Source organism: Streptomyces sp. NPDC001848 (genome assembly GCF_042891915.1).
Lineage (GTDB): Bacteria > Actinomycetota > Actinomycetes > Streptomycetales > Streptomycetaceae > Streptomyces.
Genome location: NZ_JBIATP010000016.1, coordinates 1 through 55,867 on the forward strand (window position 1 = coordinate 1; position 55,867 = coordinate 55,867).

The window sequence follows — 55,867 nt, forward strand, 5'->3', positions numbered from 1 at the left end:
GGGGTTTCCAGGAGTGCGGCGATGCGCCGGAGCTTGTTGAGGACGGACCGGCGCGCGGCCTCGGTGGGGTGCGCCGTGAAGACGGGGCGCACGTTCAGACGCTCCATCGCGTGGGCGAGAACATCCGGAGAGTGGGCGGCCACCTCGCGTACCACTCGGGCGAGTGGCGACTCCTTCCGCTGCCGCTCGTCCCTCAGGTCCCGCGCGCGGTGCACCTGTTCGGCGATGTTCGCGAGGTGGAAGTAGGTGGAGAAGGCGCGCACCAGCTTGGCGGCGGTCTGAAGTTCGGTTCCGCGCAGCAGTTCCGCGGCGGCGTCGCCGTCCTCGCGGGTCAGCCTGCGGACCCTTTCGACCAGCTCCAGGAGCTCGGGGCCCTCCTGGCGGACGAGGGTCTCACCGAGCAGGTCGCCCAGTCGGCGGATGTCGGCGCGCAGGGCGTCGTTCACTACGGGGGCGTTCACGGTTCCTCCCTGGTGAAGAAGGTCAGGGCGACAGCAGTGCCGATGGATTGAGCCAGGTGATGGCGCGGACCTGTGACGCTGTCAGGTCTGCCTGGTCGAACCACGTCCGGCTGAGGCGAAGCCACTGCGCCGGGTCCGGCTGGTCCGGCTGCCCCAGGTCGGAGCTGAACACCACCCGCGGGTGGGCACGCACCAACTCGCCCAGGTGGACGGGGTCGCGATGCCCCAACAGCAGCATCAGTGCGGTGAGTTCGACGTACAGGTCCGGAAGGTCGGCCAACTGGGCCACGTCATCGGTCGTCAAGCCGGACATGGGGTGGGTGGCGTGGGTCAGCAGCAGTCGGGACAGTCCCAGACGCGTCGCCTCGTCGACCACCCGCAGCGTCTCCTCCCGGTCGCAGTGCCCGGTCGCCAGGACGACCGGCAGGTCCCTGGCCGCCCTGAGCACTTCCCGCACCGGGCGGCGCAGCCTGCCGCCGTCGTCCAGGACCCGTTCTCCCCGCCAGCGGTCGGCGTCCAGTAGCGGATGGAACGCCTCCCGGCGCAGCGCGGACCGGTGAGCGGGACCGACCAGGGTGGGAAGGTGGACCACCAGCCGGGCCGGGCTGTCCGGGCCATGCGCATAGACCGCCCGCTCCACCACCTGGGGGCACACGCCTCCCGCCAGGTTGTTGAGGACGACCGTGCCGGAGACGGGCAGGCCCTCCTGGCGGGCCTCCCAGGCGCGTGCCGCGGTGGAGCCCAGATGGCTCTTGACGACCACCCAGCCGTCGATCCCGGCGTAAGCGCGCCCGGCGCCGCCGGTGGTCAGACGACGCCGGTACAGGTCGGGTCCCGCGTGGTAATGGACGTCCACCACGCGCCGGGCGAGGTCAGGCATCGTCCGACGGGAGGGCCGGTCCCGCCCAGGGCCGGGCGTAGCCGAACGTGCTACGGGCCTCGTCCAGCCGCATCCCGCCCGCCGCGGCCTCGGCGATGGCCTCCTCGGTCCGCTCGACGCGTTCCGCGCGGTCGGCGACCTCCGCCGCGTACGCCGCGGGCACGACGAGGACGCCGTTGTCGTCGGCGACGACGACGTCCCCGGGATGTACGGTGACGTCGCCGATGGTGACATCCTGCCCGGTCGCCGCCAGCTCCACGCGGTTTTTGCCGCTCACCATCGTGCTCCCGGTGCTGAACAGGGGGTACCCGGCGGCCCGGATCTCGGCTATGTCACGCGCCGATCCATGCAGTGCGGTGCCTCGCACGCCGCGCCGCTGCGCGACGGATGTCAGCAGCGAACCCCAGTTGGTGCAGGTGGTGCTGCCCCCGTTGTCGACCACCACGAACGATCCGGCGGGAACGTCGTCCAGATAGTTCGCCGCATTGCGGAACCGGCGTTCGGTATGGTCCACCGGTCGGTAGGTCACCGTGAACGCCAGGCCGGCCGTGCGGGCTCCCGGCACGCGCGCGGTGATCCCGGCGAGCACACCGGGAATGCCGAGGCTGTCCAGCGCGTCGGAGACCGAGGCGGTGTCCAGCCGGGCCAGGCGATCCACCACGTCCATGGGCACCGTCGGCGTGGTGGCCGTCTCGGGCGTGTTCTTCCGTCGCCCGGCCAGCTCCTGGGCCACGGCCCGGGCCACCTGCCGGGTACCGGCGGTGCCGCCCAGGTCGTAGGTGACGATGCTGCGGGCGCGGGCGACCTCACGCACCGCGTGGCGCAGCTCGTCACTCGGTACGGCCAGGCCGAGGTGGTCCAGCATCTGGGCGATGGTGAGGAGCATCGCCATCGGGTTGGCCTTGTCCTGCCCCGCCATGCCAGGAGCGCTGCCGTGCACCGGCTCGAAGTAGCTGCCGTGGTCGCCGATGTTGCCGCTCGGCGCGAGGCCGAGTCCGCCCATGACCCCCGCACCGAGGTCGGAGAGGATGTCGCCGAACATGTTTTCGGCGACGAGTGTGCCGAACCGTTCCGGCCTGCGGACCATCCACAGGGCGACGGCGTCCACGTTGAGGATCTCGGTCTCGATGTCCGGGTACTCCTGGGCGATGAGTTCCAGGCGCTCCCGGAGGTGGTTGCTGCTGTTGCGCAGGACCATCGGCTTGTCCACAAGGGTGAGCCGGCGGTGGCCGTGGACCTCGGCGTAGGCGAACCCGAAGCGCAGCAGCCGGTCGATGCCGAACCGGGTCTGCAGGCGCAGTGTGACGCTCGTGGCCTCGGGGCCGGATGCCTGCGCGTTCGGGTGGTGGCGAACCGCGTCCCACAGCGCCTCGTCGAGGCCGTGGACGTCGATCCCGGCGTACAACCCCTCGGTGTTCTCGCGGATGACGGTGAAGTCGAACCGGCCCGCGTCCAGGTCGGTGACGGGCCGGATATTGGCGTACAGGCCCAGGCGTTGGCGGAGTTGTACGACCGGGGAGACGTACGTCAGCCCGGTGCCGCGCAGTGACGGGGTGAGTTCCGCCTCCGTCTCGCGCAGCGGCTTGCTGGTGATGGCGCCCAGCAGGCAGGTGTCGGTCTCCTCCAGGAGCTTCCAGGTGCGCTGGGGAACCGGGTCGCCCTCCTGCCGCCAGCACTCCCAGCCGATCTCCCCGAAGCGGAAGTCCAGCGGCAGGTCGAGTTTCTCGACGGCCTCGAGGGCGGCGGTGACGACCTCGGATCCGATGCCGTCACCCGGCAGTACGGCGACGCTCTTCCTCGGAATCGGCTTCATCTCAGTCCTTTCTCCCACAGGAATGCGTCCACCAGGGCGGAGACCACTGCGGGCTGTTCGGCGTGGGGGCGCATGCCGGCACGCGGGACGACATGCACCTGGTGGTGGGGGGCGGCAGCGGTGTGCCGCCGGGTGACCAGTTGGGAGTGGCTGCCGACGACCTGGAGCAGCGGGCCGTTGTGTGCCCGTACGGGCGCGGAGACGTCGAGCCCGCGCAGCAGGCGCATGCCGGCGGCCAGCCTCCGGCCCGCCGCCTGGTCGGCGTGAGGTGGGCAGTTTTCGTCGGCGGGCGGTGTGCCGTCGGGCAGGACCCGCCGGTGCAGCAGGGCGAGTGCGGCACCGGCGCGGCCCGCAGCGGCGAGGTCGGCGATCTGCCCGAGCCGTTCCTCCAGTACCGCGTCCGTGCGGGCAGGGCCGGAGACCAGCAGCACGGCCGTGGCCGGGTGGACGTCCGGGAGCAGGGCCTGGGCCACCGCACCGCCCAGCGCGTTCCCGCAGAGCAGATCCACCGGGCCGAAGGCCGGCAGCAGCGTGCGCCAGCGCCCGACGAAGGACGTCATCGAGTCCACCCCCTCGTCCCACAGGGAGAGCGTGTCGACCACGGTCACCCTCAGCCCGGCCCGGGTCAGGACCCGGATGACCGGGGCGAAGAACGCTCCCTCGTCCCAGGAGGGCGTGACGGGGGCGAAGACGACGGCGTGCGCCGTACCGACGGCGGCCCGGGGTCCGAAGACCGCGGTCGGCACGGCAGTTCCGGCGTGGGTCACCGGACGTCGGCGAGGGCACGCGCCGTGGCGATGGCCTCTCCGTGTCCGCCGAGCAGGTCCTTGCGGTGTTCCACGGACAGGTCGTAGCGGCCCAGCACCAGGTCGGGCAGCGGCAGCGAGGGGGTGCCCTCGGGGATGTTGGCGAGCAGCAGGTCCGCCAGCTCAAGGAGCGGGGCCAGGCTGAGCCGCGCGGCGGCCTCCGGGTCCGTCCGGTCGAGGTGGGCCAGCCACTGCTCGGCGATGAGGTTGCCCGGGCCCTTGCCCATTCCCTGGATCGACGAGTCCATCCAGGTGGCCCCGGCAGCGACAGCGCTGATGGCATTGGCCAGAGCGAGCCCGAGGTTGTTGTGGGCGTGCAGTCCGACCGGACGGCCGGTGACCGACCTGGTCAGGGTCGTGAGGTCGGTGGTGTCCACGGGGGAGAGACTGCCGTTTGAGTCGGCGAGGTAGATGAACTCGGCGCCGGCGTCCGTGGCGGCGGTCGCCACCTCGACCACGTCACGCCCCGGCCACTGGCTGATCCGGGCGAAGTTCACCCCCACCGTGAAACCGATGTCCTTGGCCTGGCGGATGTACTCCAGGCCGGTCTCGTAGCCCTTGGCGGGCAGAATGACGCGGACGAGCCGTGCCCCGGCCGCGTACATGGCGGGCAGGTCCTCGCGTGTGATGTTCTTCGGGTGCAGGATCATCGCCACCCGCTTGGGGCCGATCTCCCGGGCCATGGCGGCGATGTAGTCGTCGTCTCCGCGGCCGGTCGGTCCCAGGTTGGGTATCGGTGCGAACGAACCCTTGCGGTAGGCGATCTCTATCCAGTCGAAGCCCGCCTCGACACTCAGCTTCGCGTGCTTCAGGGCGTATTCCAGCGGGAAGTTGAAGCCGTTGCGGTAGCCTCCGTCGCGGAGGGTGACATCGATGTTGACGATACTCATGGGTCCTCCAGAAAGCTGACGTGTGGTCGGGTCAGGAGCTCTGGGCAGCGGCCGCGTGGTGCGCGGCGAGCCGGCCGAAGATCAGCGAGCGCAGCACGGACGTGGCCGGCGGATACGCGTGGTAGAAGAGGCCGGTGGCCTCACCGGCGGCGTACAGACCGGGGATGGCGGTGCCGGACGGGGTGACGACGCGGCCGTCGAGGTCGGTGCGGATGCCGCCGTAGGTGAAGCAGATGGCGGCGGTGACCGGGACACCGATGAACGGCGGGGTGTCCAGCGGGGTCGCCCAGTTCGACTTGGGCGGGGTGAGGCCGACGGTGCGCTTGCCGTCGAGCCGGGTCGGGTCGAACTCACCGGGGCCCACCGCCGCGTTGAACTCGGCGACGGTCTTCTCCAGCGCCTCGGCGTCGATCCCGAGCTTGTCGGCGAGCCCTCCCAGGGTTTCGGCCTGCTCCGGCGGTACGTCGCTGAGCAGCGCGTTCATGATCCCCGGGATGGCGAGGGTCTTGCCGTCGGCGATCCAGTACGCCTCCTGGCCCTGGTTCTTCCAGATCTCGTAGCCGATGTGCTCGAAGGTGTTGTCCCAGGTGTCCCGGCCTTCGTCGAAGAAGCGCTGCATACGGCCGTTGACGAAGATGCCGCAGGGGAAGCCGTACAGCACTGCATCGGCCTTCTGGGTGCGGCGGTCGACCGGCTCGGCGTGGATGCCGTCGAACTGGCCCGCCGTGTCCGCGCCGAGTTCCAGCGCCATGCGGAGTGCGTCGCCACGGTTGTTGGCGATGCCCGGCGCGATCAGCGGCAGGTCGCAGGCGCTGTCGCCGAGGTACCGGGTGAGCATCTCGGCGTTGCCCTCGAAACCTCCGCAGGCCAGTACGACCGCACGGCCGCCGAGCCGCTGGGTCCGGCCGTCGGGACCCCGGACCACGACGCCGTCCACGGTTCCGTCCTCGGTGGTGGTCAGCCGCAGCGCCTCCGTCTGGTACCGGATGTCGACCCGAGGGTCGTTCTCCAGGGCGGCGCCCAGGTGTTCGACGATGGACGCGCCGCCACCGCGGGGGCTCGCCGGCGGCGTCATGGACGGGGTACCGCCGTCGAAGGTGTGCGGCAGCGGGAAGTCCTCGAAGGCGATTTCCACGCCGTGCCGCTCGACGAAGGCCAGGGTCTGCGGGGACTCCCGTTCGACGGTGCGGCAGTACTCCACGTCGGCCAGGCCGCCCGAGACCCGGCTGACGTGTTCCGCCCAGTCGGTGTCCAGCTTCCGGTCCTGGTCGATCCTGAGGAAGGCCCCCGTCCAGCGGGTGGCGCCGCCACGGTCCTCCTTGGTGGAGCGCTCCAGTATCGCTATGCGGGAGGGCTGCTCCCACCGTTCGGTGGCTTCTGCGAAGGACAGGGCGGCCGAGAGACCGGCAGCGCCGAATCCGATGACGACGAGGTCGTACTGCGCCGATGCCAACGAGCCTGACATGGTTTCTCCTTCGGTGGTCATGGTGTGCGCGGGTGGCAGCGAGTCAGCGGTTGGGTGTGATGACCCGGCTCGTGCGGTACAGGCGGTACTTGGCGCCGCTCGTCGTCCGGGCGAAGTTTCCGTAGCGGCGGGTGAATTCCGGGTCGTCGAAGATGGCGTTGAAGCGCTTCTCGTCCGCCCAGGCCGCGATGTTGACCACGGCGTCACCGTCGACGCTGGTCAGCAGGCGGGAGCCGTGGAACCCGTCCGCGGTGGCGGCGACGTGCTCCACGGCCTTGGCCAGGGCATCCACGGTGGCGGGCGCGTCATCGGTGGTGGCCACGTTGATGAGCAGCACGCTGTCGTCCGGCTCGGCCGCGGTCACGACGCCGGGGCCGGCATTGCGGGCCTCGAACCCGATCCGCTCGTACGACGCGATGCCGAGCCGGTGCCAGGGGTCGCTCTCGATGAGGTCGCGCACGGTGGCCTCGTCGAGGTCGGCCGTGACGATGACGGCGCCGCCGTCGGGCCGGGGGCCGCTGAGCAGGATGCGCCCCCGGTCGGCGTGTTCGCGCAGCCAGGCCTTGTGTTCGGCCATGTGCGCGGTGACGGTCTCACGGGGCTTGAGGTAGGTGAGGGTCAGAACGTGGATCACGTGGGTCTCCGGTTGAGAGGGAGGGATCTGGACGGACGAATCCGGGCTTCGGGGCGCGGACTGTCCGGGAAATGGCGGGGGACGGCCGAGGCGCCACCGGGTCAGGTCGTGACGTTTCCCGGCAGGCGGCGCAGGATCGCCTCGGCCTCGGACACGGTGTCTCGTACGACGCTCGCCGCCGACGGGACGTCGTTGACCAAGTCGAGGACCTCACCGGCGAACAGGGCGCGCCGGCTGGTGTCGTCACGGGCGACCGCGGCCGTCCACTCGGGTTCGATCTCCGCCCGCCTCGCCGCCAGTTCCTCGTCGCGCCCGGTCCACTCGCGGGTGAAGGCGTTGCCGACCGACCGCGCCTGGTACACCTCGTCCCACGGGATGCCGCGGACCACGTCGAAGGCCCGGGTGTTGACGGTGTCGGCGGTGGACGCGGACACGAGCGAGGCCTTGAAGCCCGCCGTGCCCATCGACTCTTCCGTGACGGCGAAGCGGGTGCCCATCATGACGCCGTCCGCCCCCAGCGCCAGGGCAGCCGCCAGGCCCCGGCCGTCGGCGAAACCTCCGGCCGCCACCACCGGAACGGTGCCCTGGGTGATGTCGAGCACGGCCGGGACCAGGGGAAGGGTCGCCAGGTTCTTGTGGTGGCCACCGGCCTCGGCGCCCTGAGCCACGAGCACCGAGGCACCGGCCTGTACGGCGACGGCGGCCTGCTCGGGGTCGTGCACCTGCACCACCACGTGCGCCCCGCTCTCGGCCGCGGAGGCCACGTAGCGCCGCACCTGGTCGGCGTCGCCGAAGGAGAGGGCGATCACCGGAGGTGCGTAGCCGAGCACCTTGTCCCACAGGCCGGGCCGCTCGTCGAAGGTGAACATCACGCAGCCGACGCCCCAGACGCCGCCGCCCTGCGCGGCCTGGGCCACGTGCTCGTCGATGAAGGCGGCGTCGCCGTAACTGACGCCGACCAGGCCCAGCCCGCCCGCGCGGGTGACGGCGGTGGCGAGCCGCGCTCCGGACACGGAGCCCATCGGCGCACAGACGACGGGATGGTCGATTCCCAGCAGCTCTGTCAGCTTGGTCGAGATCACACTTCTCCCCTGATTCTCGGCACGGCAGATCCCGCGACACAATGTCGAAACAATTCCGGGTGCGCGCGCTGTCAATGCGATTTCAGCCCGCTTCGTCGACCGGGTACTCACCCGGCCTTGTTTCCGGTTCACGAGCCTAGTTTCCGGATCTGCGCGGCGTCCAAGACGGAAAGTGCGTGGCAGCCATAGGGCCCGCCCTATGGAAATGAGTGCGTTTCTGAAAACACAGATCGGCCCGGAGCCTGGGCTCCGGGCCGATTGAATACGGAACGCGGTGTCGCAGAAGGTCAGGTGAGGCAGAGCCAGCCGCGCTCAGCGGCCACCCGCCTCAGGACTCCGCCCGCACGGCTGCCGGTCAAAGCAGTCACCGCCAGCCGCTCACGCGGGGGCAGCCGGGTGGGCAACGGCCGCCAGACGAGCTGTGCGGTGCCTTGGACGGCACGCCGGGGACGCAGGGCCACGAGGTCGGTGGTGGTCTGCAACGCGTGGACGAACAGGGACTCCTGGTCTTGGTCGAAAGGATGGAGGATGGCTTTCCAGCCCTGCGCGGCGAGTTGGGCCGGCACCGTGTCCGCATAGCCCGGAGCGCACCCCTCGTCGTACCAGAGAAGCCTTTGGGTGGCCAGGTCCGCCCACGTCAGGGGGGTGCGCCCGGCCAGTGGGTGGTCGGCGTGCACGACAACGCCGAGCGGCTCGTCCCAGACCACGGCCCGGACGAGACCGGGAGCGGGGATGGGCAGTCGCACGATGCCGAAAGCGATTTCACCGTGGTTCAGCAGCTCCAGCTGGTCCGCCGCACCTATCGAACGCATACGCAGGCGAGGGCCTGTCTCGCCGGCGTCCTGCCCGGCCAGACCGCTCTGCACCTCCGCGAGGACGTCGGCCGGAACGCCCCCGCACACACCCACCGGCCAGACCCTGGGGGCCGGAGCGGCTGCCGCGATGGCGGAACGCAACTGACCCGGAATGCTCTGGATTTCCCGGAGAAACGCACGGCCGCCCGTTGTCAGTTCGACACCGCGAGAACTCCTGATGAACAGAGGTGCACCCACGCGCCGTTCCAGTCTTCTGATCTGCTGGCTCAGGCTGGGCTGCGAGATCCGCAATTCCTGGGCAGCCCCGGAAACAGTCCCGGCCCGAACCACGGTCAGGAAATACCGAAGGTGCCGCATGTCGAAGTCGTCGACATGCTCGGCGTGGGTGACGGCATGCCGCACACCGTCGCCGGTCGCACCGTCGAGGACCCGGTCACAGGCCGCCGTTCGTTCCAGGGTGATCGACTCATCCAGCACACTCAATCAACTTCCCTCCGTCAATAGTCGACGAGCGCCAGCTTTCGGACCTCACCGCGGGCCGAGAGGCCGGCCCGGGGAGCCGGGACGGATCCAGCATGACAGAAGATACCGTCTGGATGGTTTTTTTTACTGCCTCGCAACGGACTGCTCACTTTCGCCCGCCTGACTGTTGCCCGAATGGCCACCGGAGAGCGCGTCCAGCAAGAGCCGCCACACCGCCTCCCAGGCGGACCTGTCGGCGCATCCGGCAGGACCGAAGGACACGTGCAGGGCACCGTGCATCGCCACCAGCAGCAGCCGGGCGACGAGCTCGGGCGGATGAGGCGGCATGTCCCCCTCCTGCTGAGCCCGGCCGATGAGGTCGACGAGGTTGTGCCGGATGCGGTGGAACACGTCCGGCATCGTGTGCATAAGGTTCGGACAGTCGGTGGCCAGCCGGAGCGCCGCCCGCAGCCGCACGTCCTCCCGCAGGCGATGGGCGAGATCCAGGACGAGGGACTCGAGCGCCGTGCGGGCCGCGGTCCCCGGCACGTCCCGCGCCAGCAGCATCTCCTCCCACACTTCCTGAGAGCGCGTCAGCAGAGCGCCGGCCAGGGTCTCCTTGGAGGCGAAGTGGCCATAGAGGGCACCCTTCGTCATGCCGGTCCGTTCGGCCACCGCGTTGAGGGTGGCCTTGCTGTACCCCTGGACGGCGAACTCCTCGGCCGCGGCGTCGAGCACCCTCTCCCGGGTGCGCCGCGCCCTTTCCTGCTTGACCATGTCGATGCCCTCCGATCTTGACGAGGACATAAACATACCCTCGGGAAGGATTTCATCGAGGAAGGGAATCCGGCCGGACATCGGGGGTTCGTCCAGGCGGAAACGGCCGGTCGGCGCCGTTGTCACCCGGGCCGGGACGTCCGCTGATGACGGTCCAGCCGCACCGCTCGGCCTCCCCCACGAGGGCGCGGGAATCGCCCACCACCACCGGGTGCCCGACGCGGCGGAGCATGGCCAGGTCGCTTTCGTGGTCGCCGTATGCGAAACAGGCCGCGCCCGGCACCCCACGAGCGGACAGCACGGCCGTGACGGCGTCGGCCTTGGCCTGCCCGATCATCGGCCGGTCCACTTCCCCCGTCAGCAGGCCCTCGTCCGTCACGGCCTGTTCGGTGCACCACACCTCGTCGGCGCCGAGATCCTCCGCCACGGCCTCCACGAGGGGGCGCAGGGAGCCCGAGACCAGGACGACGTCGTGCCCGAGGAGACGGTGCCGTCGTAGGGCTTCGACACCGGCCGACACGAACGCGTACGGCCCTTGCCGATAGTTCTCGTACCAGCGGCGCGCCGCGGACCGCAGGGCGTGGATCGGTACTCCGGCGAAACGCCGGTAGTAATCCCGGTTGAGGGTGGCGCGGTCCACGCCTGCCCCCGGCACCGCATGAGCGTGGCCGGCGGAGGGGGTCCAGGTGCCCGAGGCCCTCCAGAAGGACCAGAAGTCGAGCATGCTCTTTGTGGCGATCAAGGTCTCGTCGACATCGAAGAAGGCGATGGAGCGGTGCAGGGGTGCGCTGTCCGCAGCCGCGGCTTCCGAGCCGAGTATCGGGGTCCCGCGGGTCACTCCGGATCACCCGCCGCCCCCGGCAGTACGGCCTCCGCGTACGCCCTGGCCGCCGCATCAGGATCCAGGGTGCCGTGGGCCGCCGCGGCTGTCGCGTCCCTCCAGGCCCGCTGGAGCGCGCTGTCCTGTGCCTGCCCCCTCATGCCGGAAGCGCGGAAGAGGGTGTCGACCGCCTCCCGGCACAACGCTGCCGCCATCGTCGCGTCCCTGCGGTTCTCGGCCACCGCAAGCGGAGTGATGTCCCCGTGGTCGGCGCGTCCGGCCGCGCCGTCGAGGAGCAGTCCGGCGGCGTGGACCTGTCCCGATGCCTGCGCCAGCACGCTGTGCGTCGCCGGGTGGGGAGGACGACCATCGGCCAGTTCCTCGGTCCAAGTGCGCAGGGCACCGCGAGCGGTGCCGAGGAGGGGTGCGGCGAAGATGAGCGCGGCGACCATGGGAAACGGCACCGTGTGGCAGCGGGCGGCATCGGCCAGGGGGCGCAGCAGGGCATCCAGTGTGAATGAACGGTGTTCCGGTACCCGCACCCCCCGGGCTGTCACCGTGTTGCTGCCCGTACCGCGCAGTCCCGAGGTGTGCCAGGTGTCGGTCACGGACAGCTCCGAGCGGGGAACCGCGAAGATCCTGTGCTCACGGCCCGCGTCGCCGTGCGTCCACGACGCCAGCAGGACCCAGTCCGCGTGTTCGACGCCGCTGGCCGGCCGCCATGCGCCGTCCAACCGCCATCCGCCGCCCTCTGCCACCGCGCTGCCCTGCGGCGGGACGACCGCGGCGGCGATCCGTACGTCCGGGCCGTTGCCCCAGATCTCACGCTGCCCGGCGATCGGGAGATAGGCGGCAAGCCGACCATGCGCGGCGTAGAGCGCGGCACACCAGGCCGTGGACGCGCATGCTTCCGCGACGGCCGCGGCACCGGCCACCAGAGGAGCGAACTCCCCGGCCGCCCCGCCCCAGCGGAGTGGCACGAAGTGACGCGGGAAGCCGGCGTGCGTGACGGCCGCAGCGACGTCGGGTGTCAGACTGCGCCGCAGTTCCGTCGCCAGGCAGTCGCGGCGCGCCACTTCCGTCAGTTCCCGGGTGGACGGCACCGAGGGGCGGGCCTGTCGTTCCGCGGTCAGCACGCGGCATCCCCGCGGAGGCCCGCGTCGTGGCCCACGGCGTACCCCATGCGTGCGTGCGCGAGCTCACGGTTTCCCTGGACGGCCCGCAGCAGCAGCACGTTCCCGCGGGCGGTCCCCTGGTCGTCGGCGGGTTCGGCCGTGAGGAACACCGGAAGGTCCAGCTCACCGAACGAACTGAACGTCACCGAGAGGGACTCCAGACGCCGCTGCGCGCCCAGCGGGTCCGGTCCGTGGTCGGCGACGGCCGCACGGGCCGCCTGCCGGAAGGCCTCCACAAGCGCCATCCCCGGTATGTGGTCCGACGGGTGGTCGAACAGGACGGGATGACCGTGATCCAGTCGCAGCCACCACCCCTCGAGCCGTTCCGCGTCGGCGGCCAGGAGGACGTCACGGTCGTACCGTTGCCCGACGCTCGCGGGTGGCAGGGCCACGATCCCGGCGTCGTCCAGGACGGGCACAGAGTCCCGGTCCACCGCCCCGCGCTTCCTGAGCACCGCGTAGCGACGGGCCTCCATCACGCTCCAGTGCACCCGGGCACGCCCGAGCGGGCGGTCCTCCGTGTGCACCACCACGTCCAGTCCCAGAGCGACCCGACCGCGTTCCTCCCGGCGTCGGCAGGACGCCTCCAGCCGGAGCGCCAGGGGCCCGGAAACCATGCCGGGCAGCGGCTCGTCGAGGTCCACGGCGAGCCCGCCCAGGACGAACGGGTGACCGTAGGGGACGCCGTGGAAGCGGTGCGACAGGTAAATGGCCGCCTGGCGGACCGTCTCGGCCAGCAGCACGGGATCGGACGCGTGGCCGCCCAGGTGCGCGAGGAAGTGGTCCCTGTGCCATGAGGCGGCTACGGCGAACCGCTCGTCACCCAGCCGCACGGCGTCCGACAAAAGCACCTCCCCGGCGGCCGACTTGTGCACCGACCGACGCGGCACCCGGCAGTCGAAACACAACCCCTCCCAGGCACGCGGACGGCCGATGCGGTGCACCGAAGCCGTTGACGGTGATATGACGTGCACGCTCTGACCCTCCCAAGTCGCAGTAGCGGGGGTGACCCGCTATCGTCCCGTCCCCAACGGAAAGCGACAGAGAGAAAGATACCTTCGGGAAGGTATTTTGCCGAGGCGTTTTTACGCCACCCTGGCCGAAGCAGGTCCGTTGCCTCCGGCCGCACAACCGCGTACGCACCAAGGCGCGCACAACCAGAAAGAGCCGAGCCATGCCAGAGCCGCACCCCGCCGTTTCGGCCTTCACCTCGAAGAACATCGTCACCAGAAGAGGACCCGCCCCCAAGCAGGACCGGTCCATCCGCACCAAGCTGCTGGTCCTGACAGCCGCGTCCGAACTGTTCGCCAAGCGCGGATTCCGCCACACCTCCATGCAGGCGGTGGCCGAACGCGTGCGCATGACCAAAGGCGCGGTCTACTTCCATTACCCGACGAAGGAGGCGCTCGCCGTGGCGGTGGTGGAGGAGCACTACGCGCGGTGGCCGAGGCTGCTGGAAGAGGTCACGGCGGAGGGCTTCGGACCACTGGACACAGTCGCGCACCTGCTCGAACGCGCCGCTCTCGCGTTCCGTGACGACGTGATCGTCCAGGCGGGCGCCCGCCTGCAGATCGAGCGTCCGCAGATAGACGCCGCGCTCCCCACGCCGTACGTCGACTGGACCGAGCTCCTGGCGTCCCTGCTCGCCTCGGCCCAGAAGGCGGGTGAGCTGCGGCACGGAGTCTCGCCCCAGGCGGCGGCACGGTCGCTGGTCTCCGCGTTCTTCGGCTGCCAGCACATCTCGGATGTGCTGCACGGCAGGACGGACGTCCTGGAGCGCTGGGCCGAGGTGAGCGACCTCCTCTTCCATGCCATCCGTGGGCGCTGACGCCGCCTCCCGTCGAAGCGTGTCCGTGCCCGCTCGACGTACGCCGCCCGCGCGCGACGGCGCACCACGGCGAGTGCCGTGGTGCGCGTCATGACTCCCGGCCAGAAAGGGACCGCCGCTCCCCATCGACTCACACGGGTTCCGGCACCCGGCGGCGACTGGCGAGAACCACGAGTCCGCCGACGACGGCCAGACCGAGCAGGGTGGTGGCGAACACGGTCGCCCCGGTGGTCAGGCCCACCGCGTCGCTGAGGTAGCCGGCGGACACCGGCAGCAGACCCGCGGGGATGTAACCGCCCACGTTCAGCGCCGCGTTGGCCTCGGCCAGTCGCTGCGCCGGCACGGTGGAGTTGAGCAGGGACAGGCCACCGAGCTGGCCCATGCCCTGGCCTGCGCCGGCCAGCAGCGCAGCCGCGATGAGGACCGGGACGGACGCGGTGTGCACGGCGGTGACGAGCGCGGTCATGCTGAGGGTGGTGCTGACCGCTCCGGCCACCAGGATGGTGCGCCGGCGCAGCTTCTGCACGGCGAACTGAACACCGGTGGCCGCGAGGAACATGACGAAGGCCATGGCTCCGGAGACGATCCTGCTCGTGGTGTCGAGCAGGCCGGCCAGCAGCGAGGGGCCGAGCGAAAGCACGAAGGACGTGGCCGTGATGCCCGGCGCGAACACCGCGATCCCCAGGGTCAGCTGCATACCGTTGCCGCGCGGGACTCCGGGAACGCGGATCCAGGCGCCCTTGGCCGGCGCGGTCGGGCGCCGGACGGGCATGCGCAGCACCGCGATCACGGCGGTGACCAGCAGAATCATCTCGACGATGAAGACGGTGACGGTCGGCGCGGGCAGCGTCTCGGACAGGACACCCGCGAGCAGCGGCCCGAGCCCGGCACCGAAGACCATGGCGCAGGAGGCGAGCAGGGCCGCGAGCCGCTTGCGCTCGGGACCTGCCACGTCGGTGACGGCGGCCATGCCGGCGGACACCACGGCCCCGACGGCGATGCCGGTGAACAGGCGAGCCACGATCAGTGCGATCACGCTGCCCGCGGTGGCGAAGATGAGGCAGGCGGCCAGGGCCAACCCCAGGGCGGGCAGCAGGACCGGCTTGCGGCCCAGACGGTCCGACACGACGCCGGAGACGAGCAGGGATCCGAGCAGTCCGACGATGTAGAAGGCGAAAACCACGGTCAGTGTGCCTTTGGTGAAGCCGATGTCGCGCTGCCACAGGACGTACAGCGGGGTCGCCGCGTTGGACAGGATGAACACCGCGGTCACCGGCCACGCCGCCAGCCACACCCACCAGGTGGGGGTTGCCGAGCCGCGCGCCTTCGCCCGCTCGCCCACCTGAGGGCGGTGCTGTTCCCCCACCGCCTTCATGGGCACCGTTCCACTCTCCGACATGGCCGCTCCTTCCGGCGAGCACAGTACGAGTTGAGTCGAACTTAGCATGCAGTACGATTGGAGTCGTACATAGGAACGGGGTTATGGAGAGTCGCTTATGCCTTCGACGGTGCGTGCGGTGCAGGCCATCAGGGTGCTGCCGGAGCCGCCCGATCTGCCCGAACCCCTGCCGGAACCGGCGCTGGAGGAACTCCGCCTGGAGACGGTGCTGGGTGCGCTGAGCGATCCGCTGCGCCTGTTCATCGTGCGCAAACTCCTCCTGGAGTCGGAGAAGTTCGACCATCCCTGCGGCTGGTTCGGCCTCGACCGCCCCAAGTCCTCCCTCACACACCACTTCAAGGCCCTGCGTGAGGCCGGCATCACCCGGCAGCGCCAGTACGGCCTGGAACGCCGCAGCCACGTCCGCGTCAACGACCTCAACACCCGTTTCCCGGGCCTGCTCGACCTCGTGGCGGCGTGGACACCGCAGTTTTGATGTGGCGCCCGCGCAGGCCGGGCGTCCCGGCACACCGGTGACACAATGGCTCAAGAGGTGACCGGCAGCGCCGGCCACCGCTCCGATGTGCGGCAACTGCGGCTGCCGCACAGTCGGCCTGCTCCGTGGAGCGGTACAGACCCCGGGGGCGGCGCCATCCAGGACCGCCGCCAGGTTCCCACTCCCGCCGTGTCTGCACGGCCGTGCGCCGATCCGGAGGGCGGGCAGGGGGCAGGGCACCCGGGCACAGCGCTCCCGCCGGGACCTGGGCGGGCCAGACCCCTGCGCAAACGCATGGGCTGCGAAGCTCAAACCCCCGGCCCCCAACCCGGAAACAGCCCGCCCGCGCGACGAGAACCGTCAGGCGATGTGGAGCCGTATCGTGCCGCCCCCGGCCGCCTCCACCCGCACCCCGGTCAGGTTCCGCACCAGCGCGTCCGGCCCGTGCAGCCCCGCGCGGGGGCCGACCCCCACCACCCGCATCCCCGCGGCGCGTCCCGCCGCGATACCCGCGCCCGAGTCCTCGAAGACCACGCAGTCCTGCGGGGCCACGCCCAGTTCCGCGGCCCCCTTCAGGAAGCCCTCGGGGTCCGGCTTGCTGGCGCCGACCGACTCGGCGGTGATCCGCACCGCGGGCAGCTCCAGGCCCGCCGCCGCCATCCGCGCGGTCGACAGGGCCACGTCTGCCGAGGTCACGAGCGCGTGCGGCAGCCCCCGCAGCGAGTGGAGGAACTCCCGCGCCCCGGGAATCGCCACGACCCCGTCCATGTCCGAGGTCTCCTCGGCGAGCATGCGCGCGTTGTCCGCCAGGTTCTGCTCCACGGGCCGGTCGGGCAGCAGCAGCGCCATCGACGCGTGACCCTGCCGTCCGTGCACCACCTTCATCACCTCGTCGCCGTCGAGCCCGTGCCGGTCGGCCCAACGGCGCCAGATCCGCTCCACGACGGCGTCGGAGTTGACGAGAGTGCCGTCCATGTCCAGCAGGAGGGCGCGGGCGGTGAGCACGGTGGTGGCCGTCATCGGCAGCTCCAAGACACGGCGGAGGGGGCCGTACGAGGGGCCCCGCGGGGACAAGGCGGCCCCGCCCGCCGGTCAGGGAAAGCGGGCGGGAGCCACTTTGTTTCTCCACGGTACAAAACCGCCCGGGATCCCGCCAGTGGTCCCACCAAGAGGTCATGAGCCGTTCGCCGCCCGGCCACCCTCGCCGGGCACCGCGGGCCCCCCGCGTCACCCGGCCACGGCCTCGTACAGGGTCCACACCCCGAGCGCCAGCATGACCAGCGCAGCGATCTTCGTGATCAGACCCAGCGGCACCCGCTTCATCAGCGCCTTGCCGCCCACGATGCCGAGCCCGGCGACCGCCCACAGCCCCAGCACCGCACCGAGGCCCACGGACAGCGGGTCGTCGTAGCGGGCCGCGAGGTTCGCCGTCATGATCTGGGTCAGGTCGCCGAACTCCGCGACCAGGATGAGCGTGAAGCCCGTCCCGGCCACCTTCCAGAAGGACTGGTCCTCCGGCTTGCGGATCTCCTCGTCGTCGTCCCCCTTCTTCAGCAGCAGCACCGCCGCACCGCCCAGGAACAGCACACCCGTCACCGCGTGCACGAGCCGCTGCGGCAGCAGGGTCAGCGCGCTGCCCGCGGCGACGGCGAGCACGACGTGCAGCAGGAAGGCGGCGGCGACGCCGGCGAAGACGTACGAGGCGCGGTACCGGGTGCCGAGGACGAGTCCGGCGAGGGCCGTCTTGTCCGGCAGCTCGGCCAGGAAGATGACGCCGAAGACGAGCGCCAGGACGGTGATGCTGATCAAGGTTCCTCAATCGGTCGGGGCCGCCCCGCCGAGAGTGCTGTGAACGCTGCGACACCTCGGCACGGCAGCACACGGATCGCCCGTGCCGCACGGCACGGGCATGCACTGCTTGCCGAAGGTCTCGCTGGCCGACCCCTCGTCGGGGTCCACCTCCGGGCGCCGGCTCAGCCGAGCTGAGCAGTATGTCGACGGTCCGGCGAAGAGCTACTCCCCTTCTGCGCCGCCCATCGTACGGGACGGGACAACCCGCGCCAAAGGGCGCCGGTCACACGGCCGGCTCCGCCGCACCCCCTTGTCATGTCGTGCATGCGTCACACTTCTTACCAAACACACACCTGTAGGCAACACGCCCCCGCGGGCATTCCCTCGCTCGTACCTCAATCTCTCCACGTGACAAGGAAGTTGGCATGTCAAGGTCTACGCGCGTCGACGCGTCAGCACGCTCGCCGCTCTTACCGAGCACCTGCCGCACCCGCGGCGGCAAGGTCGCCCCGAAGCACCACACCCCGCGCTTCATGAGAGGACACTGCAGAACTACCTCGCGAACTGCTGAACGACCTCGCGGGCACGGAGTCCTCGCGGGGCACCGGCGCCCCCAAAACCGCTGACGGGCGCCGGACACAAACGACAGGGGCGACTCGCGACAGTGCCGGAATCGCCCCTTTCCACGGGGACCTCGATGTCGAGGGGACGGGATCGCGACAGCATGCGATGCGGATCGGCCAACGACCAGATGTTGAACTTGCAAGCATTGATTAGGGCTGCCTAACCTGGGGCCTCACTCGGTTTCCGTCTCCCTGACCGGTCCGTTCACGGACCGCAACCAGACCGAAGGAGCTCCCCCCACATGACCGCACGCCTCAACAGCGCGCAGCCCTACGCCATCGGCCTGTTCCGCATCGTGGCCGGACTGCTCTTCGCCTGCCACGGCGCCGCCTCACTCTTCGGCGTCCTCGGCGGCGCGGCGGGCACCAAGGGCGGCACCGTCCCGACCGGGGCCTGGCCGTTCTGGTACGCCGCGGTGATCCAGCTGGTCGCCGGCGCCCTGGTCCTGGTCGGTCTCGGCACCCGCGGCGCCGCGTTCATGGCGTCCGGCTCGATGGCGTACGCGTACTTCGATGTGCACCAGCCCGACGCCCTGTGGCCGATCCAGAACGGGGGCGAGCTGTCGGTGCTGTTCTGCTGGGCGTTCCTGCTGCTGGTCTTCACCGGCTCCGGGGCGCTCGGCCTGGACCGCCTGTTCGCCTCCCGGTCGGCGGCCGGTGAGAAGGAACGGGCCTCGCATCCCGTCGCGGCCTGACCGAGTTCCGTACACGCCGACGGCGCCCGCTCACGGGCGCCGTCCGCTTGTGGCGGCGACCGTCTCAGTAGCCCCCGCCGCACCGTTTGTCACACCGGCCGCGTACTCTGTACGGCTGTCGAAGGCCACTCCTGCCGCTCCCCCGCGACATCGCGGCACGTGGTTGCCTCTGGGGAGTCGTACGGGGAGTTCCGGTGATGGAGAGTGTGGGGTCGCTGGCCGGGGGCCCCTGGATCTACCTCGTGGTGGCCGTGTCGGTCCTGCTGGACGTCTTCCTTCCGCTGCTGCCGAGCGGCGTACTCGTGATCACGGCGGCGACGGCGGCAGCCGCCGGTTCCGCCGTCGCGCGGAGACCGGACATCGTCGGGCTCACGCTGTGCGCGGCCACGGCCTCGGTCCTCGGCGACCTGGTGGCGTACCGCCTCGCCTGGCGCGGCGGTGAGCGCCTGGACCGCGCCATCGCCCGCTCCCGCCGTCTGACGCGCGCACAGGAACGCCTCGGTGCGGCACTCGCACGCGGCGGCGGTGCGCTGGTGATCGTCGCCCGCTTCGCGCCCGCGGGCCGCTCACTCGTCTCGCTCGGCGCGGGCGCGGCCCACCGCCGCGCCCGCGAGTTCCTGCCCTGGTCGGCGCTGGCGGGCATCGCCTGGGCCGTCTACAGCGTGGCCCTCGGCTACCTGGGCGCCCAGTGGCTGGGCGCGAGCTGGCTGGCGACCGGCGTCTCGATCACGGCCCTGTTCGCGGCGGGCGCGGGCGCGGCCCGCCTCATGCGCGGCCCGGCGTCGTCGAAGTAGCCTCCCGGGACCGCCCGCCGCGCACCTCGAGGCCGGCGAGCAGCTCCATGGTCGCCGCGGCGATCGCGTCCACCGCGTGTTCGAACACCTCGCGGTTGTGGGCGGCCGGGGCGCGGAACCCGGAGACCTTGCGCACGAACTGGAGCGCGGCGGCGCGGATCTCCTCCTCCGTGGCCTCTTCGGGCAGGGCGGGCGGGCGGAGCGTCTTGATGCTGCGGCACATGACTCCAGTGTGGCCTCCCGGCCCGCAGGGCGAGGAGGGTTCCAGGAGGGTTTCTGCGTCCACCGGCGTCAGGCCGCGTGGGTCCTGGCGGGCGGCTCCAGGGCCTCGTAGGCGCGGGAAGATCCGTTCGACGCTGTTCCGGTGCGTCTCGGGGTCGGCGTCGGCCATGGCGCCGGTGGCGAGCGTGACGTGGATGTCGCCGGGATGGCCGGAGAGGCAGCCGCACGGGGTCGCTCCTTGATCCACGGGACGGACGTCCGTTCGAGTGAACCGAGGGAACAGGGTCGCCCCTGAAAATCGAACAGGCGTAGCATTGCCCTGTGGCTGCGAGCTATGAGTTTCCGAGTGACCTCCTGGCCGGCCAGGAGGAGTTGCATCAGGTCCGGGCAGAGCTCCTGGCCCTGCTGAAGCGGCTGCCGTGGTCGGTGGAACCGCTGGACGGATTCAGCGACGACACCGGCTGGCGCAAGGTGGAGCGACCCGCCTCCCCGGGCTGGACCGAGGACGAACAGGCGGAGGTGGAAAAGCTCCGCCGACGCGAGCGGGAACTCGCGGTGTTCGTCTCGTGCCACCGCTTCTGGGACGAGGTGGCGGCCGAGGACAGGATGGACGCACGGACGCGTCTGAAGCATGTGCACGAGAACGAGAACGAGGGGAACGACGAGGAGCAGAAGTGAGGACGAAGGCCCCGGTCCCTGGAAGGCAAGTCCGCCCAGCGGCCGGGGCCTTCGCATGGCGGGGAGCACAGAGCGGTGGCGCGCGCCCGGCCACCATGAACCACGGCGTGGTGCGCGTCGCCCACGCGTTCCTGCCGCCGCTCCAGCGTTCCGCCGCCCCGGTGATGGTTGCCGGTCCCCATCGCGATCTTGCGAGACGATGCCACGTTGGCGGCTCATCCGGCGTCCACCGTTGAAGACCGCTACTGCGACGCCGTGCACGACCTGACCCGCTGGGCTTGATGCCCGTCCCGCACCACCACACCCGCCGTTTCCGCGGCGAGTTGTTCGGCCATCCGGTGCCAGATCCGTTCGGCGACGGCGAGTTCAAGGGCGCTCGCCCCGCACCTCCTCCAGCTGCTCGGCCAACTGCTCTTCCAGCTCGTCCAGTTCCGCGCGCCTCGCCGCAATCCGTTGGGCGATCCAGGACTCCGCCATGGAACCGGCTCGTGGGCGGCAACGGGCCGTCGCCACGGAAGAACCGGCAAAACCGCCCCGGCCGCACCGTCAGACGATCAAGACCGCGGACTCCCGTCCGCGACCAGCACGAGTATTCCGATCCAGCGTCACGCCAGCCCCTCCGAGCAGCACGTCGGAAGTTGGCGAAGGCTCGATGCGGCGGCCGTCGCGCGCCGCGCCAGCTAGGATCCCGGCCATGGCGCTGACCATGAGCGACGTGGACCGGTTCGAGGCCTCCAGGCCCCGCTTGGAGGCCATCGCCTACCGCCTCCTCGGCTCCGCGAGCGAGGCCGAGGACGCCGTGCAGGAGACGTTCCTGCGCTGGCAGGCCGCCGACGTCGACCGTATCGAGGTCCCCGAGGCATGGCTGACGAGGGTTCTCACCCACCTGTGCCTCAACCAGCTCACTTCGGCCCGCGCGCGTCGCGAGACCTATGTGGGCCAATGGCTGCCCGAGCCACTGCTCGCCGGGGACCCGATGCTGGGACCGGCCGACACCGCCGAACAACGCGAATCCGTCTCGTACGCGGTTCTCGCTCTTCTGGAGCGCCTGTCCCCCAGCGAGCGGGCGGTGTACGTGCTACGGGAGGCGTTCGACTACCCGCACCGGGAGATCGCCGCGATCCTCGACCTCACCGAGGCCGCCAGCCAGCAGATCTTCCACCGCGCCAAGAAGCACGTCGCGGACGGCAAGGCCCGCACCACGGTCGACGAGGCCGCCGCCCGGCGCATCGTCGAGGAGTTCCTCGCGGCCGCCACCAGCGGCCGGACCGAGCCGCTCGTGCGGCTGCTCACCCAGGACGCCGTCGCGATCGGCGACGGCGGCGGAAAGGTGCCGGCCCGCACCAAGGCGTTCGAAGGCGCCCTCGCGGTCGCGAAGTTCATGCGGGGCCTGTTCAAACCCAGCAAGGCCAAGCGCGCCCTGGCCGGCGGTTCGCCCGAGGTCTACGCCACGACCGCGAACGGAGGCCCCGCCCTCGTGGCGGTCCTCGACGGCCGGGTCATCGGCGTCATGTGCCTGGAGGTCACCGCCGCCGGCATCGCCGCCTTCCGCAGCCAGGCCAACCCCGACAAGCTCGAACGCGCGACCCGGCGATGGGCGGCCACCGACCACGGCGAACCCCTGCTCAACGCCTTCTGACCCTTCTTCCGGCCCTTCCGACCGCGCTGTGAGGTGGTTCACACCCCGCTCCTGTCAGGAAACGGCGGGCTGCCCGGTTCAAGGGGCGAACCCGCCGAAGACAGGAGCAGGGACATGCAGCACCGCATCGTCGTCCTCGGAGCCGGATACTCCGGAGCCATCGCCGCCGGGCGCCTCGCCAAGCGGCTGCGCCGCGAGGATGTCGCCATCACTGTCGTCAACGCAGAGCCAGACTTCGTCGAGCGCGTCCGGCTGCACCAGCTCGCGGTCGGCCAGGAGCTCACGTCCCGGCCCTTCAGCGAGATGTTCGCGGGAACCGGTGTCCGACTGAGGCTCGCAAAGGTCACCGGCGTCGACGTGGACCACAGGACCGTCTCCGTCATCGACGCGAACGGCGCCGGGGAACGGCAGGAGGAACTGCCGTACGACACCCTCGTGTACGCCCTCGGCAGCGGCTGGAACGACCAGGGCGTCCCCGGCACCGCCCAGCACGCCCAAGAGATCGCCGGTCGCCCCGGGGCGCTGCGGCTGCGCAGGCGACTGGCCCGCCTGGACGCCGGCCGGCCCGTGGTCGTGGTCGGCGGCGGCCTGACCGGACTGGAGGCCACGGCCGAGATCGCCGAAGCCCGCCCGGACCTCGATGTCGCCCTCGCCACCCCCGGTGACCTCGGCGACTGGCTCTCCGACAAGGGCCGCGGGCACCTGCGCAAGGTCTTCGGCAAGCTCGGCATCACCGTGCACGAGCACACCGTCGTCACCGCCGTCGAGGCCGACCGCGTCACCACCGCCGACGGCACGTCCATCCCGGCCGCGGTCACCGTGTGGACCACCGGTTTCGCCGTCCACCCGATCGCGAAGGCCACCACCCTGGAGGTCACCGAGACCGGCCGGATCGTCGTCGACCGAACCATGCGCTCGGTCTCGCACCCGGACGTGTACGCCATCGGCGACGCGGCCATGGCGATGGGCCCCGGCGACAAGCCGCTGCGGATGTCGTGCGCCTCGGGCGTCCCCACCGCCTGGCAGGCCGCCGACGCCATCGCGGCGCGGCTGACCGGCGGGAAGCTCCCGATCGTGCCGCTCCGCTACTTCAACCAGTGCATCTCGCTGGGCCGCAAGGACGGTCTGATCCAGTACGTCACCGCCGACGACCGCTCCGTGCGGGCGGCCCTGACAGGACGGCTCGCCGCCGTCTACAAGGAGCTGGTCTGCAAGGGCGCGGCCTGGGGCGTCGCCAACCCGACGCTCGGGGCGCCGGCCCGGCGCCGACGCGTCGTGCGGGAGCCGGCCCATGCGGCCTCGGCGGTCAGGACGCCGGCCTGACCCGCACAACGGACGGGCGCCCTCCGCCAGAGGGCGCCCGACGGCGTGACGACGGGGCTGTGATCCCGCCTGAACCGGGGTGCCGGCCTCGGCTGCGTCTGTTGGGCTACGTTGTGCGGCGATGATTACCGGGACGGCATTGCGCCACACACGGATTGGTGACCCGGTGCTCCTCTGAGCGCCGTACGGGCCGGTGTGGGCCCGCTGTTCGATCGAGGATCCGGCGCTGCGGCGCGGGCTCCGCCTCCGTCGTGTTGATCACAGGCTCGACACGTCAACCACGACAGGAGAATTCATGCCCACCCAGATCGTGCAGATTCCCACCGCGGACGGCCAGGCCGACGCTTTCGCCGCTTTCCCCGACCGTGGCGAGCGGCACCCTGGGGTGCTGCTGTACATGGACATCTTCGGCCTACGGCCCGTGTTGGAGGACAGGGCCCGCGAACTGGCCGAGCACGGGTACTACGTGCTCCTCCCCAACCTCTACTACCGGCACGGCCCGGCACCGCTGATCGAGCTTCCCGAGCACATCGGAGAAGAGATCCGCCCCGTGGTCGTCGCCCAGTTGATGCCCTTGGTCGAGGCGCACACCACCGAACGTGCCCTTCGCGACGCCGACGCCTACCTCAGGTTCCTCACCACTCGGCCCGAGGTCAGCGCCGGACCGGTCGCCGTGACCGGCTACTGCATGGGAGCCGTGCTGGCCCTGCGCACTGCAGCGGCCCACCCCGACCAGGTGGCCGCCGTCGCCGGATTCCATCCCGGCAACGTGGTCACCGATGCGCCCGACAGCCCGCACTGCCTCGTCCCCAAGATCACCGCACAAGTCCACCTCGGCCACGCCGAGAACGACATGACGCCGGCAGCCATCAGCGAACTCAACCAGGCCCTGGATACCGCAGGTGTCAGCTACACCTCGGAGACCTACCCCGGCACCATCCACGGCTTCACCATGTCCGACACCGACGCTTTCGACCCCTCCGCACTGCAGCGCCACTGGGACCGCCTGCTGCCCCTCCTCGACCGCACGCTGACCAACAGCTGAGGTTCCGGCTCGGAAACCGAACGTGGCGACCGTCTGCACGAGAGAGCCCCGAACATGCCCTGAACAGGCATCTCCGGGGCTCTCCCGTGATCATCCGGTGGGCGCGGACGGTTTCGAACCGCCGACATCCTGCTTGTAAGGCAGGCGCTCTACCGCTGAGCTACGCACCCAAGACAGGTCGACAGCCTACATTGCCTGGGGGACCGTCCTGCAAACCCGTGTCGCCGGTCGGGCAGGCGTAGCCATTCCCGGGGACCGAGCGGGAATGAGTCCTGCTGTCAGGACGCATGCTCAGCCGCGTGCCCCGAGCGGTCTTGGGCACGCCTCGCCCGCTTTCGCTCCGCGGCCGGGCAGCACGGATCGTGTCCGTGGTCCGGGTAGGCGGGGGCGGGGTCCCTCACGCGGCCTCCGGCCCGGCCTGGGCGGTCCGATGCCCCGCACGATCTCTCTGGTCGTGTGGGGGCGGTGCCGCCCGTCGCCGGATCGGATACCCGAGGGCGCGCCGTCCGATCGCCACGGCTGCCGCCTCATGGCGAGTTGTCTTACCGATCGAGGCGGCACCACAGCGCCGGGTGTAGTGCAGTAGTCGAGTCAGCGCGTGCCTGATCCGAGCGTCTCGGTGCTGTGTGCCGCCCGACAGGTCGTAGAAGGCCGACGACACCCTCAACCGCGTCCGGATCGCCACCGCGGCAGGGCCCGGTTCATGTGTGCCGCAAGGCGGGATGGAAGCGGGACGCAGACGGGGGATACCCCCACCCCCGATCCGGGAGTCCGCCGGATCCCGCCGCGAGCCGTGGCTCCCTACCGTCGAAGTACGCTGGCGCCGAGGGCTTCCCGCCCTCCGGCTCCGGAGTTCTTCGGCTCTTCGGCTCTTCGGCTCTTCAGGGGGAACAGTCATGGCTCGTAGTACGACGGCGCTCACCCAGCGCACCCGAGTGGTCACCGTCGCGGGGATCGCCGCCCTGCTGATCGGCACCGTCGCCGCCTGCGGGAACGACGCCCGCGACGACCCGCACCCGGACCACGCGGCCTTCGCGCTGCACGGCCGTACGCTCACCGTCGACTCCGACGACTCGGCCTTGGAGATCGTTCCGGCCGATGTGGACAAGGTGCAGGTCACCCGGTGGTTCCGCGGGACCGTCGTGGTGGGTGGGGATCCCCGTGTCACCTGGGCCATGAAGGGCGACCGGCTCGTGCTGCGGCTGAAGTGCACGGGGATCGTCGCGGACTGTTCCGCCAGGCATCGGATCGAGGTGCCGCGCGGGGTGGCCGTCACGGTGGAGGACGGTGACGGGAGCGTGCGGGCGGACGGCTTCGCGACGGCGCTGGACATCCGGACGCGGGACGGGTCGGTGCGGGTGAGCGATGCCACGGGGCCGCTGGCGCTCGCCAGCGACGACGGGTCCGTGCGCGCGACGGGCGTGCGGTCGCGGCGGGTGCGGGCGACCACGAACGACGGGTCGGTCGGCCTGGAGTTCCGTGACGTGCCGGACCGTGTGGAGTCGAGCAGCCACGACGGGTCGGTCGCCGTCGCGCTGCCGGAGGGCAGGTACCGCGTGACGGCGCACTCCGCCGACGGCTCCGTCCGGGTGTCCGTCCCCAGGGACGCCAAGAGCTCCCATGTGATCGACGCCCGGACCCGGGACGGGTCGGTCAGCGTACGGACGGCGGGCTGAGCCGGCGGTCACGGCTGAGGCGGCCCGGAACCGGCCGTCACGGCTACGGCACACCGCGAACCGACCGGCCCGTGTGTTCGTCCTCAACCGGTGGGAGAATGACACCGGGCAGGGCGGGATCACGGTACGGGAGAGGGATGTGACGGCGACACCACGGCAGGAGTCCGACCGCGTCGCTCGGCCCGCCTCCGCGGCCCTCCTTCTCCCCCTCCTCGTCGCCCTCACCCTCCCCGCCGCCTTCGCCTCGGGCGGTACCCGCCGGTGGTTCGGGGGGCGGGGCGAGGCTCAGCGGGCCGAGGCTCAGGGCGCCAAGGACGCCGCCGCCGAAGCCTTCTACGAACTGGACACCGCCCAGCGGGACGTGCGGATCTCCGTCGAGACCATCACCGCCGTCGACGACTCCCCCGCCGCCCGCCGCGCCCGCGCCGATTTCGAGGCGCTCGGGCGGCGGATCGACGAGGTCAGCCACCGGTACATCCAGGCCGTGGACGCGCACGATCTCGACCGGGTGGATCTGGACGCCTCCGCCGCCTCCCGGGCCCGGGCCGATCTCACCGCCGCCCGGGACGACCTCGTCCGGGTCAAGCAGGAGCTGGATCGATTCGCCCAGGGTCTCGGGCCGCTGCTCGACAAGGCCGAGACCCAACTGGCCCGGCTCGCCCCGGCCGTGGAGCGCGCCCGGCAGGCCCTGCTGGCCGCCGGCAACGCCCTGGACGGCGCCCGGGCTTCCGGGTTGAAGGCGGACGACCTCGCTGCCCGGCTGGCCGCCCTCGGCCCGGAGCTGACCAAGCTGAACCAGGGTGCCGGGCAGCACGGGGTGCAGCAGACCCTGGAGCGCGCCGAACGGGTCACGCGGGAGGCCGCGGCGGTCCGGGCCGAGGCCGAGCGGCTGCCGGAGAAGGCCGCCGAGATCGACCGCCGGCTGGTCTCGCTGCGCACCCGGGCCGAGGCGCTGTCCACGCGGTCCGGGCAGGTCGAGCCGGTGCTGAGCGAGCTGCGGCGCAGGTTCGCGGCCGCCTGCTGGCAGGACCTCCAGCACGTGCCGGAGCAGGCCGCCGAGGCCGTACGGCAGGCCGAGCTGAAGCTACGGCAGGCGCAGGCGGCGCGTGACGAACAGCGCTGGGCGGACGCCACCTCGCTGCTGTCGACCGTACGGGCGCTGCTGAACACGACCGACGAGGCGGTGTCCGCCGCCGGGGAGCGCCTGCGGCGGCTCAACGCCGTCCAGAAGGACCCGGAGGAGGAGATCCGGCGCACCCGGTTCGCGATCCGGGACGCGCAGCGGCTGGCGATGGCGGACCGTACGACGCCCGATCCGCGGCACGCCCGTCCGCTCGACGAGTCGGTGGCGCGGCTGGAGCGGGCGATCGCCACGCTGGCGGGCCGGCACCCCGACTACTGGCACTTCCTGACGGAGACCGAGGCGGTACGGCGGACGGTGGCCGAGGTCGTGGCGCGGATCCGGGAGGAGCGGGGAGCCGGTCACTGAGCCGGCCCCCGCCCCGGAAGGCCACCGGTCAGGTGCGGTAGGCGTAGTAGTACGCGTTCGGGTACGACGCGACGATGCTCGCCACCGACCTGTTGTAGGTGTTGGTGGAGTGGTACGTCACATAGGGCACGCCCTGCGGGCTGCGGTAGGTGACGATCATGGAGTGGTCCTTGGACCCGTCCCGGTTGAAGTCCATCTGCAGCACGTCACCGACGTCCAGCTGGTAGACGTTGGCGAGGCTGGTGACCCGCTTGGAGGACAGGGCGAACCAGGAGAACTCGTTGACGCCGACGAAGGAGTCGGACTGGATCTCGGAGTTGCCGAACCACTTGTGGTAGTCCGAGCCGTCGCCGGGGACGTGCTTCCAGCCGCCCGCCTTGAGGACCTGGCTGACGAAGTTGGTGCAGTCGCCGCCGTCGGCCTCCCCGTTGAAGTTCGGGTAGGCCGGGTTGTAGTTCTTCCAGTACTTCTGCGCGTACGCCACCATGGCCTTGTAGTCGTAGCCGGTGGCGGAGAAGTTCTTCGGCTTGGCGGGCGGGTTCCACGAGGTGGACGCGCGGGGGGCGTCCGGCGGGCCGGCGTCGGCGGCGGTCTTCGGCGCGGCGACGTCCGGCTTGGCCACCTGGTTCACCGCGAGGTAGCCGTCGTCGGTGTCGCGGATGCCGGTCAGCTGCCAGTCGCCCTGCCGGTCGGCCTGGAAGGTGAGCTGGTGGTGGGCCTGGAAGCCGGTGGTCTTCGGCCCGTTGGCCTTGGTCTTCTCGTACGTCAGGGTGGTGGTCTCGGTGACGTCGACCGTGGCGTGCCGGCCCTTCACCCGCGTCCGGTCCAGGGAGACCGTGGTGTCGGCCTTGCTGTACTTCTCGCCCAGCGCCGCGAGGCGGGACTTGCGGCCGCGCAGCGTGGAAAGGGCGGAGTCCTGCTGGTGCGACAGCGTCGACGACAGGCGTACGTTGCCGGAGAAGCGGGACGCCAGGGGCTTGCCCTGTCCGCTCTCGCCCTTGTCGACCAGGGCGTCCGTACGGTCGGTGAAGACCGCGTCCGCCAGCCGCTGGAAGGTGGCCCTGGTCCCGGGGTCCACCGTGGGTTCGGCGACGCTCGCCGCGTTCGCGCCCCAGGTGGGCAGCAGCGCGGCTCCGGCGACGACCGAGGCGGCGGCCGCGGTGATTATGGTCGCGCGGCGCCGCTTACGGCTCAATCTTCTTGATTTCAATGATGTTCCCCTCTACCACCGGCACTCGGATACCGGGGGCCGCATCTTCGCACGCCGTGTGTGGCTTGTGTGAAGGGGGTGGTCCAAGACGCTTGGCGGGACGGCCGGTTGTCACTGCACGACGGTCGACCAGTCGGGCGACTGCCCCGGGTCGAGGGTGCGCAGCCGCTCGAGGGTGGCGGGCTTCTGCACGTCCAGCCAGTCGGTCAGCTCCTTGAAGGACACGCACTTGACGCCCTTCTTGGTGCAGATCTTCGGGATGATCTGGTCGATGGCCTTCATGTAGATGCCGCCGTTCCAGTTCTCGAAGTGGTTGCCGATGAACATCGGCGCCCGGCTGCCGTAGTACACGCGGTTGAAGCCGGCCATGTAGGAGTCGACGGTCTGCTGCTCCCACTGGCCGTACTTCGCGGGGTCGCCGTGGGTCTCGCCCTTGGACTGGTTGTAGAGGAAGTTGAAGTCCATCGACAGGCCCTGGAACTTGCCGCCCTCGTAGGGGAGCATCTGCAGCGGGAAGTCCCAGATGCCGTTCTTCTTCGCCGGCCATATCTGGAAGTCGCCCGGGGAGCTGGCGTCGTAGCGCCAGCCGTAGCTCTTGATGGCCTTCAGCAGGTTCGGCTGGCCCTCCAGGCAGGGCGCGCGGCCGCCGGTGACCTCCCGCTGGAAGTCGAAGGGCAGGGCGGGGATGTCCTTGTATCCGGTGTTGGTCTTCCAGTTCTCCGCGAAGGAGTAGAACTGGTCGATCTCGCTCTTCCACTCCTCGACGCTCCAGTTGGCGCCGGCGCCTTTGTCCGGGAGACAGAAGTGGCCGTTGAAGTGGGTCCCGATCTCGTTGCCCTGGTCGTAGGCCAGGCGCAGCTGTTCCAGCGTGTCGCGGATGTGCTCGTCGGTGGCGTAGTCGATCGCCGCGGCGCCCGGCGAGTGCTGCGGTCCGTGGTAGAGGTTCTTCTTGCTCTTGGGCAGCAGGTAGATGCCCGTGAGGAAGAAGGTCATGTGGGCGTTGTACTGCTTGGCCATCTCCCGGTAGTGGGAGAAGAGGTGGTCGTCGCCCTGCAGTGCGCCGTCCCAGGAGAAGACGACGAACTGGGGTGGCTTCTCGCCGGGTTTGAGCGGTTGGGGCTTCAACTGGCCTTTCTGGGGGCCGGTGTACGAGGTGGAACCGTCACCGATGATCTTCGTCTTGCCGTCCCACTTGGGTTCCGTGGTGGGCCGGGGAGTGAAGCCTTTGCCGATGCTCCTGCCGTCGCCTGCCGAGGCGGTCGCCGCGGTGCTGTCCGGCCGGGACACCGCCAAGAAGGTCACGGTCACGGACGCGACGGCGAGGAGGGCCGCCAGTGTCATGAAGCTCGGGCGGCTCTTCCACTGGGCTGTGCGGGACGAGCGGGGGCGGCGGCGACGGCCGTTTCTCGTGGTCATGGGCGGCTCGTTCTCCGAGGAGGAAGGTGGGGGGTGGGGTGCTCGGCCGGTGGCGTCAGCCGAGCGGGCTCATGGCCGTGGACCAGATGCCGTAGGGGGCACCCTCGTTCGGGGTGCCGGCGACTCCTTTCAGCGGCAGTGGTTCGAGGCTCTTGGACAGGTCCATGCGGTAGACGACCACCGCGGTGGACACGGACCGGGCCGTGCCCACATACCAGGAGGCCGTGTCGTCCTGCGTGGTTCCGGCCTTCCCCGCGACCTGCGCGGAGGCGGGCGCCGCGCCCGGGTGGGCGGCGCGGAAGGAGTCCGTGAGCGCGTCGGTGACCTCCCCGGCCACCTGCGCGCCCACCGCACGGCGGGACCCCGGCGCGTTCAGGGGCACGGTGGCGCCGTTGCGGGTGATGCGCCGCACCGAGTACGGCTCGGTGTGCCTGCCGCCCGCGGCGAACGTGGCGTATCCGCTCGCCATCCGGATCGCGCTGGGTGTGGAGTTGCCCAGGGACAGCGCGGGGACCTGTGCTCCCATGCTGTCGGACAGCAGCCCGGCCGCCTCCGCCGTCTCACGCACCTTGTCCAGGCCGGTGTCCATGCCGAGTTGCATGAACGGCGTGTTCACGGACTGGGCCAGGGCACGGCGCAGGGTGATCGGCCCGTAGGACTTCTTTCCGTCGTTGTGGGCGGAGACCATCTTGCCGCTGCGGTCCCAGTACGGCCCCTCCGGGGTGGTGACGGGGATGTTGTCACGGCCGTCGTAGACCGACTCCGGGGTGACGGGGGTCGCGGGCCCGCCGCGCGTCTTGTGGACGCCGTGTTCCAGACCGGCCGCGTAGACGAACGGCAGGAACGCCGAACCGGCCGGGACGGTGGCCGCGTTGGACTCGTTGTAGCCCTGGGTGCGGTGGTCGGGGCCGCCGTAGACGGCCAGGATGCGGCCGTCGGTGGTCACCGAGGCGGCGCCGAAGTGGGCGGTCGCCGCCGTGTCCGGATGGTCCTTCCGCGCCTGTTTGCGGGCCTTGTTGACGGCGTCGGTGAGCGCGCTCTCCCGCTTGCGGTCGAAGGTGGTGTAGATCTGGTAGCCGCCCAGGTCGAACTGCTGGTCCGTGATGTGTGCGGCCTTCTTGGCGTAGCTCGACGCCAACTCCACCAGGTAGTCGCTCTGTTGACCGGTGTAGTAGAGCGGGTTCTGCTTGAGCGGCTCGGGGAAGGTCGTGTACTTGGCCCGCTCGGCCTTCGACAGCTTGCCGATCTTGACCATGCGGTCGAGGATCCACTTCCAGCGCTCGACGGCCCGGTGGTGGTTGGCCTTTCCGAGGGTGGGGTCGTACAGACCGGCGCCCTTGAGCAGGGAGGCGAGGAAGGCGGCCTGGCTCGCGTTGAGCTGGGTCACGTCCTTGCCGTAGTAGGCCTGGGAGGCGCGCTGGATGCCGTAGGTTCCACGGCCGAACCAGCTGGTGTTGAGGTATCCCTCAAGGATCTTGTCCTTGCTCATCCTGTTGTCGAGCTTGAGGGCGATCATCGCCTCGGTGAACTTGCGGCTGACGGTCTGGTTCTGCGTCAGATAGACGTTTTTCACATATTGCTGGGTGATGGTGGAACCACCTTCGGTATCACCCTCACCGACCGTCTTCCACAGGGCGCGGGTGATGCCTTTGACGGATATGCCGGGGTCGGAGTAGAAGCTCTCGTTCTCCGCCGCCAGAACCGCCCAGCGAACCTGCTCGGGTATGTCTTTCAGCGGCATGGCCTGTCGCTGCACCCAGCCGGTACGGGCCATGGGCGTGCCGTCGGACCAGAAGTAGAGGTTGTCCTGCTGGGTGGCGTACGAGTTGAGGTTGTCCGGTATGTCCGTGACGGCGTAGGCGACGGCCAGGAACACGCCGCTGAGGCCGAAAGAAGCGAGCACGGCGCCGAGCCACTGCCGCCAGGAGGGCACCCAGCGACGCCATCCGACGCGACCGGGCCGCGGATAGACGGGCCTGAGTTTGCGGGCGTACAGGGCCAACCGTCGGGCGTAGGGGGCCAACCGCCGGGCGTACGGTGCGAGTTTGCGGGCGTAGGGCGTCAGGGGCGAGGTGACACGAGTGAGGAGGGAGGGACGTGCGGCCTTGCGCCGCCCGCTCCGGGTTTGGGGCGCCTCCGGCGGGCGCGGCAGCCGCAGCTGCATGGTTTCGTCCGGCGCCGGGGGCGCAACGGCCTTCAACTGCATGGTTTCTTCCGGGGCCGCCGGCGCGACGGGCTTCAACCGCGTGGTCTCGCCGGGGGCCGGGGCCGCGGGCGCGACGGGCTTCAACCGCGTGGTCTCGCCGGGCGCCGAGGGACGGACGGCCTTCAACTGTGTGGTCTCGTCCGACTCGGAGGGCGTGCCGGCCTTCAACTGCGCCGTCCCGTCCGGCTCTGCAGGCGTCCCGGCCTTCAACTGCATGGTGAACTCAGGGTCGAAAGGTGCTCCGGCTTTCAACTGCATGGTGACGTCCGGGTCGAAGGGCGTCCGGGAGCGGTCGTCGGGCACGCTGCGGGGATCCGTACGACGGTCCGGACGGCCGCCGTCCTGGCTAGCCACGGCACACCCCGGCCCACGGACGGCCCTGAGACGGCCCGTCACCTATTCGACGCCATGCCTCGGTCACGACTGCGTCTCCCTCCGCACTCGGAATTGCACGCGCGGGTAGATGCAGCGGCCGGACATGCGGCAGCGAACCCCCCTCCCCGACGCCTTGCGGCTCATCGCGGCTTCCTTAAATTATCAGCGACCTTTGTGATGCCCTCGATCGGGAACCGGCCAGTAGGTGGTCGCGGAGAGAATATTAAGGAGATCTTGAGGAGATCGTGCGGCATTCACCAAGCAGCGCGGGTCGCCGGAAGTCCTGTGATCGTCGGCGGGCCCCCGTTAATCTGTGCACATGCCACGCTACGAGTACCGCTGCCGTACCTGCGGCGACACGTTCGAACTGAGCCGTCCGATGGCGGAGTCCTCCGCCCCCGCGAACTGCCCGCAAGGCCACGACGACACGGTGAAGCTGCTGTCCACGGTGGCGGTGGGCGGCACGGCGTCCGCTCCGGCACCGGCGCCGAAGGCGGGCGGCGGCGGGGGCGGCTGCTGCGGCGGGGGCTGCTGCGGCTGAGACCCGCTCAGCGGCGGTCGCGGCGGCAGCAATGCCGTCAGCGGCGGCGGGCCAGGGTCAGGCCGTCCGCGATCGACAGCATCACGCTGTCCACCCGGTCGTCCGCCTTCACATGGGCGTTGAAGTCCCTGATCGCCGCGGCGGACCCGGTCGCGTCCGGATCCGTCACGCCGCCGTGGAAGAAGACGTTGTCGACCACCAGCAGCCCGCCGGGGCGCATACGGGGCACCAGTTCGTCCCAGTAGGCGACGTAGTTGTCCTTGTCCGCGTCGATGAACGCCATGTCGATGTGCGGCTCGGCCGGCAGCCCACGCAGCGTCTGAAGCGCGGGCGCGATCCGCAGCTCGATCCGGTCGGCCACCCCCGCCTGCTCCCACGCCTCCCGCGCGTGCCGCGTCCACTCCTCGGAGACGTCGCAGGTCAGCAGCGTCCCGCCGGGCGGCAGCGCCTGCGCCATGGACAGCGCCGACAGCCCGGTGAAGGTCCCGACCTCGACGATCCGCCGCGCCCCGGTCAGCCGTACCAGAAAGGCCAGAAGCGCCCCCTGCTCCTCGGCGACCTGCTGGCCGGCCACCAGCGGCAGCTGCGTGTGCGTGACCTCCACGAGCATCCGCTGCACGGGGTCCAGCGGCGGGTTGTGGCCGAGCATGTACGCGTACAGCTCGTCCGTCAGCGGCGTCCCGTTCCCCTTGGCCACCGGCCCTCCTCGAACTCGGCGGGTGAGCGCGCTGCACGTTCCACTCCACCGTAGCTTCGAAGGCCGCCGGTCACGCCTCCTTGGCCGCCTTCAGGAACTCCCGCAGGATCCGCTCCCCGGCCACCACACCCCGCTCCGGCAGCGCGCCGATCCCTGGAGCCGTCCAGCCGGAGTCGGCCAGTTCACCGTGGCCCGGGCGCCAGCCACGGTCCGCGGCGAGCAGCAGGTCGGCGTCGAGCAGCGAGTCCCCGGCCGCCAGCGTCAGCGTGGCCCCGGTGCGGCGGGCGATCTCCCGCACGGCCGCGCTCTTGGTGAGCGGCTTGGGGACGGCGTAGATCTTGCGGCCCTGCAGGGACACCGTCCAGCCCCGGTCCTCCGCCCAGACGGCCAGCTCCTTCACCCACTCCTCGGGCAGCAGCTCCCGCTCGACGACGAGGTAGGCGAACAGGTCCTCCGCGACCCGGTGCTTGCGCACCCAGGCCGGGTCGGCGGTGGCCGTCAGATGGTCCCGCACCTCGGCCAGCGGCGCGCACTCGTCCGCCAGCCGAGCCAGCACCGCGGCGTGCCAGTCGAGGTCGGTGACGCCGTCGACGAGCAGATGGCCGCCGTTGGCGCAGATCGCGTACGCCGGGGTGGGGCCCGGCAGGTTGATGCGCTGGTACTGCTTGCGGGTGCGGGTCGTGGTCGGTACGAACACCGCCCGGTCACCGAGGTCGGTGAGCAGCCCGGCCGCGGTCTCGGTCAGGTACGACAGCGGCCTGCTCTCGTGCACCTCCACACACAGCAGCCGGGGCGCCCGCGCGTCCGGCATGGTCAGCGCGAGCGCCGCCGAGGAGTAGATCAGGGTGCGGTCGAGGTCGCTGGCGACCAGGACGGTGCTCATCCGGCCACCGCCCTGCCGTCGGCGCCGGTCGCGCCCCGCGTGTACTGGGGGTGGATCAGCCCCACGCAGGTGTACGGCAGTGCGTCGACCTCCTCCACCGGCACGCCACGCTGCTCGGCCAGCAGCCGCACATGGTCCAGGTCGGCGCCCGCCCCCAAGCTCTCGGCTCCGCTCGAGCAGGGGGTACCCCCACCCTTCCGGGCCAGGATCTTCCACGGCACCCGGCGCAGCAGCACCCGCGTGGTCTCACCGACGCCCGGCTTGACCAGGTTCACGTCGTGGATGCCGTACTCCTCGCTGATGCGCTCCACGGCCGCCCAGCCCTCCCAGGTCGGCGTGCGGTCACCGGACAGCAGCTCCTTGGCCTGGAGGTCGACCGCCTCTTCGACCTCGGCGAAGCGGGCCGAGACGGCATCGAGGAAGGCCCCCGAGACATCGGCTCCCGCCAGCTCGCGGTAGAACTTCGCGCCGTGGTAGTCGTGCGGGCCGACCAGGTCGCCGCGCAGCACCGTGCGCGAGATCAGGCCGGAGACCGTCGAGTTGAGGCAGGCGGACGGGATGAGGAAGTCCTCCCGGGTGCCGTACGTCCGTACGCACGAGCCCGGGTCGGCGAGCACCGCGATCTCCGGGTCGAAGCCGGTGATGCCGTCGGACGCCTCGAACTCCCTGATCGCATCGGCCAGTTCCCGGGTGATGGCGCCCTTTCCGGTCCAGCCGTCGACGAAGACGACGTCGCTCGGGTCGTAGCGGTCGGCGAGGTAGCGCAGCGCGTTGGCGTCGATGCCGCGGCCGCGCACGATGGACACCGCGTAGTGCGGCAGGTCCAGGCCGTGCCGGTGCCGGGCCCAGCGGCGCATGAGGACCCCGACGGGGGTGCCGGCGCGGGCCAGGGAGACCAGCACGGGCCGTGGCGACCGTTCGGCGAGGACCGTCTCGGTGACCACCCCGACGGCCTGGGCCAGACGGGCGGCCGATGCCTCGAGGGCCGCGTGGAACAGCTCCTGGTACTGCTCGCTCGGCTGGTACTCCACCGGCAGCGACTCCGCGTAGTGCGCGCCACCGCTCTGGATGGCCTCTTCGCGTTCCTCGGTCGGCGCCTCCAGGGTGACGTCAGAGAGGTCCTGGAGCAGCCAGCCGACCTCGTCGGGCGCGTACGAGGAGAAGGCGGGGCCGCGGAGGGGCTCGGGCAGCATGGCGGATCTTTCCGGGGAGGAGGCGGTGGCGCGCGGGAGCGGCGCGGGGAGGTGGGCGGGGACGACCGCGAGCAGGACGTGCGGGGTGTGCGCGGCGAGCCGGTCCAGGAGGCCGCCGGGGGCGTGCAGTTGGGGGGTGTCGGCGACGGAGTCGACGACCGCGACGACGGCGTCGAAACCGGCGCCCGCGACGTTGTAGGCGTAGCGTTCGCCGGGGCCGTCGGCCGGGTCGTCGTGCGCGGGGAACACGATCCGGGTGCGTATCGCGTAGCCGGGTTCGTCGACCGCGAGGACGGGGGAACGGGTGGTGGTGGAGTAGCGGACCTCGGCGGCGTCCAGGACGTCCTCCAGCTCGCGGGCGAGCCGGAGCGGCGCGTACATCAGCTCCTCGAAGCCGAGTACGAGGACGCGGCGGGCCCCCGCGGGCAGCGCCCGGGCCAGCCGCGCCGCCATCGCGGGCAGTGCGCGCTCCAGGCGGGAGCGGTGCTCGGGGGTGAAACCGTGCCGTCCGCCGTCGGGCAGCCCGCGGGGCCAGCCGAGGTCGACGCGGGTGATCGTCCCGTGGGCCTCTTCGTGGCCTACGGGCGTCGCGTGCCGGGCGACCAGCTCCTGCCCCTTCTCCAGCACCCCCTCGGGCAGCCTCACCGTGCCCGAGGCCGCGGCCACCAGGTCCACGCGGGCGCCGATCTGCCGGGCGAAGTCCTCCAGCCGGCCCAGATCGGCGGGCGAGCGCAGGTCGACCAGGGCGACGACGACGTACCGCCCCCGCGGATACCGCTCGTGCAGGTCGCGGATCGTGTTCATGACGGTGTTGCCGGTGGAGAACTCGTCGTCGACCAGGACGAGCGGGCCGTCGCCCGCCAGCAGCGCCGGATCCTCCGGGAGCAGCAGGTGGGAGGTGGCGTGGGAGTGGGACTCCTCGAAACCGCCGGCGCGGGCGACGCCCTCGACGGGGCGGCGGGTGGAGTGCAGGTAGGGCACGGCGCCGAGGCCGTCCGCGACCGAGTGGCCGAGTCCGGTGGCCGTCTCCGCGTACCCGAGGACGACCGCGCGGTCGGCCTCGTCCTCGCCCAGCAGGTCCCGCACCCGGCGGCCGAGCGCCAGCCCGTGGCCGTGGACGACGGACGGCACCTGCGGGACGTGTTTGCCCAGCACGTTGGAGACGAGCAGGTGCGCCCGCTTGGGGTTGCGGCGCAGCGCGAGGCCCAGCAGCTCCTTCAGCCGCTCGTCGCCGACGAGTTCGACCCCGAGCCGCTCGGCGACCCAGGTCCCGGTCCAGACCGCGTTCTCCATCGGTTCCTTCACGCCTGTCACTGCGGCAGCCCGGCGGCCAGCAGCTCCACGAAGCCGATGTTCTCGTTGGCGACGCCGAAGACCTCGGCGCGCCGCAGGGTGCGCTCGGCCCAGGCGCGGTGCGGCCTCACCTCGTTCATCTTGTTGGTGTACGCCGAGCGCAGAACCCCGCCGCCGAGGCGCTCGGGTCGGAGGATGTCCTGGGCGTCGCTGTACTCCTCGTGGCTGACGACCGACAGTGCGTGCACCGGCATCACGTGCGAGGGGTGGATGCAGGTCTTGCCGAGCAGGCCGTTGGCGCGGTCGAGGGAGATCTCGCGGAGCAGCCCGTCCAGGTCGTGCTCGATCAGCGTCTCGCGCAGTTCCTCGACATGGCCCTCAAGGAAGGGGCTGCGGCGCAACTGCGGCTTGAACATGCGCTCCTGGACCCGGAAGTACTCCCACACCGGTCCGGTCACGGTGAACCCGGTGCCGTCGGCGCGGCCCAGGACGTTGACGACGTCGGCGATCACGGACGCGACGATCTGCACGTCGTAGGCGGTCATGTCGGGTGCCCTGCGCAGGCCGTACGAGGAGCAGAAGTCGGTGACGCCGAGGCGGAGTGCGAGGACGCGGTCGCGCCACTTGTCGACCGTGCGGAAGATGCCGTCCAGGGTCTCGCGGCGCGTCTCCAGGTAGAGCAGGCCGGGCGACTCCAGGACGGGCATCGCGAACAGGCGGCGCCCGCTCGCCGTCTCGGCGGCGGAGAGTGCCTCCAGGAAGGGGACGCCGCTCTCCTCGGTGAACTTCGGCAGCACGAAACCGGACAGCAGCCGGACGGCCGGGCCGAGCCGGGCGACCAGGTCCGGAATCTGCTCGGGGGCTCGGACGCGGACGAAGAGCAGCGGCAGTTCGGCGTCGCCCCGCGAGGCGAGGTCGGTGAACTGCCGGACCAGGTTCTCCTCCGCGGGCACGACGTCCGCGTCGTCGATGGAGTCCTCCAGGCACAGCACCATGGAGACGACACCGCGGCCCGCCTGCTTCACCACGTCGTCGGCCAGGTGCGGGCGGGTCGCCGGGCTGTAGAGGGTGGCGCCGAGGGCCGCCGCGAGAACCGGGGCCGGCGAGTCGGCGGTGAAGACGGCCGGCTCGCGGTAGAAGAGGCGCTGCCGCTCCCCAGGGGCGATGTGCCCGAAATGACGCATATGACTCCCCCGTGATGCAGGACTGCCTGAATAGACGTGGCCGGTAATAGTACGTAGAACTCCATGTCATGGGTTCCCCTCGGGCATGAAGTTCCGGTAACTCGACCGTGTCGACGGCAACGCGGACAGCATGCGGAGAGCTTGCCCCCGCGTTGTCGTGACCAGGACGGAGAGGGCAGGATGACGGCATGACGCACGCGATGCTGAAGGGGTCGAACGTACTGCTCGAGGCCACGGCGGTACGGGCGGTGCTGCGCTGGGCGCCGGGGCAGGGCGTCCCCGAGGTCGACGCCTCGGCGCTGCTGCTGGGTCCCGACGGTCGGGTGCGGTCAGACGAGGACTTCGTCTTCTACAACCAGCCCCGGCATCCGTCCGGGACGGTACGGCTGCTCGGGAAGAAGCGGGAGTCGGACGCGCTGACCGACACCATCCAGACGGATCTGGCGGGCGTCGAGCCCGGAGTGGGGCGGATCCTGCTGGTCGCCTCGGCGGACGACGTCACGTTCGACCGGGTGCGGGGGTTGCGGATCCTGCTGTACGACGCGGGGGCCTCCGAGGGGGAGCCGCTGGCGTACTTCGACGTCAAGCCGGAGACGGGCGCGGAGACGGCGCTGATCTGCGGGGAGCTGTACCGGCGGGGGGAGAACTGGAAGTTCCGGGCGCTGGGTGAGGGATACACCAACGGGCTGAAGGGCCTCGCGAACGACTTCGGCATCTCGGTGGACGAGTCGGAGGAGGAGACGGCGCCGGCTGTCGCGCCGGAGGTGCCGGTGTCCGCGCCGGAGGTGTCGGTGCCGTTGCCGCCGGAGCAGCCGGTGGGGGCGTCTGCGGGGTACGGGTACCCGGCGGAGGCGGCGACCGCGGCGGTGGCTGCGCCTGCGACCGCGCCTGCGCAGCCTGCTTACGGGTATCCGCAGCCGGTGTACGGGTATCCGCAGCCGGCACCGGCCCCGGCGTACGGGTATCCGCAGACGGCGGTGCCGGTGCCGGACCCCGACTTCCGGCTGCCGCCGCAGGGGCCGCAGTTCATCGGGCGCCAGGGGTAGCCCGGGGCTGAACACACTGCTACGCCTTGGTCTTGTAGCCCCGGCCCCACTGCAGGCCCCAGCCGTACAGGCGGTCCAGTTCTGCCTGGAAGCCGTAGACGAACCTCACCTCTCGGCGGACGGTGATCTCGCCCTTGACGTTCTCGATGAGGACGACCGCGCAGGAGCGGGCCTGCGGATGGCGTTCGTCGAGGCCGATCTCGATGCGCGGGCCGTTGCTGGGGTAGAGCGTGACGTGGGCGTGTGTGCGATCGAACGCCGGCGTCTGGTCGTAGATGTAGACGAAGATCAGCAGCCGCTTGAAGTCGTCCCGGTGGTCGAGGTTGACGAAGATCGTCTCACCGGAGCCGGAGCCGAACCGGTCGTCACCGCTGAGCTTGATGTACGGCGGGTCGTTCAGCTCGCCGTAGAAGCTGCCCAGCGGCTGCACCACTCCCTTGGTGCCGTCGCTCAGCTCGTACATGCACCCGAGGTCGAGGTCGACGTTGACCATGCTCTGGGTGTGCGCCTGCACGACCTCGGGGGTGAACAGCCGCAGCGGGTTGCGGAACAGACTGCTGCGCTCGGGGCCGCCGATGTCGGACGTCCGCATGCGCCAGGACAGGTTGATGCGCAGGTTGCCGCTCGCCGCGCCCTGCTTGGTGAGCGAGACCCGGTGGTGCCGCTTGGTCAGTTCGATCGCGTTGGTCGCCGCGCTGCCCGAGTCGAAGTCCGTCGCCCGCCCGCGCCACACGCCGTCCCAGAAACCCATGCCCGCCCCCTGCCTCACTATTGCACCGCTCCACAGCCGCGGGGCGGCCCGCCGAGGACGCCTCCTCGCGACCGCCCCGCACAGAGCGTTCCCTCACCCCGAGAACTCTCACACCCCGGACGAGATCTCAGTCTTCTCGTCCGAGGCCGTCGCTTTTCCCCCGGCCGCGGCGAGCGCGCGGTTGCGGCGCACGGAGGACCAGAAGGACGCTGCGATCAGGACGACACCGACGAGGCCGGTGACCACCTCGTTGATCTCGTACTGGATGGTGACCATGAGGATCACGGCGAGCGCCCCGATCGCGTAGTGGGCGCCGTGCTCCAGGTAGACGTAGTCGTCGAGGGTGCCCTGGCGGACCAGGTAGACCGTCAGCGACCGCACGTACATCGCGCCGATGCCGAGGCCGAGCGCCATCAGGACGATGTCGTTGGTGATGGCGAACGCGCCGATCACGCCGTCGAAGGAGAAGGACGCGTCCAGGACCTCCAGGTAGAGGAACATGAAGAACGCGGCCTGGCCGGCCAGCAGCACCGCCGAGCGCGGCTTGCCGCTGCGGGCGGCCACCTCTTCCTCCTCGTGCTCGCGCTCCTCCTCTTCCTCCAGGCGGTCCTCGAAATAGCCGGACAGACCGCCCACGATCATGTAGGTGATCAGGCCGGCGATGCCGGAGATGAGCACCGTCTGCGCCTTGTCGACGTGCGCGCCACCGTGCTGGTGGGCGTGGACGGCGAAGGTCATGGAGGTGATCAGCAGGACGATCAGCGCGATGCAGACCGACAGCATGTCGACCTTGCCGAGCTTGGCGAGCGGGCGCTCGATCCAGCGCAGCCACTGGATGTCCCGGTCCTCGAAGATGAAGTCGAGGAAGATCATCAGCAGGAACATGCCGCCGAACGCCGCGATCGCCGGATGGGCGTCGGTGACGAGCTGCCGGTACTGGTCCTTGTCGGTCAGCGCGAGGTTGACGGCGTCTATGGGGTTCTTCTTGGCGGTGACGGCGACGATGACGACGGGGAAGACCAGTCGCATGCCGAAGACCGCGATCAGCACGCCGACCGTGAGGAAGATCTTCTGCCAGAAGGCGTTCATCTTCTTCAGGATTCCGGCGTTGACCACCGCGTTGTCGAAGGACAGCGAGATCTCGAGGACGGAGAGGATCGCCACGATACCGAAGGCGGTCCACCCCCCATAGAGGACCGCCAGGGCCAAGCCGACCGCGGTGACCACGAACGACCAGCCGAAGGTTTTCAGAAGCACTGGCTACCCAATCCGTATGTGTACGGGGCTACCCGTCGCCGTACCCGGCTTTACCGAACATTGACCACAGAGTTTAGAGGGGTCCTGGTCCGGCCGGGACATGTGGTCCAGCCGGATCGGAACACCGCAGGTCCGGAAGGGGGAGGGGCTGGAGGCGCACGCAGCGGACGGCCTGATTAAGAAACGTTCACTCCGAAGTCCAGAGCGATGCCGCGCAGGCCGGACGCGTACCCCTGGCCCACGGCGCGGAACTTCCATTCGCCGCCGTGGCGGTAGACCTCGCCGAAGATCATGGCCGTTTCGGTGGAGGCGTCCTCGCTGAGGTCGTAGCGGGCGAGCTCCTGGCCGTCGGACTGGTTGACGACACGGATGAAGGCGTTGCTGACCTGGCCGAACGTCTGGCCGCGCTCGTCGGCGAGGTGGATGGAGACCGGGAAGACGATCTTGTCGCACTGGGGCGGGACCTTGGCGAGGTCCACCAGGATGGTCTCGTCGTCACCCTCGCCCTCACCGGTGAGGTTGTCGCCGGTGTGTTCGACGGAGCCGTCGGGGCTCTTGAGCTGGTTGTAGAAGACGAACCACTCGTCGCCGAGGACCCGTCCGCCGCTGCACAGCAGTGCGCTGGCATCGAGGTCGAAGGGGGCTCCGGTGGTGGAGCGCGCGTCCCAGCCGAGTCCGATCATCACCTGGGTGAGGTTCGGTGCGGCTTTGGAGAGGGAGACGTTGCCTCCCTTGGCGAGCGTGACGCCCATGGTGCTTGTTCCTCCCCGAGTACTTTTTCGTCCCGGGGGTGGAGCCCCCCGGTCGTCGTGGCTTTTCCCCCGGTGGTCGTGGTTTCTCCCCCGGTGGTCGAAAGGGAAACCCTCGGCGGCCAGGGCCGACCCCTATGGTGCGGCGTGGGTAGTCCCGTCGGCGTACCCGGCGGCTTCGGTTGCCAGCGGGTGGGTTCCGCCGCTCGGCGGTACGAGGACTGCCGGCAGCCGGAAAGCGGGCTCCGCGCCTGGGTCCCCCCAGGCCGTCAAGGCACCGGGGGAGGCACGAATGCCCGCGGCTGTGCGGGCCCTGCGCCGTACGGCGCAGGGCCCGTGTGCAGTCGCGCCGGCGTCAGACGTTGACGCCGAAGTCCTGGGCGATGCCCCGCAGGCCCGAGGCGTAGCCCTGGCCGATGGCGCGGAACTTCCACTCGGCGCCGTGACGGTACAGCTCGCCGAACACCATGGCGGTCTCCGTGGAGGCGTCCTCGCTCAGGTCGTACCGCGCGATCTCCTGCTGGTTGGCCTGGTTCACCACGCGGATGAAAGCGTTGCGCACCTGGCCGAAGGACTGCTGGCGGTTCTCGGCGTCGTAGATGGAGACCGGGAAGACGATCTTGTCGACGTCCGCCGGCACCGCCGCGAGGTTGACCTTGATCGCCTCGTCGTCGCCCTCGCCCTCACCCGTGAGGTTGTCACCGGTGTGCTCGACAGAGCCGTCGGGGCTCTTGAGGTTGTTGAAGAACACGAAGTGCTGGTCGCTGACCACCTTGCCCGACGAGTTCAGCAGCAGAGCGCTGGCGTCCAGGTCGAAGTCGGTGCCGGTGGTGGTGCGGACATCCCAGCCGAGTCCGACGAGGACCGCGGTCAGGCCGGGGGCCTCCTTGGTCAGCGATACGTTGCCACCCTTGCTGAGGCTGACTCCCACGAGTCCCTCCATTGGTGTCCAGGGGCGGGGAGCCCCGTCGTGCGATGTACCGGATATACCGGATCAACGAGTCGATCCTAGTGACGGGTTCCCGCGCCCCACAGGCCTTGGAACCGAAGTAAGCCGAAGGGGCGCGCCCCTGGGGCGGACCCTTCGACACGGCATCACAGGGTGTCGAGCGCCTTCACGTACTCGTTCAGGTCGCGCGCGTCCGGCAGGCCGTTGACGACGGTCCACCGCACCACGCCCTCCTTGTCGATGATGAAGGTCCCGCGCACCGCGCAACCCTTGTCCTCGTCGAAGACGCCGTACGCGCGCGAAATGTTGCCGTGCGGCCAGAAGTCGGACAGCAGGGGGTACTCCAGGCCCTCCTGCTCGGCGAAGACGCGCAGGGTGTGGATGGAGTCGTTGGAGACGGCGAGCAACTGGGTGTCGTCGTTGACGAACTTCGGCAGGTTGTCGCGCAGCGCGCAGAGCTCGCCGGTGCACACGCCGGTGAAGGCGAACGGGTAGAAGAGCAGCACCACGTTCTTCTGACCGCGGAAGTCGGAGAGCTTCACGGTCGCGCCGTGGTTGTCCTTGAGCTCGAAGTCGGGGGCCTTGTCGCCGACCTGGATCGCCATGGTCCTGCTTCCCTTTCGACGGGATGGGTAGGGGCAGGACCACCCTACGCAGCGAGCGGAGCACACGACGCGGGAGGCCGGGCCGAGCTGATGTTTCAGCCCAGCCCGGCAAAATCAGCCTCGTCCTGGGGGTGCCCCTGGCTCGAAGGGCTTGGGGGAGTTCGAGGACGAGGCCGTCAGGCCGATGGGGGTCTGGGGGCGCAGCCCCCAGGTACGGCCACCCCGACCGGGGGCACCGCTCAGTGGACGGCCCCCCAGCGGAGCGTCACCGCTTGGACTTGGCGGCCTTCGGCGTCACCAGACGCGAGCCGCTCCAGTCCTTGCCCACGCTGACGCTCTTGGACGCCGACAGACCCGCCGTCGTCGCGGCTTCCGAGATGTCGCTGGGCTCCACGTAGCCCGTTCGGCCGGTCTTCGGCGTGAGGAGCAGGATCGAGCCGCCTTCTTCGACGTACGTGGTGGCGTCCACCAGCGCATCCGTCAGGTCGCCGTCCTCGTCGCGGAACCACAGCACCACGGCATCGGCAACGTCGTCGTAGTCCTCGTCCACGAGCTCGCTGCCGATGACTTCCTCGATGGCCTCGCGAAGCTCCTGGTCGACATCGTCGTCGTAGCCGATCTCCTGGACCACCTGCTCGGGCTGGAACCCCAGCCTGACGGCAGGGTTCGTCCGCTCCTCCGCGTGGTCCGCGGTCGCGCTCACGGGTTGCCTCCTGATCATGTCTTGGTGAGTATCTCAGCCACGCGCGTACGCGAAGCGTTGGCCGTAGTCCACACGGGCGGGGCGGATCGCGCAAGTACCCGGCGGTTCAGACCGCCGAAACGGTGACGATCCTGGCCGTGTCGCCGCAACTCCAGGCACGGTATCGCGCCGCGAGGTGACCTACACCACACCGTTCTGCCCGGTTTGCGCATTCCGGAATCATCCGCGGGTACGAGTCCCGAATGAGTTTGCGGGGCACGTCACGGCCTGGGCGTATCGTTGCGTTTTGATCGGGCCCGCCCCTGAACATCCGGTCCGCCACCGTGATTACCCGCCGGTAGAGATGACGTTTCGCTTCCCCGAGGTACACGATGGGGACCGGTGCAGGCACAGGAAAAGTGGCCCTCTGACAGGTAAGGAACAGCGTGGCTTCCGGATCCGATCGTAATCCGATCATCATTGGCGGCCTTCCGAGTCAGGTTCCTGACTTCGATCCCGAGGAAACCCAGGAGTGGCTCGACTCCCTCGACGCCGCCGTGGACCAGCGCGGCCGTGAGCGGGCCCGCTACCTGATGCTCCGTCTGATCGAGCGGGCCCGTGAGCGGCGCGTGGCCGTGCCCGAGATGCGCAGCACGGACTACGTCAACACCATCGCGACCAAGGACGAGCCGTTCTTCCCCGGCAACGAGGAGATCGAACGCAAGATCCTCAACGCCACCCGGTGGAACGCCGCCGTCATGGTCTCCCGCGCCCAGCGCCCGGGTATCGGCGTCGGCGGCCACATCGCCACCTTCGCCTCCTCGGCCTCGCTGTACGACGTGGGCTTCAACCACTTCTTCCGCGGCAAGGACGAGGGCGACGGCGGTGACCAGGTCTTCTTCCAGGGCCACGCCTCGCCGGGCATCTACGCCCGCGCTTACCTGCTGGACCGGCTCACCGAACGGCACCTGGACGGGTTCCGTCAGGAGAAGTCCAAGGCGCCGTACGGGCTCTCCAGCTACCCGCACCCGCGCTCGATGCCGGACTTCTGGGAGTTCCCGACGGTCTCCATGGGCCTCGGCCCGATCGGCGCGATCTACCAGGCGCGGATGAACCGCTACATGGAGGCGCGCGGCATCGCCGACACCTCCAAGTCGCACGTGTGGGCGTTCCTCGGCGACGGCGAGATGGACGAGCCGGAGTCGCTCGGACAGCTGACGATCGCCGCTCGCGAGGGCCTGGACAACCTGACCTTCGTCGTCAACTGCAACCTGCAGCGCCTCGACGGCCCGGTCCGCGGCAACGGCAAGATCATCCAGGAGCTGGAGTCGGTCTTCCGGGGCGCCGGCTGGAACGTGATCAAGCTGATCTGGGATCGCTCCTGGGACCCGCTGCTGGCCCAGGACCGGGACGGCGTACTGGTCAACAAGATGAACACCACGCCGGACGGCCAGTTCCAGACGTACGCCACCGAGTCCGGCGCGTACATCCGCGAGCACTTCTTCGGCGACGACCTGCGGCTGCGCGCGATGGTCGAGAACATGACCGACGACCAGATCCTGCACCTGGGCCGTGGCGGTCACGACCACCGCAAGATCTACGCCGCCTTCTCCGCGGCCAAGGCCCACAAGGGCCAGCCGACGGTGATCCTGGCCAAGACGATCAAGGGCTGGACGCTGGGTCCGAACTTCGAGGGCCGCAACGCCACGCACCAGATGAAGAAGCTGACGGTCGCCGACCTCAAGCACTTCCGGGACCGCCTGCACCTGCCGATCTCCGACAAGGAGCTGGAGTCCGGCCCGCCGCCGTACTACCACCCGGGCCGGGACTCGGAGGAGATCCAGTACATGCACGACATGCGCAAGGCGTGCGGCGGCTACGTCCCGACGCGCGTCGTGCGGTCGAAGCCGCTGGCACTGCCGGACGACAAGACGTACGCGACCGTGAAGAAGGGCTCCGGTCAGCAGTCCATCGCCACCACCATGGCGTTCGTACGACTGCTGAAGGACCTCATGCGGGACAAGGAGCTCGGCAGGCGGTTCGTGCTGATCGCGCCCGACGAGTACCGCACCTTCGGCATGGACTCGTTCTTCCCGAGCGCGAAGATCTACAACCCGCTCGGCCAGCAGTACGAGGCCGTGGACCGGGACCTGCTGCTCGCGTACAAGGAGTCGCCGACCGGGCAGATGCTGCACGACGGCATCTCCGAGGCGGGCTGCACGGCGTCGTTGATCGCGGCGGGCTCGGCGTACGCCACGCACGGCGAGCCGCTCATCCCGGTGTACGTCTTCTACTCGATGTTCGGCTTCCAGCGCACGGGTGACCAGTTCTGGCAGATGGCCGACCAGCTGGCGCGCGGTTTCGTCCTCGGCGCGACCGCCGGCCGCACGACGCTGACGGGTGAGGGCCTCCAGCACGCGGACGGCCACTCGCAGCTGCTCGCCTCGACGAACCCGGCGTGCGTGGCGTACGACCCGGCGTTCGCCTACGAGATCGCCTACATCGTGCAGGACGGTCTGCGCCGGATGTACGGCTCCTCGCCCGAGCACCCGCACGGCGAGGACGTCTTCTACTACCTCACCGTGTACAACGAGCCGATCCAGCACCCGGCCGAGCCGGCGAACGTGGACGTCGAGGGCATCCTCAAGGGCATCTACCGCTTCAGCGAGGGCACGGCGGGCTCCGTCCCGGCGCAGATCATGGCCTCCGGAGTGGCCCTGCCCTGGGCGGTCGAGGCGCAGAGGATCCTCGCCGAGGAGTGGAACGTGAAGGCCGACGTGTGGTCGGCGACCTCCTGGAACGAGCTGCGGCGTGAGGCCGTGGCCTGCGAGGAGCACAACCTGCTGCACCCGGAGGAGGAGCAGCGCGTCCCGTACGTGACGCGGAAGCTCAGCGATGCGGAGGGTCCGTTCGTGGCCGTGTCCGACTGGATGCGGTCGGTTCCGGACCAGATCGCGCGCTGGGTGCCGGGCACCTACCAGTCGCTGGGCGCGGACGGCTTCGGCTTCGCCGACACGCGCGGTGCGGCGCGCCGCTTCTTCCACATCGACGCGCAGTCGATCGTGGTCGCGGTGCTCGCCGAGCTGGCCCGGGAGGGCAAGGTCGACCGCTCGGTGCTGAAGCAGGCGATCGACCGGTACCAGCTGCTGGACGTGACGGCGGCGCACCCGGGCGCGGCGGGCGGCGACGCGTGACATGACCCCGCGCTCGGCCTGAGCGGTGGCGGTCGAAGGGCGGTGGGGCTCGGGTCCCGCCGCCCTTCGTCGTCATGCGTCTTTACGTTCTTTACGATGCGTGCATGAACGAGCAGTCGGCGCAGGTCCGTTGGGAGCACCACACCCAGCGGCCCCTGCTGGCGCCGGCTGTCCTGTTCGACGTCGCGTACGGGGTGCCGATCGTGGACAGCGGGGCGAGCCGGGCACTGGCGACCGCGTGCACGGTGGTGGAGTGGGCGGTGTGGGCCACGTTCGCATCCGACCACCTGGTGCGGCTCGCGCTGTCCGGGCAGCGGCGCGCGTTCGTACGGAGCACTGGCTGGACCTGTGCGCGGTGGTGGCGCCGATGCTCCAGCCGCTCAGGCTGCTGCGGATGGTGGCCACGCTGATGCTCGTGGGGCGGCGGGCGCGGATGGCCTCACAGATCCCGCTGATCACGCTTGTCGGCGGAGCGACGCGCGGTTCGAGAAGGACGACGTGGAGGAACGGCGGCAGACCGCGGCGATCGAGGCGTTGGCGGAGGAGGTGCGGGCGCTTCGGGGCGAGGTCGCGGCGTTGTCGCGTGCCGCGCGGCAGGAACGTCAGCTGTAGCGGTGCCCGGTGGCTGGGGTGGCCGGGGGCCGGCCGGGTTTGCCCGCAGCTGCGCTACGTCAACCCCGGTGTCCCGCCCGCCAGCCACACGATCGCCAGGAGCGTGTCGATCGCTCCCAGGACCACGGCCACCAGGGCCGGCACCGAACGGCTTCCCGTCCAGGTGCGGCCCATGGCGAGCCAGCCGCAGACGACCGCGACCGGGCCAAGGACGATGCCGAGGGCGAAGAAGCCCGCGATCGCACAGATGACTCCGACGATCCCGAGCGTCGCGCGATCCGGCCCGCTCCGGTACCACATCCGGCTCCGTGAGCGGGGGTGCCTGCGCGTTCCGTGTCCGAAGCCCGCCATCATCAACTCCCTGACTCAGCCGTCGGTTCGGGCTTGATGGTGCGGGTACCCCCGTTGCGCGTTTCAGTCCTGCCGGTGCGCTGCCCCCCTCCGGCAGCGCACCGCAGGACGTGACCCACTGTGACCCGCGGTGCGCGCCCGGCGGGAGGGATCTTGAGCGCCTTCACCCTGATGAGGGAACTTGCCCGTCATGGCGTCAGATGTGCGCGGCGCCCGCGCCCGCCTCCGCGTTCTCGCCCCGCTTGGTCAGCAGCGCAACCAGGACCGCCACGGCCGCGACACCGGCGGCGACGAGGGAGGCCAGGCTCATCCCTGAGATGAACGTGTCGTGCGCGACCGACGTGATCTTCGTGGCGATCGCCTCCGGCGTGCCCTTCGCCAGCGGGGCGACACCGACCTGGACCGCCTCGGAGGCCTGGTCCAGCTGGGACTGGCTGAGCGGCGGGAGCCCCGCGTCCTTCCAGTTGCCGGGCAGGTCGTGGTCCACCTTGGAGGCCATCACGGCGCCCAGCACCGCCGTACCGAGGCTGCCGCCGATCTGCATGGCGGCCTGCTGGAGACCGCCGGCCACACCGGAGAGCTCCATGGGCGCGTTGCCGACGATGACCTCGGTGGCGCCGACCATCACGGGGGCCAGGCCGAGGCCGAGCAGGGCGAACCACAGCGACATCGTGGCGCTGCCCGTCCCCGCCTTGAGCGTGGACATGCCGTACATGGCGACCGCGGTGGCGAGCATGCCGCCGGCCAGCGGGATGCGCGGGCCCAGCTTGGTGATGAGCGCGCCCGCGAGCGGCGAGCCGACGATCATCATGCCGGTGAGCGGCAGCAGGTGCAGGCCCGCGTCGATCGGGCTCATCCCGTGCACGTTCTGCAGGTAGAAGGTGACGAAGAACAGACCGCCCATGAAGGCGATCGCCATCAGGACCATCAGGACGACACCCGCGGACAGCGGCACCGAGCGGAACAGCGACAGCGGGATCAGCGGCTCCTTCACCTTCGTCTCCCAGACGGAGAAGAGGGCGAAGCCCAGCACGGACGCTCCGATGAACAGCCAGGTCTTCCCGTCGCCCCAGCCCCACGTCGGGGCCTTGATCAGTGCCCAGACCAGGCAGAACATGGCCCCCGACAGCAGCGCGATGCCGAGGATGTCGAAGGAGCGCGGCGCGTTCTCGGCGCGGTGGTCGGTCAGGATCAGCAGGCCCAGGACCAGGGCGAGGGCACCGACCGGGACGTTGATGAAGAACACCGACTGCCAGTTGACGTGCTCGACGAGGACGCCGCCGAGGATCGGGCCACCCGCGGTGGAGGCGCCGATGACCATGCCCCAGATGCCGATGGCCATGTTCAGCTTCTCGGCCGGGAAGGTGGCCCGCAGCAGGCCGAGCGCGGCCGGCATCAGCAGCGCGCCGAACAGGCCCTGGAGGACGCGGAAGGTGACGACCGCGGCGATGCTGTGCGACAGGCCGATGGCGCCCGAGGCGGCGGCGAAGCCGGTCACGCCGATCAGGAAGGTCTGCCGGTGGCCGAAGCGGTCGCCGAGCTTGCCCGCGGTGATCAGGGAGACCGCGAGGGCGAGGAAGTAGCCGTTGGTGATCCACTGGACGTCGGCGAAGCTGGCGCCCAGGTCCTTCTGGATGGCCGGGTTGGCGATGGCCACGATGGTGCCGTCCAGAGCCACCATCATGACCCCGACGGCAACAGTGATCAGGGTGAACCACGGGTGCCCGCGCAGGCCCCTGCCCGGCGCGGGGTCCGACGGGGCTGCCGACGCCTTGTCCCCCGGCCCCGTCGTGTCGATGGTCTGACTAGTCATGCGTTCGAGGCTAGTGACAGCGACTGACATTTGACAAATGAGTTCACAAGTCGGTAACTGTCACGGCGCTCCCGGACAGTGTGAACGGGGCAGACGAACGGAATGAGGACTGATGGAAACGGCGTCACGGCCCGGTCTGCGTGAGCGCAAGAAGCAGCGCATCCGGGACGCACTGTTGCGTGCCGCCCTGGAGCTGTTCACCACCCGGGGATACGAGGAGACGACCGTCGACGACATCGTCGAGGCCGTGGACGTCTCGCAGCGCACCTTCTTCCGGTACTTCGCCGGCAAGGAGGAGGCCGTCTTCTTCGCCCACTCCGTCGCGGAGGCCCACTTCGTCGACCTGGTGCGCGGACGGCCGCTCGACGAGGCCCCGTTGGAGGCGCTGCGGCAGGCGGTGCTGGAGGGCTGGGACGGCATCGGCGAGGCCATCGAGCGGATCATCCCGGTGGAACTCCACATGCGCACCTACCGGTTGATCGAGTCGACGCCCAGCCTGTTCGCCACCCATCTGCGCCGCTCGGCGGAGCTGGAGGAGGAGATCGCCCGGATCATCGCCCAGCGCGAAGGGGTCGACGTGGACACGGACCCGCGGCCGCGCGTCGCGGTGGCCGTGTTCGGCGGAGTGATCCGGGTCACCGAACGCCTGTGGAGCGCGGGCGGCGACCCCAGCGTGGCCGCGATCCGCGAGCTGACGGCCTCGTACCTCGACGCCCTCCGCCCGGCGTTGGCGGACAAGTGGCGCACGAGGTGACGACGTACGCATCCGGCAGGAACTGATTCCGTGTCGGCCCCGTGGGCGTCAAGTGAATTCCCGGCGCGCCCGGGTGAGGCAGCGGCCGTGCGAGTGACCTCGTCGTGACGGTCTGTGCCAAGTGACGCACGACTCATCGACTTAGCGTGATGATCGAACCCAAGACCCACCCGTTTTGCCCTAATTGGCATAGAGGAAACGTGAGACGCATCACTCGGTTAACGCGAGACCCTCTCGTTCTCCTAGTGTGTCCTCCCAGTGACTTCCTTCGACACCTCCCCGCAACTCAACGTCTGGCGCGCACTGCTCGCGCTGGCCGTGGTCTTCGTGATGCTCGCGACGACCGGCTGGACCGCCGTGCGCAGCCACCGTGGCGCGACGCCCCTCGAGGCGTCGCGTTCCGCGTGGGAGCACGGCACGATCGCCGGCCACCGGCTGCCGGACCCCGGTGACTCCCCGGCCCACCTCGCCCGCTTCTTCTCCTCGATCGGCGCGCACCAGCGCGACCGGCTCGCCCATCGCTACCCGCTCGCGGTCGGCAACATGAACGGGGCACCGGTGGGCCTGCGCTACGAGGCCAACCGCATCGCGCTCGACCAGCAGCGCAGGGTCGAGCGTGCCCGGATGCACGACGACCGGCTGTCGTCGGTGGGCCAGCAGGAGGCGGGTCGCCTCATGCACCGCTTCGAGGCGCTGATGCAGCAGGGCCGGCAGATCCTCGCCTTCGACCCGGACGGCTCCGGCCGCATCGCGGAGGTCTTCGGCGACCTGGACTCCGCCCGGCGGATCTCGGTCGTCGTGCCCGGCGTCGACACCGACCTGCTCACCTTCGAGCGCACCGTCCGCACGTACTCGGCCCCGGTGGGCATGGCCCAGTCGCTGTACGCGGCGGAGCGTGCGGCGAGCCCCGGGACCCGTACCGCGGTGATCGCCTGGGCCGACTACACCTCGCCCGACGGCCTCGGCATGGAGGCGGCCACCGCGATGCGCGCCGAGCAGGGCGCCGTCCGGCTGAACGCCCTCCTGCGCGCCCTGCCCGGCCGCTCGCGCGTCCAGCTGTACTGCCACAGCTACGGCTCGGTGCTGTGCGGGCTCGCCGCGCGCACGCTGCCCGCACGGGTGTCCGACATAGCGGTGGCGGGCAGCCCCGGCATGCGCACCGAGTCGGCCGCCGGGCTGCACACCTCGGCCCGGGTGTGGGCCATGCGGGACGCCGACGACTGGATCCAGGACGTGCCGTACCTGGAGGTCGGGGGCCTCGGCCACGGCGCCGACCCGGTCTCCCGCGGCTTCGGCGCGAGGGTGCTGTCCGCTCAGGGGGCGAAGGGGCACGCCGGCTACTTCGCGCCGGGCACCGAAAGCCTGCGCAACTTCGCCGAGATCGGCGTCGGCGCGTACGACGCGGTGCGCTGCGCGCACAACGATGAGGCGTGCCGAGCGGATCTCCCCGGCACGGCGCCGGTCGGACGCGCGTAGAAGACCAGGAATTGCGGTCTGCTCGGGGAGCGACGGAGGAGCGCGTGCCGCATACGATGAGCCGCATGGGTGACGTACTGGCCGGATTTCATGCCGTCTGGGAGTTCGAGTCCGACTCCGTGCTCATCCGCTTCGAACGGGGGATTCGTACACCGAAGCTGTTCCAGGCGCTCGGGCAGCGCCGTATCCCCCTGGAGGCGATCGCGGGGATCACACTGACCCCGGGCAGACGCGGGACCGTGGTCCTGCACGCGGTGCCCAGACCCGGCGCCGACCCGCTGATGGAGGTGGCGGACGGACAGCTGAAGGAGACCTCCGACCCCTACCGGCTGGTTCTGCCCGTGGACCGCGAGACCCTCGCGCAGGCCTACGCGGACGAGCTGCGCGCCCGTATCAGCGCGGACGGCACACCGGCCGAGCGGTTCCTGGTCGCGCCGCCCGAGGCGCCGCTGCAGTTCAAGGCGTACGACGGGAAGGCGTCCTTCGACGGCAGGGCGGTGTCCTTCCGCTGGTTCTGGACCGGCGCGTCCTCGGCCAAGTGGAAGGCCGGCGACCAGAGTTTCCCGGTCACCGGCCTCAGCGGCGTGCAGTGGCGGTCGCCCGAGGTGTTCGACGGGTGTCTGCGGTTGCTGACGCGGGACGGCGTGCAGCCCGCTCAGCCGGATCAGGACCCGGCGGCCGTCGTGTTCGGGCACGGCTACGGCCCCGTTCATGAGTCGCTGCCGTTCGCCGCGGCGGTACTGGCCGCGGTGCGGGCCGCCGGGCCGGCCTCGGCGGTGGTGCCGGCCGCTCGGCGGGACCCGGCGGACATCGCCGAGCGGATCCGGCACCTGGGTGAGCTGCACGAGGCCGGGCTCGTCACGGACGAGGAGTTCTCCGTGAAGAAGGCGGAGTTGCTGGCGGAGCTTTAGCGTCCACCGGGCGCGGTGGTGCCTCCGCCCTACTCCCGGCCCACCGACGTGAAGCTCATGTCCGGGTAGCGGTCGCCCGCCACCCTGGCCGCGATCGGCTCCAGCAGGGACAGCTCCTCGTCCGTCAGGACGATCCGTGTGGCCCCGACGTTCTCCTCCACGCGGTGGCGCTTGGTCGTGCCCGGGATCGGCACCACGGCGAGGCCGCGCACCGTGGCCTGCTGCTGCACCCAGGCCAGTGCGATCTGCGCCGGCGAGGCGTCGTGGGCCTTCGCGACCGACCGGATCGGCTCCAGGAGCGCCACGTTGGCGGCCGCGTTCTCGCCGGTGAAGCGGGGCATCCTACGACGGAAGTCCTGGTCCGTGAGGTCCGTCTCCGCGTTCGAGAACGAGCCCGTGAGGAAGCCGCGGCCGAGCGGCGAGTACGGCACCAGGGCCACGCCCAGCTCCTTGGCGGTCGGCACCACCTTCGCCTCGATGTCCCGGCTGAACAGCGACCACTCCGACTGCACCGCGGCGATCGGATGGACCGCCTGCGCCGCCCGGAGCTCGTCGGCGGTGACCTCGCTCAGCCCGAGGTGCTTGACCTTGCCCTCGCGCACCAGCTCCGCCATGGTGCCGACGGTCTCCTCGATCGGCACGTTCACATCCCGGCGATGCATGTAGTAGAGGTCGATCACGTCGACGTCCAGGCGCTTCAGGCTCGCCTCGACGCACTGGCGGATGTAGGGCGGGTCGTTGCGGATGATCCGCTTGAACGGGTCGTCGGGCGAGGTGGAGATCGCGAACTTGGTGGCGATGACCACCTCGTCCCGGTGCGCCTTGAAGAACGGCGACAGGAACTTCTCGTTCTCCCCCGCGCCGTACATGTCCGCCGTGTCGTACAGGGTGACGCCGAGCTCCAGCGCCCGCTCCAGGGCGGCGCGCGACTCCTCGGCGTCCGCGGGGCCGTACGCGAAACTCATGCCCATGCAGCCGAGTCCCTGCACACCCACCTCGGGGCCGTCGTCGCCCAGCCGCACCTGCGAGATCCTGCTGTCCGTCATCGGGGCCTCTCCGACGCCAGGGCGCGCCCGGCATCCGCGTAGAAATCGATCTTTCGGTTGAGCACCGCGAGCGTGTCCTGCAGCTCCGCGATCCGGGCGAGCACGTCCCGCCGGGTCGCCTCCAGGAGTTCGTACCGCTCGGCGTAGGTGTGGTCGCCGGCGCGCACCAGTTCCGCGTAGCGCACCATGTCGGCCACGGGCATGCCGGTGAGCCGGAGCTTGCCGACGAGGTCGAGCCAGTCCAGGTCGGCGTTGCAGTAGCGGCGCTGCCCGGTGTGCGAGCGGTCCACGTGGGGCATCAGCCCGATCCGCTCGTACCAGCGCAGGGTGTGCGCGGTCAGGCCGGTGAAGGCGACGACCTCGCTGATCGTGTAGCTGTCCTGCCCGTCGGGGCGGGGATGCCGCCCGGACGGTACGCCGCAGATGTCGGTCCCGTTTTCGGCCGCCTCGGCCAAGGTCTCGATCACCGTCATGGCCACCACGCTAGAACCTTGGAGTGCACTCCAAGCAAGCCGAATCCGATGAAAATGGCGAGACCCGAACGACGGGCCGTGACTAGCGTGCGCGACATGAGTCTCGTACGCCGGGCCGTGCCCGAGGACGCCGAAGAAGTGCTGCGCCTGCGCCAGGTGATGATCGACTCGGTCTTCGCCGCCAGTTCCTCCGCCTCCTCCACCGAGTGGCACGAGGAGTCCCTGCCGACCCTGCGCGGCCGGCTCGCCGATCCGGACGGCGGCTTCGCGGCGTTCGTCGTGGACCATCCGGAACGGCCGGGAGCGCTGGCGGCGCTGGTGGCCGGGACGATCGAGTACCGGATCGGGCGGGCGGGCAATCCGCAGGGGCGGGTGGGGTACGTCTTCAGCGTCGCCACCGATCCGGACGTGCGCCGCCGCGGCTACGCCCGTGCCTGCATGGA

The 55,867-nt window shown here is 70.4% G+C and carries 52 protein-coding genes, 1 tRNA gene and 2 pseudogenes (1 of these 55 cut by a window edge); 18 read left to right on the forward strand and 37 right to left on the reverse strand.

Annotated features, from left to right (window positions below; translation table 11 throughout):
- The 13 genes from ACFYZJ_RS29280 to ACFYZJ_RS29340 form a co-directional block, all read right to left on the reverse strand.
- Positions 1 to 461, reverse strand: a 461-nt coding sequence (locus ACFYZJ_RS29280) for a phosphoenolpyruvate carboxylase (protein ID WP_388572888.1), incomplete at its 3' end; no start/stop codon positions are given.
- 22 nt (positions 462 to 483) lie between these two features.
- Positions 484 to 1,341 carry a DUF6282 family protein gene (locus ACFYZJ_RS29285; RefSeq protein ID WP_388572890.1) on the reverse strand — a complete coding sequence of 286 codons (858 nt, stop codon included), beginning with the start codon at positions 1,339 to 1,341 and terminating at the stop codon, positions 484 to 486.
- Entirely contained in the window at positions 1,334 to 3,154 is a 1,821-nt protein-coding gene (locus ACFYZJ_RS29290; protein ID WP_388572891.1) for an isocitrate/isopropylmalate family dehydrogenase, read from the reverse strand. The genes ACFYZJ_RS29285 and ACFYZJ_RS29290 overlap by 8 nt, the downstream gene beginning before the upstream one ends.
- Positions 3,151 to 3,900, reverse strand: a complete 750-nt coding sequence (locus tag ACFYZJ_RS29295; protein WP_388572893.1) for an alpha/beta fold hydrolase — start codon at positions 3,898 to 3,900, stop codon at positions 3,151 to 3,153. Before ACFYZJ_RS29295 ends, ACFYZJ_RS29290 begins: the two co-directional genes overlap by 4 nt.
- A 17-nt stretch (positions 3,901 to 3,917) precedes the next feature.
- Positions 3,918 to 4,850 carry a hypothetical protein gene (locus ACFYZJ_RS29300; protein WP_388572895.1) on the reverse strand — a complete coding sequence of 311 codons (933 nt, stop codon included), beginning with the start codon at positions 4,848 to 4,850 and terminating at the stop codon, positions 3,918 to 3,920.
- 31 nt (positions 4,851 to 4,881) lie between these two features.
- On the reverse strand, positions 4,882 to 6,315 hold the full coding sequence (locus tag ACFYZJ_RS29305; protein ID WP_388572897.1) for an FAD-binding protein: 1,434 nt from the start codon (positions 6,313 to 6,315) through the stop codon (positions 4,882 to 4,884).
- Between the two features lie 43 nt (positions 6,316 to 6,358).
- A complete protein-coding gene (locus tag ACFYZJ_RS29310) occupies positions 6,359 to 6,949 on the reverse strand; it encodes a YciI family protein (protein WP_388572899.1) in 591 nt (196 codons plus the stop codon).
- A gap of 101 nt (positions 6,950 to 7,050) precedes the next feature.
- The gene (locus ACFYZJ_RS29315; protein ID WP_388572901.1) at positions 7,051 to 8,031 is read right to left on the reverse strand and encodes an NAD(P)H-dependent flavin oxidoreductase; all 981 of its coding nucleotides are present in this window, start codon (positions 8,029 to 8,031) and stop codon (positions 7,051 to 7,053) included.
- Positions 8,032 to 8,318: 287 nt separating this feature from the next.
- Complete coding sequence (locus ACFYZJ_RS29320) at positions 8,319 to 9,323, reverse strand: LysR family transcriptional regulator (protein WP_388573214.1); 1,005 nt, start codon at positions 9,321 to 9,323, stop codon at positions 8,319 to 8,321.
- A gap of 129 nt (positions 9,324 to 9,452) precedes the next feature.
- Positions 9,453 to 10,115 carry a TetR family transcriptional regulator gene (locus tag ACFYZJ_RS29325; RefSeq protein WP_388572903.1) on the reverse strand — a complete coding sequence of 221 codons (663 nt, stop codon included), beginning with the start codon at positions 10,113 to 10,115 and terminating at the stop codon, positions 9,453 to 9,455.
- A 22-nt stretch (positions 10,116 to 10,137) separates the two neighbouring features.
- Positions 10,138 to 10,923: an HAD family hydrolase gene (locus ACFYZJ_RS29330; RefSeq protein ID WP_388572905.1), complete on the reverse strand. Its 786-nt coding sequence runs from the start codon at positions 10,921 to 10,923 to the stop codon at positions 10,138 to 10,140.
- The gene (locus ACFYZJ_RS29335) at positions 10,920 to 12,041 is read right to left on the reverse strand and encodes an oxidoreductase (protein WP_388572907.1); all 1,122 of its coding nucleotides are present in this window, start codon (positions 12,039 to 12,041) and stop codon (positions 10,920 to 10,922) included. The genes ACFYZJ_RS29330 and ACFYZJ_RS29335 overlap by 4 nt, the downstream gene beginning before the upstream one ends.
- On the reverse strand, positions 12,035 to 13,054 hold the full coding sequence (locus ACFYZJ_RS29340; RefSeq protein ID WP_388572908.1) for a ScbA/BarX family gamma-butyrolactone biosynthesis protein: 1,020 nt from the start codon (positions 13,052 to 13,054) through the stop codon (positions 12,035 to 12,037). The genes ACFYZJ_RS29335 and ACFYZJ_RS29340 overlap by 7 nt, the downstream gene beginning before the upstream one ends.
- Positions 13,055 to 13,254: 200 nt before the next feature.
- On the opposite strand from ACFYZJ_RS29340, the gene ACFYZJ_RS29345 reads away from it, so the two are divergent.
- Positions 13,255 to 13,908 (forward strand): ScbR family autoregulator-binding transcription factor, encoded by a 654-nt coding sequence (locus ACFYZJ_RS29345; RefSeq protein ID WP_388572909.1) that lies wholly within the window; start codon positions 13,255 to 13,257, stop codon positions 13,906 to 13,908.
- Between the two features lie 130 nt (positions 13,909 to 14,038).
- Here the strand turns inward: ACFYZJ_RS29345 and ACFYZJ_RS29350 are convergent, their stop codons facing one another.
- A complete protein-coding gene (locus ACFYZJ_RS29350; protein ID WP_388573216.1) occupies positions 14,039 to 15,283 on the reverse strand; it encodes an MFS transporter in 1,245 nt (414 codons plus the stop codon).
- 121 nt (positions 15,284 to 15,404) lie between these two features.
- On the opposite strand from ACFYZJ_RS29350, the gene ACFYZJ_RS29355 reads away from it, so the two are divergent.
- On the forward strand, positions 15,405 to 15,782 hold the full coding sequence (locus tag ACFYZJ_RS29355) for an ArsR/SmtB family transcription factor (RefSeq protein ID WP_388572911.1): 378 nt from the start codon (positions 15,405 to 15,407) through the stop codon (positions 15,780 to 15,782).
- A 360-nt stretch (positions 15,783 to 16,142) separates the two neighbouring features.
- Here the strand turns inward: ACFYZJ_RS29355 and ACFYZJ_RS29360 are convergent, their stop codons facing one another.
- Both ACFYZJ_RS29360 and ACFYZJ_RS29365 read right to left on the reverse strand, forming a co-directional pair.
- Positions 16,143 to 16,802: an HAD-IA family hydrolase gene (locus ACFYZJ_RS29360; RefSeq protein ID WP_388572913.1), complete on the reverse strand. Its 660-nt coding sequence runs from the start codon at positions 16,800 to 16,802 to the stop codon at positions 16,143 to 16,145.
- A 207-nt stretch (positions 16,803 to 17,009) separates the two neighbouring features.
- Positions 17,010 to 17,591, reverse strand: coding sequence for a TMEM165/GDT1 family protein (locus tag ACFYZJ_RS29365; RefSeq protein WP_388572915.1), 582 nt, complete (start codon positions 17,589 to 17,591; stop codon positions 17,010 to 17,012).
- An 847-nt stretch (positions 17,592 to 18,438) separates the two neighbouring features.
- On the opposite strand from ACFYZJ_RS29365, the gene ACFYZJ_RS29370 reads away from it, so the two are divergent.
- Together ACFYZJ_RS29370 and ACFYZJ_RS29375 are read left to right on the forward strand one after the other, a co-directional pair.
- Positions 18,439 to 18,891, forward strand: a complete 453-nt coding sequence (locus ACFYZJ_RS29370) for a DoxX family protein (protein WP_388572917.1) — start codon at positions 18,439 to 18,441, stop codon at positions 18,889 to 18,891.
- A gap of 194 nt (positions 18,892 to 19,085) precedes the next feature.
- On the forward strand, positions 19,086 to 19,685 hold the full coding sequence (locus ACFYZJ_RS29375) for a DedA family protein (RefSeq protein ID WP_388572919.1): 600 nt from the start codon (positions 19,086 to 19,088) through the stop codon (positions 19,683 to 19,685).
- Here ACFYZJ_RS29375 and ACFYZJ_RS29380 read toward each other — a convergent pair.
- Positions 19,657 to 19,908: a DUF2277 domain-containing protein gene (locus ACFYZJ_RS29380; protein WP_388573217.1), complete on the reverse strand. Its 252-nt coding sequence runs from the start codon at positions 19,906 to 19,908 to the stop codon at positions 19,657 to 19,659. The genes ACFYZJ_RS29375 and ACFYZJ_RS29380 overlap by 29 nt on opposite strands.
- A 320-nt stretch (positions 19,909 to 20,228) precedes the next feature.
- Here ACFYZJ_RS29380 and ACFYZJ_RS29385 point away from each other — a divergent pair, with 320 nt between their 5' ends.
- Entirely contained in the window at positions 20,229 to 20,585 is a 357-nt protein-coding gene (locus ACFYZJ_RS29385; RefSeq protein ID WP_388572921.1) for a hypothetical protein, read from the forward strand.
- A gap of 366 nt (positions 20,586 to 20,951) precedes the next feature.
- Here ACFYZJ_RS29385 and ACFYZJ_RS29390 read toward each other — a convergent pair whose 3' ends face one another.
- A complete protein-coding gene (locus ACFYZJ_RS29390; protein WP_388572923.1) occupies positions 20,952 to 21,098 on the reverse strand; it encodes a hypothetical protein in 147 nt (48 codons plus the stop codon).
- A 181-nt stretch (positions 21,099 to 21,279) separates the two neighbouring features.
- Here ACFYZJ_RS29390 and sigJ point away from each other — a divergent pair, with 181 nt between their 5' ends.
- The 3 genes from sigJ to ACFYZJ_RS29405 all read left to right on the forward strand — a co-directional run bounded on the left by sigJ (position 21,280) and on the right by ACFYZJ_RS29405 (position 24,592).
- Positions 21,280 to 22,224: an RNA polymerase sigma factor SigJ gene (gene sigJ / locus ACFYZJ_RS29395; RefSeq protein WP_388572925.1), complete on the forward strand. Its 945-nt coding sequence runs from the start codon at positions 21,280 to 21,282 to the stop codon at positions 22,222 to 22,224.
- Between the two features lie 114 nt (positions 22,225 to 22,338).
- Entirely contained in the window at positions 22,339 to 23,547 is a 1,209-nt protein-coding gene (locus tag ACFYZJ_RS29400) for an NAD(P)/FAD-dependent oxidoreductase (protein WP_388572927.1), read from the forward strand.
- Positions 23,548 to 23,842: 295 nt separating this feature from the next.
- Positions 23,843 to 24,592, forward strand: coding sequence for a dienelactone hydrolase family protein (locus ACFYZJ_RS29405; RefSeq protein ID WP_388572929.1), 750 nt, complete (start codon positions 23,843 to 23,845; stop codon positions 24,590 to 24,592).
- 98 nt (positions 24,593 to 24,690) lie between these two features.
- Here the strand turns inward: ACFYZJ_RS29405 and ACFYZJ_RS29410 are convergent.
- A tRNA-Val gene (locus ACFYZJ_RS29410) sits at positions 24,691 to 24,762 on the reverse strand.
- Positions 24,763 to 24,870: 108 nt separating this feature from the next.
- Positions 24,871 to 25,238 (reverse strand): annotated as a pseudogene (locus ACFYZJ_RS29415) (hypothetical protein); the annotation flags it as partial.
- 250 nt (positions 25,239 to 25,488) lie between these two features.
- On the opposite strand from ACFYZJ_RS29415, the gene ACFYZJ_RS29420 reads away from it, so the two are divergent.
- Entirely contained in the window at positions 25,489 to 26,268 is a 780-nt protein-coding gene (locus ACFYZJ_RS29420) for a DUF4097 family beta strand repeat-containing protein (RefSeq protein ID WP_388572931.1), read from the forward strand.
- Between the two features lie 139 nt (positions 26,269 to 26,407).
- Complete coding sequence (locus tag ACFYZJ_RS29425) at positions 26,408 to 27,757, forward strand: hypothetical protein (protein ID WP_388572933.1); 1,350 nt, start codon at positions 26,408 to 26,410, stop codon at positions 27,755 to 27,757.
- A 28-nt stretch (positions 27,758 to 27,785) separates the two neighbouring features.
- Here the strand turns inward: ACFYZJ_RS29425 and ACFYZJ_RS29430 are convergent, their stop codons facing one another.
- From ACFYZJ_RS29430 to ACFYZJ_RS29440, 3 genes are all read right to left on the reverse strand, one after another.
- Positions 27,786 to 28,952, reverse strand: coding sequence for an amidase domain-containing protein (locus ACFYZJ_RS29430; RefSeq protein ID WP_388572935.1), 1,167 nt, complete (start codon positions 28,950 to 28,952; stop codon positions 27,786 to 27,788).
- A gap of 126 nt (positions 28,953 to 29,078) precedes the next feature.
- Complete coding sequence (locus ACFYZJ_RS29435; protein ID WP_388572937.1) at positions 29,079 to 30,383, reverse strand: hypothetical protein; 1,305 nt, start codon at positions 30,381 to 30,383, stop codon at positions 29,079 to 29,081.
- Positions 30,384 to 30,438: 55 nt separating this feature from the next.
- Positions 30,439 to 32,589, reverse strand: coding sequence for a transglycosylase domain-containing protein (locus ACFYZJ_RS29440; protein WP_388573219.1), 2,151 nt, complete (start codon positions 32,587 to 32,589; stop codon positions 30,439 to 30,441).
- 694 nt (positions 32,590 to 33,283) lie between these two features.
- On the opposite strand from ACFYZJ_RS29440, the gene ACFYZJ_RS29445 reads away from it, so the two are divergent.
- Entirely contained in the window at positions 33,284 to 33,505 is a 222-nt protein-coding gene (locus ACFYZJ_RS29445; RefSeq protein ID WP_388572939.1) for a zinc ribbon domain-containing protein, read from the forward strand.
- 37 nt (positions 33,506 to 33,542) lie between these two features.
- On the opposite strand, the gene ACFYZJ_RS29450 is transcribed toward ACFYZJ_RS29445, so the two are convergent.
- The 4 genes from ACFYZJ_RS29450 to ACFYZJ_RS29465 all read right to left on the reverse strand — a co-directional run bounded on the left by ACFYZJ_RS29450 (position 33,543) and on the right by ACFYZJ_RS29465 (position 38,755).
- A complete protein-coding gene (locus ACFYZJ_RS29450) occupies positions 33,543 to 34,202 on the reverse strand; it encodes an O-methyltransferase (RefSeq protein ID WP_388572941.1) in 660 nt (219 codons plus the stop codon).
- Between the two features lie 70 nt (positions 34,203 to 34,272).
- On the reverse strand, positions 34,273 to 35,085 hold the full coding sequence (locus tag ACFYZJ_RS29455; RefSeq protein ID WP_388572943.1) for an HAD family hydrolase: 813 nt from the start codon (positions 35,083 to 35,085) through the stop codon (positions 34,273 to 34,275).
- The gene (locus tag ACFYZJ_RS29460) at positions 35,082 to 37,571 is read right to left on the reverse strand and encodes a phosphoribosyltransferase (RefSeq protein ID WP_388572945.1); all 2,490 of its coding nucleotides are present in this window, start codon (positions 37,569 to 37,571) and stop codon (positions 35,082 to 35,084) included. Before ACFYZJ_RS29460 ends, ACFYZJ_RS29455 begins: the two co-directional genes overlap by 4 nt.
- Positions 37,572 to 37,588: 17 nt before the next feature.
- Positions 37,589 to 38,755 carry an HpcH/HpaI aldolase/citrate lyase family protein gene (locus ACFYZJ_RS29465; RefSeq protein ID WP_388572947.1) on the reverse strand — a complete coding sequence of 389 codons (1,167 nt, stop codon included), beginning with the start codon at positions 38,753 to 38,755 and terminating at the stop codon, positions 37,589 to 37,591.
- A 188-nt stretch (positions 38,756 to 38,943) separates the two neighbouring features.
- Between ACFYZJ_RS29465 and ACFYZJ_RS29470 the strand changes: the two genes are divergently transcribed.
- Positions 38,944 to 39,801, forward strand: a complete 858-nt coding sequence (locus ACFYZJ_RS29470; RefSeq protein WP_388572949.1) for a TerD family protein — start codon at positions 38,944 to 38,946, stop codon at positions 39,799 to 39,801.
- Positions 39,802 to 39,820: 19 nt separating this feature from the next.
- Here ACFYZJ_RS29470 and ACFYZJ_RS29475 read toward each other — a convergent pair whose 3' ends face one another.
- The 6 genes from ACFYZJ_RS29475 to ACFYZJ_RS29500 all read right to left on the reverse strand — a co-directional run bounded on the left by ACFYZJ_RS29475 (position 39,821) and on the right by ACFYZJ_RS29500 (position 44,815).
- Positions 39,821 to 40,552: a Tellurium resistance gene (locus tag ACFYZJ_RS29475; protein WP_388572951.1), complete on the reverse strand. Its 732-nt coding sequence runs from the start codon at positions 40,550 to 40,552 to the stop codon at positions 39,821 to 39,823.
- 108 nt (positions 40,553 to 40,660) lie between these two features.
- Complete coding sequence (locus ACFYZJ_RS29480) at positions 40,661 to 41,809, reverse strand: DUF475 domain-containing protein (protein ID WP_388572953.1); 1,149 nt, start codon at positions 41,807 to 41,809, stop codon at positions 40,661 to 40,663.
- 176 nt (positions 41,810 to 41,985) lie between these two features.
- Entirely contained in the window at positions 41,986 to 42,561 is a 576-nt protein-coding gene (locus tag ACFYZJ_RS29485; protein WP_388572955.1) for a TerD family protein, read from the reverse strand.
- Between the two features lie 352 nt (positions 42,562 to 42,913).
- Positions 42,914 to 43,489, reverse strand: coding sequence for a TerD family protein (locus ACFYZJ_RS29490; RefSeq protein ID WP_388572957.1), 576 nt, complete (start codon positions 43,487 to 43,489; stop codon positions 42,914 to 42,916).
- A 164-nt stretch (positions 43,490 to 43,653) separates the two neighbouring features.
- A complete protein-coding gene (locus ACFYZJ_RS29495) occupies positions 43,654 to 44,112 on the reverse strand; it encodes a peroxiredoxin (protein ID WP_388572959.1) in 459 nt (152 codons plus the stop codon).
- A 265-nt stretch (positions 44,113 to 44,377) separates the two neighbouring features.
- Positions 44,378 to 44,815: a DUF3052 domain-containing protein gene (locus tag ACFYZJ_RS29500; protein WP_181139047.1), complete on the reverse strand. Its 438-nt coding sequence runs from the start codon at positions 44,813 to 44,815 to the stop codon at positions 44,378 to 44,380.
- Between the two features lie 425 nt (positions 44,816 to 45,240).
- Here ACFYZJ_RS29500 and aceE point away from each other — a divergent pair, with 425 nt between their 5' ends.
- Positions 45,241 to 47,988, forward strand: coding sequence for a pyruvate dehydrogenase (acetyl-transferring), homodimeric type (aceE, locus tag ACFYZJ_RS29505; RefSeq protein WP_388572961.1), 2,748 nt, complete (start codon positions 45,241 to 45,243; stop codon positions 47,986 to 47,988).
- A 104-nt stretch (positions 47,989 to 48,092) separates the two neighbouring features.
- A pseudogene (locus tag ACFYZJ_RS29510) lies at positions 48,093 to 48,600 on the forward strand (hypothetical protein).
- A gap of 54 nt (positions 48,601 to 48,654) precedes the next feature.
- Here the strand turns inward: ACFYZJ_RS29510 and ACFYZJ_RS29515 are convergent.
- Positions 48,655 to 48,954, reverse strand: a complete 300-nt coding sequence (locus ACFYZJ_RS29515) for a small hydrophobic protein (protein ID WP_388572963.1) — start codon at positions 48,952 to 48,954, stop codon at positions 48,655 to 48,657.
- Positions 48,955 to 49,147: 193 nt separating this feature from the next.
- Complete coding sequence (locus ACFYZJ_RS29520) at positions 49,148 to 50,764, reverse strand: MFS transporter (protein WP_388572965.1); 1,617 nt, start codon at positions 50,762 to 50,764, stop codon at positions 49,148 to 49,150.
- A gap of 112 nt (positions 50,765 to 50,876) precedes the next feature.
- Here ACFYZJ_RS29520 and ACFYZJ_RS29525 point away from each other — a divergent pair, with 112 nt between their 5' ends.
- The 3 genes from ACFYZJ_RS29525 (at position 50,877) to ACFYZJ_RS29535 (ending at position 53,905) form a co-directional block, all read left to right on the forward strand.
- Entirely contained in the window at positions 50,877 to 51,518 is a 642-nt protein-coding gene (locus ACFYZJ_RS29525; RefSeq protein ID WP_388572967.1) for a TetR family transcriptional regulator, read from the forward strand.
- A 258-nt stretch (positions 51,519 to 51,776) separates the two neighbouring features.
- On the forward strand, positions 51,777 to 52,994 hold the full coding sequence (locus ACFYZJ_RS29530) for an alpha/beta hydrolase (protein WP_388572969.1): 1,218 nt from the start codon (positions 51,777 to 51,779) through the stop codon (positions 52,992 to 52,994).
- A gap of 65 nt (positions 52,995 to 53,059) precedes the next feature.
- Complete coding sequence (locus ACFYZJ_RS29535) at positions 53,060 to 53,905, forward strand: DUF4429 domain-containing protein (RefSeq protein ID WP_388572971.1); 846 nt, start codon at positions 53,060 to 53,062, stop codon at positions 53,903 to 53,905.
- 29 nt (positions 53,906 to 53,934) lie between these two features.
- On the opposite strand, the gene ACFYZJ_RS29540 is transcribed toward ACFYZJ_RS29535, so the two are convergent.
- Positions 53,935 to 54,951: an aldo/keto reductase gene (locus ACFYZJ_RS29540; protein WP_388572973.1), complete on the reverse strand. Its 1,017-nt coding sequence runs from the start codon at positions 54,949 to 54,951 to the stop codon at positions 53,935 to 53,937.
- Positions 54,948 to 55,424 (reverse strand): MerR family transcriptional regulator, encoded by a 477-nt coding sequence (locus tag ACFYZJ_RS29545; RefSeq protein WP_388572975.1) that lies wholly within the window; start codon positions 55,422 to 55,424, stop codon positions 54,948 to 54,950. The genes ACFYZJ_RS29540 and ACFYZJ_RS29545 overlap by 4 nt, the downstream gene beginning before the upstream one ends.
- 96 nt (positions 55,425 to 55,520) lie before the next feature.
- On the opposite strand from ACFYZJ_RS29545, the gene ACFYZJ_RS29550 reads away from it, so the two are divergent.
- Positions 55,521 to 55,867: the 5' portion of a GNAT family N-acetyltransferase gene (locus ACFYZJ_RS29550; RefSeq protein WP_388572977.1), read on the forward strand. The gene runs 133 nt beyond the window's last position; the window shows 347 of its 480 coding nt (coding positions 1-347); its start codon is at positions 55,521 to 55,523; its stop codon lies off the right edge, out of view.

Excerpts from the sequence above, each read along its gene's own strand:
- ACFYZJ_RS29285 (WP_388572890.1), bottom strand. The coding sequence starts at position 1,341 with ATGCCTGACCTCGCCCGGCGCGTGGTGGACGTCCATTACCACGCGGGA.
- ACFYZJ_RS29290 (WP_388572891.1), bottom strand. The coding sequence starts at position 3,154 with ATGAAGCCGATTCCGAGGAAGAGCGTCGCCGTACTGCCGGGTGACGGC.
- ACFYZJ_RS29300 (WP_388572895.1), bottom strand. The coding sequence starts at position 4,850 with ATGAGTATCGTCAACATCGATGTCACCCTCCGCGACGGAGGCTACCGC.
- ACFYZJ_RS29305 (WP_388572897.1), bottom strand. The coding sequence starts at position 6,315 with ATGTCAGGCTCGTTGGCATCGGCGCAGTACGACCTCGTCGTCATCGGA.
- ACFYZJ_RS29325 (WP_388572903.1), bottom strand. The coding sequence starts at position 10,115 with ATGTCCTCGTCAAGATCGGAGGGCATCGACATGGTCAAGCAGGAAAGG.
- ACFYZJ_RS29345 (WP_388572909.1), top strand. The coding sequence starts at position 13,255 with ATGCCAGAGCCGCACCCCGCCGTTTCGGCCTTCACCTCGAAGAACATC.
- ACFYZJ_RS29350 (WP_388573216.1), bottom strand. The coding sequence starts at position 15,283 with ATGAAGGCGGTGGGGGAACAGCACCGCCCTCAGGTGGGCGAGCGGGCG.
- ACFYZJ_RS29355 (WP_388572911.1), top strand. The coding sequence starts at position 15,405 with ATGCCTTCGACGGTGCGTGCGGTGCAGGCCATCAGGGTGCTGCCGGAG.
- ACFYZJ_RS29360 (WP_388572913.1), bottom strand. The coding sequence starts at position 16,802 with ATGACGGCCACCACCGTGCTCACCGCCCGCGCCCTCCTGCTGGACATG.
- ACFYZJ_RS29370 (WP_388572917.1), top strand. The coding sequence starts at position 18,439 with ATGACCGCACGCCTCAACAGCGCGCAGCCCTACGCCATCGGCCTGTTC.
- ACFYZJ_RS29380 (WP_388573217.1), bottom strand. The coding sequence starts at position 19,908 with ATGTGCCGCAGCATCAAGACGCTCCGCCCGCCCGCCCTGCCCGAAGAG.
- sigJ (WP_388572925.1), top strand. The coding sequence starts at position 21,280 with ATGGCGCTGACCATGAGCGACGTGGACCGGTTCGAGGCCTCCAGGCCC.
- ACFYZJ_RS29400 (WP_388572927.1), top strand. The coding sequence starts at position 22,339 with ATGCAGCACCGCATCGTCGTCCTCGGAGCCGGATACTCCGGAGCCATC.
- ACFYZJ_RS29405 (WP_388572929.1), top strand. The coding sequence starts at position 23,843 with ATGCCCACCCAGATCGTGCAGATTCCCACCGCGGACGGCCAGGCCGAC.
- ACFYZJ_RS29420 (WP_388572931.1), top strand. The coding sequence starts at position 25,489 with ATGGCTCGTAGTACGACGGCGCTCACCCAGCGCACCCGAGTGGTCACC.
- ACFYZJ_RS29435 (WP_388572937.1), bottom strand. The coding sequence starts at position 30,383 with ATGACCACGAGAAACGGCCGTCGCCGCCGCCCCCGCTCGTCCCGCACA.
- ACFYZJ_RS29440 (WP_388573219.1), bottom strand. The coding sequence starts at position 32,589 with ATGCAGTTGAAGGCCGTTGCGCCCCCGGCGCCGGACGAAACCATGCAG.
- ACFYZJ_RS29445 (WP_388572939.1), top strand. The coding sequence starts at position 33,284 with ATGCCACGCTACGAGTACCGCTGCCGTACCTGCGGCGACACGTTCGAA.
- ACFYZJ_RS29455 (WP_388572943.1), bottom strand. The coding sequence starts at position 35,085 with ATGAGCACCGTCCTGGTCGCCAGCGACCTCGACCGCACCCTGATCTAC.
- ACFYZJ_RS29460 (WP_388572945.1), bottom strand. The coding sequence starts at position 37,571 with ATGGAGAACGCGGTCTGGACCGGGACCTGGGTCGCCGAGCGGCTCGGG.
- ACFYZJ_RS29465 (WP_388572947.1), bottom strand. The coding sequence starts at position 38,755 with ATGCGTCATTTCGGGCACATCGCCCCTGGGGAGCGGCAGCGCCTCTTC.
- ACFYZJ_RS29470 (WP_388572949.1), top strand. The coding sequence starts at position 38,944 with ATGACGCACGCGATGCTGAAGGGGTCGAACGTACTGCTCGAGGCCACG.
- ACFYZJ_RS29475 (WP_388572951.1), bottom strand. The coding sequence starts at position 40,552 with ATGGGTTTCTGGGACGGCGTGTGGCGCGGGCGGGCGACGGACTTCGAC.
- ACFYZJ_RS29485 (WP_388572955.1), bottom strand. The coding sequence starts at position 42,561 with ATGGGCGTCACGCTCGCCAAGGGAGGCAACGTCTCCCTCTCCAAAGCC.
- ACFYZJ_RS29495 (WP_388572959.1), bottom strand. The coding sequence starts at position 44,112 with ATGGCGATCCAGGTCGGCGACAAGGCCCCCGACTTCGAGCTCAAGGAC.
- ACFYZJ_RS29515 (WP_388572963.1), bottom strand. The coding sequence starts at position 48,954 with ATGATGGCGGGCTTCGGACACGGAACGCGCAGGCACCCCCGCTCACGG.
- ACFYZJ_RS29520 (WP_388572965.1), bottom strand. The coding sequence starts at position 50,764 with ATGACTAGTCAGACCATCGACACGACGGGGCCGGGGGACAAGGCGTCG.
- ACFYZJ_RS29525 (WP_388572967.1), top strand. The coding sequence starts at position 50,877 with ATGGAAACGGCGTCACGGCCCGGTCTGCGTGAGCGCAAGAAGCAGCGC.
- ACFYZJ_RS29535 (WP_388572971.1), top strand. The coding sequence starts at position 53,060 with ATGGGTGACGTACTGGCCGGATTTCATGCCGTCTGGGAGTTCGAGTCC.
- ACFYZJ_RS29540 (WP_388572973.1), bottom strand. The coding sequence starts at position 54,951 with ATGACGGACAGCAGGATCTCGCAGGTGCGGCTGGGCGACGACGGCCCC.
- ACFYZJ_RS29545 (WP_388572975.1), bottom strand. The coding sequence starts at position 55,424 with ATGACGGTGATCGAGACCTTGGCCGAGGCGGCCGAAAACGGGACCGAC.